The sequence below is a fragment of the Aliiroseovarius sp. PTFE2010 genome (genome assembly GCF_049943335.1).
Taxonomy (GTDB): domain Bacteria; phylum Pseudomonadota; class Alphaproteobacteria; order Rhodobacterales; family Rhodobacteraceae; genus JBNFVY01.
In genome coordinates this window covers 110445-165808 of sequence record NZ_JBNFVY010000001.1, presented here as the reverse complement: position 1 = coordinate 165808, position 55364 = coordinate 110445, and the positions used below count along the sequence as shown (strand labels likewise).

Sequence of the window (55364 nt, the reverse complement as noted above, 5' to 3'; positions counted from 1 at the left end):
TGCAACAGCCCTGCCTGTCGTAAGTGATTTGTGCCGGGCGGGCGGGTCACGGCGGGGTGAGCTCAAGGTTACGATGACGTCCTTGGCTGGTGGTTTGGATGTTTCCGTTTCGGCGGGCAAAGACCTGGACGGCGCGCTGCAAATTGCCCTGTCGGCCATCGCGCACACCTATGACCTTGCGCGGCTTAGTTGGAACGACGATGTCGTTGTGACGCGACGAACGCCGCAACAGAAATTCGGCCCCGCTTTGGTCACACCACCACCCGGCGCGTTCCTTCAGGCCACGCCGCAGGGGGAAAAGGCCCTTTTGGAATCTGCAAAGGAAGCTGTCGGCAATGCGTCGAAAATTGCCGATCTTTTTGCGGGTTGCGGGACGTTTTCGCTGCCTCTTGCCATGCAGGCACAAGTGCACGCGGTTGAAGGCAGCGCGGCCATGATGCAGGCGCTGGATCACGGGTGGCGGCACGGGGCGAACATGAAACGTGTCACGACCGAGACGCGGGATCTGTTCCGGCGCCCTCTCATGGTTGATGAATTGGCCGCATTTGATGCGGTCGTCATTGACCCACCGAGGGCCGGGGCTGAGGCGCAGGTCGCACAATTGGCGCAGTCGAACGTTGCGCGAATTGCGTTCATGTCATGCAATCCGATTACGTTTTCGCGTGATGCCAAGGTTTTGGTGGCAGCCGGCTGGTCACTGGACTGGGTCCAGGTTGTCGATCAATTCCGTTGGTCTCCACATGTCGAACTTGCAGCGCAGTTTACCAGGGCGTGAACAAATTTACCGTTTCTTGATTGCATGATTGCAGTGTAAAAAGCACGAAAAACGATATGAGCAGAACCATGTTTGGACGCAGGCTTTTTCTTTTTGGACTGGTTGCAAGCGGGCTGTCGGCCTGTGCTTCAAAGTTCAAGAGCTACAGTGGCCCCGAAGTGACCCGTGTTGTCGTGCAGAAGGGGCAGCGGCGCATTTACCTGATGCATCAAAATTCCGTGTTGAAAAGTTATGATATTGCTCTGGGGTTTGCACCCGAGGGGCACAAGCAGTTCGAAGGCGATGGCCGCACGCCCGAGGGCGCGTATTTCATCAATCGGCGAAACCCATCGTCGGAATTTCACCTATCACTTGGAATTTCCTACCCGAGCAAAACGGATGTCGCTTTCGCACAAGCGCAAGGGAAAAGCGCGGGCGGCGATATCTTTATTCACGGCACGAACGGCAAGAACGGGACTGGCAAGCGGGATTGGACCGCTGGCTGCATCGCGGTCAAAGATCAAGAAATCGAAGAAATTTATGCCATGGTGACCGATGGCACGATCATTCACTTGAACGCATGAAGATCAGCTGCCTGTAATCAGCGTCCACCAGATTTTGCCATTTGGCTCTTGGAACCATTCAAAGCCCATGTTGCGCGCTGCCGGATCCAAGATCACGTTCCGCGTATCGGGTTGCTCCATCCAGGCTGCCAGGGTTTCCAGTTCGGTCTCATAGGTTTCCGAGATGTTTTCGCCCAACAACTGGCCCGGATACCCGGTTCGCTTGACGCGATCCAATGGCGACGATCCATCGGATCCGAAATGCCAGGGGCGATTTTGAACCGACATATCGCGCGAATGAGTGGCTGCGGCTGCGTTCAACTCGGCCGAATAGGACAACGCCGTCGCGCCAGAAGCGGCACGCAGGGCGTTAATCGAATCCAACATGCGGATCTGTATCTTGTTCGTGTCGCTGGGCCGGATGCGGTAAAGCTTCGGCAGTGGTTTGCCATCAGCGCCCAAAGACGATGGCGGCGGCGGCGCTGCGCATGCCGTCATCACTGCGGTTGCCAAGACCAAGAGAACTGAAAGTCGCATTCCACATCCAATACAATTCGGTTCCCTTCCTCTAGCCGTTTGGCACACTGGGATCAAACGGCATCACCACAACCCGAAGATTTGACGGCAGTTTGATTTGCGACTGAGGCTGTGGCGCAATATATCGTACAACGCATTTGCATTTTTCGGAGTAGCGAGCACATGACTGACAGAATCACACACATGAATCGCCGTTGCTTCCTGGGCAGCGCAGCAGCACTGGGTGCAGGCACCGCGTTTCCGGCACTGGCGCAAACCGACGGCACCACTGAGGTCGAAGCGGACGTGTCACAAACGGTGCGCCGGAACATGTCCAGCTTTCGTTCGCTGGATTGGCACCCTTACTTCGATTCCCTTCGCAACGGTGCGATCCTGGTCGATACGGCCTCGCGAGCGCTGCATTATTGGAACGAAGACCAAACAATCTACAAGCTTTACCCAACTTCGGTTCCACTGAGCGAAGATTTGACGCGCCTTGGCCGAACAAGCGTGATTCGCAAGGTCGAAGGGCCAAGCTGGGCCCCGACCCCAGCGATGAAACAGCGCAATCCGGACTGGCCCGATTTCGTCGGTCCGGGTCCAGATAATCCGCTGGGCACGCATGCCCTGTACCTGTCTTGGCAGTATTATCGGATCCACGGAACGCACGATACGCGCAAAATCGGCCGGCGTTCTTCGAACGGGTGTATCGGGCTCTATAATGAACACATTGAAGAGCTTTTCAGCTTGGCCAAGGTCGGAACACAAGTGTTGCTAATTTGACGACATCCGCACGAGTTTGCCGAAACCACACGAAAGTTGCGTTTGCAATTCGGCAGGTTAGCTGCATATAAGAAATTACGAGGTACAGTACTGTCCGGCGTCCACCTCTTTATGGCGACCGGTTTAATCCTGGAGGATTTGAATATGAAAAAGCTTGCTCTCGCTGCTGCTCTGGCCGCTTTCGGCACTGCCGCTGTTGCTGGTGGCTACGACGCACCCATCATCGAAGCTCCGGTCATCGTTGAAGAGACCGCTGGTTCGTCGGCTGGTGGCGTTATCGTGCCCCTGCTGATCCTGGCTCTGGTTGCTGCAGCTATCGCTTCCAACTAATCTGACGCCAGTCAGTTTGAATTTGAAAGGGCGATCGCATATGCGATCGCCCTTTTTCTTTAGCGCATTTTCGATCAGTTCAGCCAGCCTTTGAGGTTATCTTCGATGGTACCGACAAGAGCATCGATATGCGCGTCATCGTCATTCAGGCACGGAATATAGGTGAAATGTTCGCCGCCGGCTTCTTCGAAGCTTTCGCGAATCTCTTCGTTAATTTCTTCAAGTGTTTCAATGCAATCGGCTGAAAACGCAGGCGCGATGACTGCGATGGACTTGTTTCCCGCTTCCGCCTGTCGCGCGACCTCTTCGACGGTATAGGGCTGCAGCCATTCTTCGGGACCGAATTTCGACTGAAAAGTTGTCATGATCTGGCTGTCGTCCCACCCAAGACGCTCTTTGAGCAGCCTTGTCGTTTTTTGGCATTGGCAATGATACGGATCGCCTTCGGTCAAATATCGGAATGGCAATCCGTGGTACGAGCAGATCAGGATATCCGGTTGATGCGCGGCTGATGCGTACCCACGTTCGACCGATTGCGCCAAGGCATCGATGTAAGCCGGATTGTCAAAATAGCGCGGAACAGTACGCACCGCAGGTTGCCACTTTTCGTCCATCAAAGCGCGAAAGAACTGATCGTTGGCGGTGGCGGTCGTCGCGCCAGCGTACTGCGGATAAAGTGGAAAAAAGACGATCCTGGTGCATCCGTTCTTGATAAGGTGGCGCAGCTTGTCTTTGGTGGATGGATTGCCATACCGCATGCAAAAATCCACCAATATATCGTCGCCGAACTTCGCTTTCAGCACCGATTCGATCTTGGTCGTCTGATCCCGCGTGATCGTCATCAAGGGGCTTTCGTCTTTTGCTTCATTCCAGATTGTCTTGTAGGCCGCCCCTGACTTGAACGGGCGGGTCGACAAAACAATCCCCTGAAGGATCGGCTGCCATTTCCATGCCGGGTAGTCGATGACACGTTTGTCCGACAGGAATTCGTTCAAATAGCGTCGCATTTTCCAATAACTGGTGTCGTCTGGCGTTCCCAGGTTGGCAAGCAAGACGCCAACTTTCTCGCGGGGCACTTTGGGGTGATCTGTTGGGGCATGCGCGGGACAGGTGGCATCAACGGTCATTTTCTGTGTCCTTGTTTCTTTTTGTCTGTACGCCGGCGCGCGAAAGTCGGATCAGTCTGGTTCGCCGTCAACACTAAGTGGTGTTTCGGAAACACCCAATGCGTCCGCCAGTCGCGCGGTCGCAGATCCCGGACGCAAGGGCTGGGGTTGGTTCGGGCCGGGTGACCAGCCAGTCAGAAAGATCACTTCGAACGTCGCCTCAATCCGGCCGCCTTCTGCCATGAAATTCTCTGAATAGATCTGCGCCGCCCTTGCGAAAATCGATTTCGCCGACATCGTCCTTCGCCGGCCAGCCAGTGCGTTTGATTCGCCCATTGCACGCAGGTCGCGCATAAGGTGCAGGGGGGATTGATATGTCACGGTTTGCACAAGGTTGTCGGTAACCGGTAGCGCGAATCCGGCCCGTTGCAGCAAGCCACCGATGTCGCGCAATTCGGCCATCGGTGCGACCCGCGGTGTCAGGCCACCCGTCAGCTCGGCTTCGGCCTGACCCAGACAGGCACGCAATTCGTGCAGGGTTTGTCCCCCGTACATCGCCCCCAGAAACAACCCGTCTGGTCTGAGCGCGCGGCGCGCCTGAATCAACTGGCCGACTGGATCGTTGGCCCAATGCAGGCCCATCGCGTGGACAACCAGATCATGCGCGCCTTCATCGAGCGCAAGGGTTTCTTCATCCAGAACCGCCTTGGCATTGGGAAAGAACTGCCCCCAGTACTTTGGCATTCCGCTTACGATTGCCATTTCGGTGAACGACTTTTTAACCACAGTGAGGCGATCATGCAGTTCATCGGCGACGACATCGCATAGGAACATGGCATCCCCTGTTGCGCGCTGACGATTGCGCATCAGAGCCACGCGATCAGTCAGGCGGGGTGGTTGCGGCATTGATATGGGCTCGATAGGCGTAAAGGCCAGTGCATGGCTCAGTTGAAGGATATCGTCAGGGTTCTCTACCCGCCTCATTGCATATCGTGCAACGAGATTGTCGCCGAAGAGGGTGCGCTTTGCGGGCCTTGTCGTCGCAACGCGGTTTTTCTTTCGGGTCTTTGTTGTGATCAATGTGCAGCCCCTTTGCCCGGCGACGCGGACGATGCACCTACGCTTTGTGATCAGTGCACTTCGGTGCCACGCCGGTGGGATCATGGGCGGGCGGCAACCCTGTATTCAGGGACGTCGCGCCGTGTCATTCTGGCCATCAAACATTCGGGACAATCGGACGTAGCTACGGCCCTGGGGCAGTGGGTCGCCAGCGCCTGCACGGATCTTGTTTCAGATACCAGCGTGCTTGTCCCCGTACCGCTTCACTGGCTGAGGCGCCTGAAGCGAGGCTACAATCAATCGGAACTTATTGCACGTGTGGCTGCCAAACAGCTTGGTGTCCCGATGGTCCCAAACCTGCTTACGCGGGTCAGGCATGGCGAAATGATGAAAGACATGGATCGCGCGGCCCGGGCGTCGGTGCTTGAGGGGGCATTTGCGCTCAATCCCCGCACCAAACTAAAGCTAGCCGGGCGGCACGTGATACTGATCGACGATGTCATGACGACTGGCGCCACACTGGACGCGTGCACAAAGGTCTGTCTGGAAAACGGTGCAAACCGGGTGTCTGTGGCTGTGGTGGCGCGCGTTGCGAAGGTTTCCTAAATCGATATAGTCCGCGCAATCGAAAGGAAATCTAATGGCAACCGTAGAACTCTATACGACCCCGATCTGTCCCTACTGCATCGCCGCCAAGCGGTTGCTGGATGAAAAAAGCCAAGCCTACACTGACTTCGACGTGATGGCAGATCCTTCCTTGCGGGCTGAAATGATGCAGCGTGCGAATGGCCGGCATACCGTGCCGCAGATCTTTATCGGTGAAACGCATGTTGGGGGGTTTGACGATATTGCCAAGCTCGAACGCGAGGGCAAGCTCGACGACCTTCTGGCGAGTTGACCGATGAAGACGGCGCTGATCCAGTTATGCTCGGGGGATGATCCGTCCCAGAACTTGAAAACGGTCAGCGCCTTGGTCCGCGACGCCGCGGCGCAGGGCGCGGACTTTGTCGTGACGCCTGAAGTGACAAACTGTGTCTCGGCAAGCCGCAAGCACCAGATTTTGGTGCTTCAATCCGAAAAAGACGACCAGACGCTTGCAGCGATGAAACGCTTGGCGGCGGAACTTGGGATCTGGTTGTTGATCGGATCGCTCGCTCTCAAGACCGATGATCCGGATGGCCGTTTCGCGAACCGGTCTTTCCTGATTTCGCCGACTGGTGCCGTGGCCGCGACCTACGACAAAATGCACATGTTCGATGTGACGATTTCCGATACCGAAAGCTATCGCGAATCTGCCGGATACCGACCGGGCAACAAATTGGTTTGGCATGACGCAGGCTTTGCAACGATCGGACTGAGCATATGTTACGACATTCGTTTCCCGTATCTTTATCGGGCTTTGGCGCAGGCTGGCGCGCAGTTGCTTGCGATTCCGGCGGCCTTTTCCCGCACAACGGGGCAAGCCCATTGGCAGCCGCTACTTCAGGCGCGTGCAATTGAAACGGGCTGTTTCGTGGTTGCGCCCGCGCAATCGGGGGACAACAGCAAAGGCCGGTCAACCTATGGGCACAGCATGGTGGTGTCGCCTTGGGGGGACGTGATGTTGGATGCAGGTACCGATCCGGGCGTCTACATTGTGGATATTGATATGGAAATGGTCAGCGCTGCCCGCCGGCGCATACCGTCGCTTACCCACGACGTGGAGTTCGAAACATGAGCGAGGAAAACGATCCTCTTGCCGTTGCATTGTTTTCCGAAGTGTTCATGGCTGATCAATTGGCGCGCAACCGGTTGTCGAAAGCTCTGCCCAAAGCCATGGAACTGAGTCACTTTTCGGTTCTCAATCATCTGGCGCGTGCGAACGAAGAACGATCCCCTGCGCAATTGGCCAAGACATTTCACGTCACGCGCGGGGCGATGACAAACACGCTGAACAAGCTTGAGTGGGCTGGTCATGTGCACGTGCGCCCCGATTGGGACGATGCACGGCGCAAATTCGTGTCTATTTCACCTGCTGGACGTGCGGCGCGTGAAGCCGCGCTTCAGGCAATTACGCCGATCATCGGGGAAGTCGTTGAAGCGATCGGCGGGGACAAGGTGCGCGCCGCCCTTCCTGTCTTGCGCGAATTGCGGATTCGCCTTGGCGAGGATTAGTTTTTGATGCTTGTCGTGACGTAGTTGACCGACAGATCACGGGCAGTAACGCTCCATTGCCAAGAAACAGGGTTGAATACGAACCCCTTGCGGTCAACCGGTGAAAGTCCAGCTTTTTCGATCAGGTCGAACAGTTCGTCCGGGGTGATGAACTTGGACCAGTCGTGTGTTCCGCGCGGCAACCAGCGCATGACGACTTCGGCGCCGAAAATGGCCATCGCGTAGCTTTTGGGATTGCGATTGATGGTCGAGGCAATCATTAAGCCGCCCGGCTTTAGCAATTGCTGACAGGCCGTAAGGTACGCAAGCGGATCCGCAACATGTTCAACCACCTCCATGTTGAGGACAACGTCGAACTGTTCGCCCGCCGCGGCCAGTTCTTCGGCCGTGATGCACCGATAATCGATGTCCAGGCCGGATTTTTCCGCATGAACCTGCGCGACCGGGATGTTGCGTTCTGCCGCATCGGCGCCCACCACGCTGGCGCCAAGTCGCGCCATGGGTTCGGACAACAGCCCACCGCCGCACCCGATATCCAACAGTCGAATCCCCGCAAAAGGTTGGTCTTGGGTGCGGTCCCGTCCGAATTCTGCGGCGATCTGGTCACAGATATAATCCAGCCGCACCGGGTTCATCATGTGGAGCGGTTTGAATTTGCCGGTCGGATCCCACCATTCCGCTGCCATTGCTTCGAATTTCGCGACTTCGGACGGATCAACCGTGGTCTGGATCTGGCTCTGGGTCATCTGGCTTCCTTTTTTCGTAGCGCCTGTGATGGAACTACGCCGTTGCCCACTATATAGATCGAACATGGACAAATTCGCAGACCCCAAAAGCGCGCAGGACTTTCTGTACCCGCAAACCGCCCCGTTCGACCAGCAAATGATCGATGTGGGCGATGGCCATAAGGTCTATGTCGAACAGTGCGGACGGCCCGACGGGGTGCCGGTTGTCGTGCTGCATGGTGGGCCCGGCGGTGGCTGTAGCCCGGCGATGCGGCGCTATTTCAATCCGGAAGTTTTTCGTATCGTCCTGTTCGATCAACGGGGATGTGGACGGTCCACGCCGCACGCAAGCGTAGACAGCAACACCACCTGGCATCTTGTCGGCGACATTGAACAGATTCGCGAGAAACTGGGGATCGACAAATGGGTCGTCTTTGGTGGCAGTTGGGGCGCCACGCTTTCGCTGGTCTATGCACAGACCCATCCCGAACGCGCGCGCCACCTGGTTCTGCGCGGGGTTTTCCTCATGACCCAGAGCGAGCTGGACTGGTTCTATGGTGGAGGGGCCGGCAAGTTCTGGCCGGATTTGTGGGCCCGGTTCACCGACCTGATTCCTGCCCAAGAGCACGGAGACCTGATTTCCGCGTATCACAAACGTTTGTTCAGCGGCGTGCCGAATGACGAAGCTACTTACGCACGGGCCTGGTCGATGTGGGAAAATGCATTGGCAGCGATCGGAAGTGACGGGCATGGCGGCGAAAGCCCGCCCCACTATGCCCGGGCTTTTGCGCGTCTGGAAAACCACTATTTCGTCAACAAAGGGTTCTTGCGCGAAGACGGTCAGATCCTTCAGGACATGGACCGTATCGCCCACATTCCCGGCGATATCATCCAGGGGCGATACGACATGATCTGCCCGCCACAGTCCGCCTATGCCCTGCACAAGACGTGGCCAGCATCGCGCATGCGCTTTGTGCCGCGTGCAGGCCATGCCCTGAGCGAGCCTGGGATATCGGCGGAACTGGTCCGCGCTATGGACCGGATCGCCGCAGCTTCGGTGTGATGGCGCAGCGGGGCGCCGGGTTTTGGAATTTGCTTGCCAAGCGGTATGCGCGCCAACCGATAGCGGACGAGGAAAGCTATCGCTACAAGCCGGCCGAAACGCGCAAGATCCTGAGCGATAGCGCCCGAGTTTTAGAGTTCGGCTGTGGCACCGGCAGTACTGCACTGCAGCACGCACCGTTCGTTTCACAAATCGACGGCATCGATTTTTCGCGCAGTATGATCGCGATTGCCCAACAGAAAGCGAAAGACGCAGGTGTGGCGAACGTGCGATTCGAAATCGCCGACATCACGACATATCAGGCATCTGACCCCTACGACGTGGTCTTGGGGATGAACCTCCTTCACCTGCTAAATGACAGGCGGGCGGTGATTTCCAAGGTCTATGACATCCTGACTCCGGGCGGGGTTTTTGTATCGTCGACCATGTGCTTGGGAAACGGGGCCAAGATCCTGCGCGCCGCGGTCCGAATGTTGTCTCCGCTGGGGGTGCTTCCGACAGTGGCTTTCTTTTCGCAAGACGACCTGAAGGCAGAAATGGCAAAAGCAGGTTTCTTGATCGAACAATTTTGGTGCCCCGGACCCGGCAAGGCCAGTTTTGTGATTGCACGCAAACCTGCCTGATCGATTATTCGGGCTTGCGGATTCGCGTCAGCTCGCCTATATCGCGTTTAACAGCGGCGCGTCGGCCTCCGGGTCGAAGCTCCACCGGGAAACATCGACGGGCCGCGTGCCCGTTTTTTTGTATCCGAAGGGGACGTATGTCCGACCTTATCGCCAAAGCTGCCATGGACCGCCGCCTGGCCGAGATTATCACACCGGTGATTGAAGATCTCGGGTTTGAATTGGTGCGCGTTCGGTTCATGAGCGGGACCAAGCAGAAAACCGTCCAGATCATGGCCGACAGGCCGGAAGGCGGGATTGAAGTTGACGGTTGCGCCGCAATCTCGACCGCGGTTTCGGCCATTCTGGATGTCGAAGATCCGATTGAGGACGAATACACCCTGGAAGTGTCGAGCCCCGGCATCGACCGCCCTCTGACCCGACTGAAGGATTTTGAGGTCTGGAACGGGTATGAGGCCAAGATCGAAACGACCGAGATGATCGATGGTCGGCGCAGATTCAAGGGCATCTTGCAGGGCGTCGAAGGCGATGAGGTCCTGATTGAAATCGAAGACCACGGCGAGCCTGTTACCATCGGTCTGCACTTTGATTGGCTAAGCGATGCCAAGCTCGTCCTGACTGATGATTTGATCCGTGAAATGCTGCGCCAGAAAAAGGCCGGCGGCGTCGACGAAGCGAAATTCGACGAAATTGAAACTGAAACCAGTTCTGAGGAGGACTGAGCATGGCCATCACCAGTGCAAACCAGCTTGAGTTGTTGCAAACCGCCGAGGCCGTCGCACGCGAGAAGATGATCGACCCCGGCTTGGTGATCGAAGCCATGGAAGAGAGCCTGGCCCGCGCCGCCAAGAGCCGTTACGGCGCCGAGATGGACATCCGTGTCAGTATCGATCGCAAGACCGGCCGCGCGACCTTCACCCGTGTTCGTACCGTGGTCGAAGACGATCTGCTGGAAAACTACCAGGCCGAGCTGACCGTCGAACAGGCCAAGCAATACCTGGATGATCCAAAGGTCGGTGACGAGATCGTGGAAGAAGTTCCGCCCGTCGATATGGGCCGGATCGCCGCACAGTCCGCCAAGCAGGTGATCTTGCAAAAGGTGCGTGAGGCCGAGCGTGACCGCCAGTTCGAAGAATTCAAGGATCGCGCCGGCACCATTATCAACGGTGTCGTCAAGCGCGAAGAATATGGCAACGTCATCGTCGATATCGGTCGCGGTGAAGGTGTGTTGCGCCGCAATGAAAAGATCGGCCGCGAAAGCTATCGTCCGAACGATCGGATTCGCTGCTTCATCAAAGACGTGCGCCGTGAAACCCGCGGCCCGCAGGTATTCCTCAGCCGTACCGCGCCGGAATTCATGGCTGAACTGTTCAAGATGGAAGTGCCTGAAATCTATGACGGCATCATCGAGATCAAGGCTGTCGCCCGTGATCCTGGGTCACGTGCGAAGATCGCCGTCATCAGCTATGATGGTTCGATTGACCCGGTTGGCGCCTGTGTTGGTATGCGCGGCAGCCGCGTGCAGGCCGTTGTGAACGAATTGCAGGGCGAAAAGATCGATATCATCCCGTGGAACGAAGATGCGCCGACGTTCCTGGTCAACGCGCTTCAACCCGCAGAAGTGACCAAGGTTGTTCTGGATGAAGATGCGGGCAAAATCGAAGTCGTGGTCCCGGATGATCAGTTGTCGCAGGCAATCGGTCGACGTGGACAGAACGTCCGTTTGGCCAGCCAATTGACCAATCTGGATATCGACATCCTTACGGAAGAAGAAGAAAGTGCGCGCCGCCAAGCCGAATTCGCCGAACGCACCCAGCTGTTCATGGACACGCTGGACCTGGATGAATTCTTCGCACAGTTGCTGGTATCGGAAGGGTTCACCAACCTGGAAGAAGTGGCCTATGTCGAGCTGGATGAATTGTTGGTCATCGATGGCGTTGACCAAGACACTGCAAACGAACTGCAAGCGCGGGCGCGTGACTATTTGGAAGCCCAGAATAAAAAGGCTCTGGAACATGCACGCGAATTGGGTGTCGAAGACAGCCTGGTCAACTTTGAAGGCCTGACACCGCAGATGGTTGAAGCGCTGGCCGAAGACGGCGTGAAAACGCTGGAAGATTTCGCAACCTGCGCAGATTGGGAACTGGCCGGCGGCTGGACCACTGTGGATGGCGAACGTGTTAAGGACGATGGCGTCTTGGAGAAATTCGACATGAGCCTTGAGGAGGCACAACAACTGGTCATGACCGCCCGCATCCAATTGGGTTGGGTCGATCCTGCGGATCTGGAAACCGAAGCCGCTGAAGGCGTAGACATTGAAGAGGAGGCCGAGGCCTGATCGCAGGCCTCGGTGCGTGTGTCCGATGACCCGTGGTGGCCGGACGAAAAACAAGGATGAGGCCGAGCGCCGCTGTATCGTGTCACGCGAGACGGCGCCGCGCACTGGTCTCATCCGGTTCGTGGTCAGTCCTGACGGGCTGGTTGTGCCTGATCTGGCTGAAAAATTGCCGGGGCGGGGGTTGTGGCTGACGGCGGATAGGTCCGTTGTCGAAGAAGCTATAAAGAAGAAGGCCTTTGCCAAGGCTGCGCGTCGTGACGTGACGGTGCCGGGAAACTTGGCAGAATTATTGGAAAACGCCCTTGCCGAACGCGTTGTGAACCATATTTCTATGGCGCGCAAAGCCGGGCACGCTGTAGCTGGCTTTGAAAAGGTCAAAAGCTGGCTGGCCGAAGGACGGGCCAGGGTACTGCTTCAGGCCTCGGACGGATCGGAACGTGGCAAAGGCAAGTTGTGGACGCCCGAGGGTGGCCGCTGGTTCGGACACTTGACGTCGTCTGAATTGGGTTTGGCATTTGGACGTGAAAGTGTGATACATAGCGCGCTTGCTGCTGGTGGACTCGCTACACGTGTTGTAGAGGATGCCACCAAGCTTGCGGGTTTTCGCAGGATTGACGGCGGCAACACGGCCTCCGGAAAGGACAAGACGACGATATGAGCGATACTGACGGCAAAAAACCTCTCGGCCTTCGGGGCCGTCCCGGCGGCGGGAACGTGAAGCAGAGCTTTAGCCACGGCCGCACAAAGAATGTCGTGGTTGAGACGAAGCGAAAGCGGGTTGTCGTTCCCAAGTCGGGGGCTGCCGGAAAGTCTGGTGGCGGAACTGCGGGTGGTGATCCGTCGAGACGCCCTGCCGGAATTTCCGACGCCGAAATGGAGCGCCGGTTGAAGGCGCTTCAGGCGGCCAAGGCGAACGAAGAAGCCGAAGCCAAGCAGCGCGCGGCAGACGAGCGCCAGCGCGAAGAAGAGCGCGAGCGTCGTCGTGCCGAGGCCGAGGCCAAGGAGCGCGAAGAGCGTGAGCGCGAAGAGGCCATTCGCGCGAAAGAAGCCGAGGAAAAGCGCAAACGCGAGGAGGCTTCCAAGCCGAAACCTGCGCCCGCGCCCGAAGCTGTTCCCGGCCAGCCGGAAGAACCACGTGGCGCTGGAAAACCGTCCAGCGCGCCCCGCAAGGTCGAACGTGATCGTGGGAACGATCGCGATGATCGCGGCAACCGCAAGGGTGGCGGAGACGCAGCTGGACGCCGCGCAGGCAAGCTGACAGTCAACCAGGCGCTATCGGGGCGCGACGGCGGCCGGCATCGCTCGGTCGCGGCCATGAAGCGCAAACAAGAGCGTATGCGCCAAAAGGCCATGGGTGGTGCGCAAGAGCGTGAAAAGATTGTCCGGGACGTTCAGGTGCCCGAAACCATCATGGTTTCGGAACTGGCGAACCGGATGGCCGAACGTGTGGCCGACGTGGTCAAGTCTCTTATGAAAATGGGCATGATGGTAACGCAAAACCAATCCATCGATGCCGACACTGCGGAATTGATCGTAGAAGAATTCGGTCACCGCATTCAGCGCGTTTCCGATGCCGATGTTGAACAAGTCATCACTGGCGTCGAAGACAGCGACCAGGATTTGCGGCCACGCCCGCCAGTCATCACGATCATGGGCCATGTCGACCACGGCAAAACCTCGCTGCTCGATGCGATCCGGAATGCAAACGTAACCGCGGGCGAAGCTGGCGGAATCACGCAGCACATCGGCGCCTATCAGGTGAAGACCGACAGTGGTGCGCTGCTCAGTTTCCTGGATACCCCGGGTCACGCGGCCTTTACATCCATGCGGTCCCGCGGGGCACAGGTGACGGATATTGTGGTGCTGGTTGTGGCTGCGGACGACAGCGTCATGCCGCAGACAATTGAGGCGATCAACCACGCGAAGGCGGCAGAAGTGCCGATGATCGTGGCGATCAACAAGTGCGACAAACCCGAAGCGAACCCGGACAAGGTACGGACCGAATTGCTGCAGCATGAGGTCATCGTAGAAAAAATGTCCGGTGACGTTCAGGACGTTGAAGTGTCCGCTGTTACGGGTAAGGGCTTGGACGAGCTCTTGGAAGCCATCGCGCTTCAAGCCGAGATTCTGGAACTGAAAGCGAACCCTGATCGCGCGGCTTCGGGCGCTGTGATCGAAGCCCAGTTGGATGTCGGCCGCGGTCCAGTCGCAACGGTTCTGGTTCAAAACGGTACGCTTCGCCAAGGCGACATCTTTGTTGTTGGCGAACAGTGGGGCAAGGTCCGCGCTCTGGTCAATGACAAGGGCGACAGGGTCAAGGAAGCTGGCCCTTCGGTGCCGGTTGAAGTGCTCGGCTTGAACGGGACACCCGAAGCTGGTGACGTGTTGAACGTCGTCGAAACGGAAGCGCAAGCGCGTGAAATCGCCGAATATCGCGAACAGGCCGCAAAAGACAAACGCGCAGCTGCTGGCGCCGCGACAACGCTGGATCAGCTGTTGGCCAAGGCGAAAGCAGACGAGACCGTGGCCGAGTTGCCAATCCTCGTGAAGACTGACGTACAAGGGTCGTCCGAAGCCATCATCCAAGCGATGGAGAAAATCGGAAACGACGAAGTCCGCGTACGCGTACTACATTCGGGCGTGGGGGCGATCACCGAAACCGACATCGGGCTGGCAGAAGCCTCTGGCGCGCCGGTAATCGGGTTCAACGTTCGTGCCAATGCGCCCGCCAGAAGTTCGGCGAACCAAAAAGGCGTCGAAATTCGTTATTACAGCGTGATTTACGACTTGGTGGATGACGTGAAGGCGGCGGCTTCCGGCCTGCTCAGCGCGGAAGTACGCGAAAACTTCATCGGTTACGCCGAGATCAAGGAAGTGTTCAAGGTATCTGGTGTCGGCAAGGTTGCCGGTTGCTTGGTGACAGAGGGCGTTGCCCGCCGCGAGGCAGGTGTTCGCTTGCTGCGCGACAACGTGGTGATCCACGAAGGCACGCTCAAAACGCTCAAACGCTTCAAGGACGAGGTCAAGGAAGTGCAGTCTGGGCAAGAATGCGGTATGGCCTTCGAAAACTATGAAGACATCCGTCCTGGCGATGTGATCGAGATTTTTGAGCGCGAAGAAGTCGAACGTAAACTGGACTAACACGCTGTTTCTGAGATGAAAAAGGGCCGAGGATTAAACCTCGGCCCTTTTGCCGCATTGCATCGTGAGTGGATTTTTACGCAGCTTTGTCGGTTACGGGGCGTCCTTGAAAGGTCTGGTCCCCAACTTGCACAACAATCTTCCCGTTCGGTAGATTTCGCACGTAGGTGCCTTGAATCGACACGCAACTGCCAATTGTGATCGTTCTCATCATTCTATGCGTCCCCCAGTGAACTAACCTGAGGTTAATCTAAAGTTTTTGTAAATTCATCACAAAATTGGTCACAAATTGTAGACAATAGTCCAAAAGACAGGCAATGGGCGAAAATCGGCCAGCATTCAGACACCGACTTTCAAAGTGGAAACAGTTTGTGGTGGAACTACAGCCAGTCGCGCAGAATCGGAATCAATGGAATATCCGCCGGTGGCATGGGATAGTTCCGCAATTCGTTGGCGCGTGCCCAAGCCAATGTTTGACCTTCGCGAGCAACGGGAATTCCTTGCCATTTCCGACAAGCGAATAAGGGCATCAAAAGATGAAAATCGTCGTAGCTGTGCGATGCAAATGTCAACGGCGCCAGGCAGCTCTGCCACGTATCGATGCCAAGCTCTTCCTGAAGCTCTCTTACCAAGGCCGCTTCAGGCGTTTCCCCCGTTTCGACTTTTCCGCCGGGGAATTCCCACAGACCCGCCAATGACTTACCGGCGGGACGCTGTGCCAACAAGATACGTCCATCTTTGTCGATCAGGGCGACAGCCGACACAAGTAACGTCTTCAAGACCGATAATCCGCGTTGATAGATATGTAGCCGTGGGTCAGGTCGCAGGTCCAGACTGTCGTGTTCATGGTCCCCAGGCCGATATCAACAGAAATCGTCACCTCTTCGTTCTTCATGTACTGCGCGCCATCTTCTTCCCGGTAGCTCGGTGAAACCCAGCCATTCTCAGCCACCAGAATGTCACCAAAGCGAATGGTCAGCTTGTCTCTGTCAGCTTGTGCACCGGATTTTCCGACTGCCATGACGATTCGACCCCAATTGGGATCTTCACCTGCGATGGCTGTCTTCACTAACGGTGAATTCGCAATCGCCATAGCGACTTTCCGAGCGTCATCCTTGGTCGCCGCATTGGTCACATTTACAGATACGAATTTTGTCGCGCCTTCGCCGTCCTTGACGACCTGATGCGCCAAATCGAGCATCACATCATGTAGGGCTTCAGCAAAAACCGTTTTATCAGCTGTACCCGCAGCATCGATGTCGACCGCCGAGGTGCCTGTAGCGGCGACCAGCAAAGTGTCAGATGTGGACGTGTCGCTGTCTACTGTGATTTGGTTGAATGTGGCATCGCACATTTCTGAAGTATATTGTTGAAGAAGGTCACGGCTGATTTTGGCGTCGGTAAACAGGTAGATCAGCATCGTCGCCATATCGGGCGCGATCATGCCCGAACCTTTGGCAAAGCCTGCGATCGTGACCGTCTGCCCCCCAATTTCGAACGTCTTGCCGGCCCCTTTGGGGTATGTATCAGTCGTCATGATCGCGCGGGCGGCCGCTTCGATCCCTTGATCCGACAATGTGTCCCGCAGAGTATCGAGTTTAGCGATGATCCTATCGTGCTCCAGTGGCTCGCCGATGACACCGGTTGAGGCCATGAAGATCCGGTCAGCATCAATCCCCAGCACTTCAGAGGCGGCACTGGTCACGGCCTGAACGGATGCCACGCCCAACTTGCCTGTAAACGCGTTCGAGTTCCCCGAATTAACCAGAAACGCCGCCGCGCCTGTGCCATCACCATTTATCTTTGCCTGGCAGTCCAGGACAGGCGCCGCCCGCGTTGATGACCGCGTGAATGTTCCGGCAATCGTTGTGCCGGGCACCAAGGAACAGAGCATCACGTCAGTTCGATCTTGGTATTTCACCCCTGCGGCGACGGTGGAAAACCGAACCCCACGCACGACGGGCAGGTTCGGAAAACCGTTTTTCGGGGCGAGCGGTGACACCTGGGTAATCTTGGCCAATGAAGCAGACCCTTCTTATCAACGTGTTTCCAGCAGGGACGGATCCTGAATGACAGACGCGTCAAAGTCTTCGCCGATCATTTCGTTGATATCCGCTTTCGATTTCAAGTCTTCTACGGCGATTTGAATGGCGGCCTGCTGCAGGTCAGAGACAATCTGCGAACGCACTTCTTCAAGCGGCGGCGCATCGCGCAAACGCGACTCTTTGAGCAAAATCACATGCCAACCGAACTGGGTTTGAACGGGCTGCGACAGGTCGCCAGCTTCAAGTTCCAAGACCGCTTTTTCAAACGGCGCCACCATCTGACCTTCCGAGAACCAACCCAGATCCCCGCCATTTGGCCCAGACGGGCCGGTGCTTTTTTCCTTGGCAAGCTCGGCAAAGTCCTTGCCACCGTCCAATTCCGTGATCAGGGCTTTGGCTTCGTCTTCGGTTTCCACCAAAATATGGGCCGCGTTGTATTCTTCACCCAGTTCGGCATCTTTGTACTGGGAATTATATGCCGCTGTAATCGCGTCTTCGGTGACCGCATCATCGACTACGTTCTGAAGGTATTCAGATGCCTTGATCGACCGGATTTGCGTTTCGATAAGCCGCTGTGTGGACGCACTTGGGTCGCCCAGCTCTTCAGCCATCAGGGTTTGGCTGACGATCTGGTCAAGAACGCCGGGCAACAGAACATCCGCTGGAACTTGCTGGTACTGCTGCGACAGTTGCGAGCGAACGATGATCAGGTCGCCTACGGTTATGTCGGTCCCGTTGACCGTAGCAACAACGGTGTCGGCGGTTACAGGCGCGGCGGCCTGTTCGTTGCCTTCGGCACTGGCTGCGCCAGCGACGCAAATTGCGGCAACAGCAGCGACAGTGATGCGTTTCAACATGGTTTGATCCTTTCCGCATGGACCTTTCGGCCCGTAACGTTGACACAGTGAACATGGGCCCTTACATCGCCTTGTGGCCTTGAAGGAGCCCGTTGCCGCTGTTGTAGGTGGCGTGTCGCGGGCGGGCAAGCAATCCCTTCACACGAGTTTGTCAGAAAGCCATTGGGCGGAGAAAATATGCTGGGTCTCGGAACTGTTGCGAAGAAGGTGTTTGGCACGCCAAATGATCGCAAGATCAAGTCCACCCGCCCTCTTATCGCCAAGATCAACGATCTTGAGCCCGAATTTCAAAAACTGTCCGATGAAGAGATCATCGCGAAAACAGACGAATTTAAACAGCGTTTGTCGAATGGCGAGAGCCTGGACGATCTGTTGCCCGAAGCGTTTGCCAACTGTCGCGAAGCCGCACAGCGGGCCTTGGGCTTGCGCGCTTTCGACACGCAGTTGATGGGCGGCATTTTCCTCCATCAGGGCAATATCGCCGAAATGAAGACAGGCGAAGGCAAAACCCTTGTCGCAACGTTTCCAGTTTACCTGAATGCTTTGACCGGCAAAGGCGTACATGTCGTTACCGTCAACGATTACCTGGCCAAACGCGATGCCGAATGGATGAGCAAGGTTTACACTGCCCTTGGGCTGACGACCGCCGTCGTCTATCCCCGCCAACCCGAGGACGAAAAACGCGCAGCCTACGCCTGTGACGTGACCTATGCCACCAACAACGAACTGGCTTTTGACTATCTGCGCGACAACATGGCGCCCGAGCTGGACCGCCTGTTCCAACGCGGTCATCATTTTGCCATCGTGGACGAGGTGGACAGTATCCTGATCGACGAAGCGCGGACTCCGTTGATCATCTCGGGGCCGGCTCAGGACCGCTCAGAGCTTTACACAACGATCGACGCGATTATCCCGCAGCTGAACGAACAAGACTATGAAATCGACGAAAAAACGCGGCAGGTGACCTTTACCGAGGAAGGCAATGACCACCTTGAGGAACTGTTGCGCGCCAATGACCTGCTGCCTGAAGATCGGTCGTTGTACGATCCCGAAAGCACGACCATCGTGCATCACGTGAACCAGGGTCTGCGTGCCCACAAGCTGTTCATCAACAATCAGCATTACATCGTGCGCGACGGCGAAGTTGCCCTGATCGACGAATTCACTGGCCGTATGATGCATGGACGGCGTTTGTCAGAGGGGTTGCACCAGGCCATTGAAGCCAAGGAAGGCGTCGCCATCCAACCCGAAAATGTCACGGAAGCCAGCGTGACGTTTCAGAATTATTTCCGGCTGTATGAAAAATTGGCCGGCATGACCGGCACTGCGGTAACCGAAGCCGAGGAATTTGCAGAGATCTACCGCCTGGGCGTGGTCGAAGTGCCCACAAACAAACCAATTGCACGATTGGACGAACACGACCGGGTGTACCGCACGCAACGCGAAAAATACGAAGCGGTCATCGCGTCCATCAAGAAAGCGCACGACAAAGGTCAGCCGGTCTTGGTCGGCACCACGTCCATCGAAAAGTCAGAAATGCTGGCCCAGATGCTGACAGCTGAAGGTTTGCCCCACAATGTGCTCAACGCGCGCCACCACGAGCAGGAAGCGCAGATCGTGGCTGACGCGGGCAAGCTGAATGCGATTACGATCGCAACGAACATGGCCGGTCGCGGAACCGACATTCAGCTTGGTGGCAACGTCGAAATGAAGGTTTTCGAAGCCCTCTCTGCCGACCCTGACGCCGATCCCGAGGCCGTGCGCGCCCAGATCGAAGCCGAGCATGCGGAAGAAAAACAAAAGGTACTGGATGCTGGCGGGCTCTATGTGTTGGCGACTGAGCGTCATGAAAGCCGCCGGATCGACAACCAGCTTCGCGGCCGGTCTGGCCGTCAGGGTGATCCGGGCCGATCGTTGTTCTTTCTATCTCTGGAAGACGACCTGATGCGCATTTTCGGCTCGGAACGGTTGGAAAAAGTGCTGGCCGGATTGGGCATGAAAGAAGGCGAAGCGATTGTACATCCTTGGGTGAACAAGTCTCTTGAAAAGGCACAGGCAAAGGTAGAAGGCCGGAACTTCGATATCCGCAAACAGCTGCTCAAATTCGATGACGTGATGAACGAACAGCGGAAAGTCATCTTTAGCCAGCGCCGGGAAATCATGGAAAGCGATGATCTGAACGAGATCGTCACCGACATGCGTCATGAGGTGATCGACGACCTGGTTGACCACCATATTCCAGCCAAGACATACGCGGACCAGTGGGATGTCGAAGGTCTTTATGTTGCGCTGATGGAAAAGCTCAACCTGGATGTCCCAGTGGTTGCCTGGGCAGATGAGGAAGGCGTGGACGACGGTGACATCCGCGAACGTCTCTATGAGGCCTCTGACAAAATGATGGCCGAAAAGGCGGAAGACTTCGGCACGGATACGATGCGTCAGGTCGAAAAACACTTCCTGCTCAACACCATTGATCGCAGATGGAAAGAACATCTTCTGACGCTTGAGCATCTGCGCTCGGTCATCGGATTCCGCGGCTATGCACAACGCGATCCGCTCAGTGAATATAAAAACGAAGCGTTTCAGCTGTTTCAATCATTGCTGGATGGCCTGCGCGAGGACGTGACGCAGGAACTGGCCAAGGCGCGGCCGATTTCGGACGAACAGCGGCAGGAACTCATGCGGCAACTTATGGCGCAGCAAGCTGCCGTTCAGGAACCGGCTGTTGAAATTCCAGAACCTGAAAATGCCCCATCTGAACCCGTTGCAGGTTTCGACGAAAACGATCCATCGACTTGGGGTAATCCGGGCCGGAATGCACCCTGCCCGTGTGGTTCAGGCAAAAAGTTCAAGCATTGCCACGGTAGATTTTGACCAATCGTCGATCGATAGCTGATTAATCCTTTGGGCAATTTTTGCGCCGGTTGTGCCGGATCTATTCAAATCACGGCAAAAATGTGACCGTTTCCAATAGGGAAACTCAGCTATTGGTGGTGCCCATCAACGGTACCGCAACATACAGCAATTGCTCCTAGGTCAGTATATCCTGCTTTCGCCATAACATTGGCCCTATTTAGGGAAACAATCTCTCCAACATATCATTGCGAAGGAGAGAGCGATGCTATCAGGTTCTACTGTCATGCGTTCGGTGTCCGTTTTGCTGATCGCTGCCGCAACGGGGCACAGCATGCAGAACGGCGGTGCATTGGCGTCAAAATTCGGGATGGAACAAGAGCTTAGGCCGGCCTCCGACTTCACGACGGGGATTCCGCTGCCATCGTTGGCGTTTTCCCAACCTGCAAGTCTACCGCAAGCGCCTGCGTCGCTTCCGGGCCGGATCGCCTCGCTTGCCATGCTGCCGGGACCGGCCATCCAGGATGATCTGGAGCATACGCCATTCGAATTTTCTTGCGCGCCAGAGGCAGTGATAGTGCCTTTGCCGAAAGCCGAGATCGCGGTATCCTTGACATCCGCCTGTCACCCGAACCAGCATGTCATTGTCGAACAGGACGGTCTGCTTTTTTCGGCCCTCACGAATGCTCAGGGGGTGGCGGCGTTTATCATGCCGGCCCTTAGCGCCCGCCCCGTGGTTTCCATGACTTTTCCGGACGGCTCGGTGCTGCAGGCTGGGACGCAGGTGGATGATGCCGATACCTACAGCCACACGGTGCTACAATGGCAAGGGCATGATGACATATCCCTGCACGTGTTTGAATCCGATGCGTCGATTAAAGAAGCGCGGCACGTGACGGCCGCATCCGAAGCTGCCCTAAACGTCCACGGACCTTGGGGCGAACGTGTTGTCCAATTTGGTTCGGATGTTGGTGAGTCCAGCCGTTATTCCCAAGTGTATTCATTTCCAAAGGGGACTGGTGATCAGAATCTAGCCACAACTTTCGAAGTCGTAGCTGAGGTCACAGAAATGACCTGCGGGACTGATCTGTTTTCAAAGGGCATGCGTTTTGAACAGGGACATCAGGTCAATACGATCGATCTGATGGTTTCTATGCCCGATTGCGATGCTGTTGGGCAGGCCGTGGTCTTGCCAGATCCTTTTTCAGTCAGGTTACTGGCTTCCAAGTGATCAAAGGTAGCCTTCGGACCGGAAGCTGATTTCGGCTTCCTTTCCGACGATCAGATGGTCGTGCAACTGGATGTCCAACGCATCTGCGGCATCGCGGATTTGACCTGTGACAGTGATGTCTGCCTGAGACGGTGTGGGATCCCCGGACGGATGATTGTGGACAAGAATTATCGCTGATGCGTTCAATTCCAAAGCGCGCTTGACCACTTCACGCGGGTAAACGGGTACATGGTCTACCGTGCCGCGCGCCTGGGCCTCATCCGCGATGAGAACGTTTTTCCGGTCCAGGAAAAGAACGCGAAACTGTTCGGTATCGCGGTGGGCCATAGTCGTGTGGCAGTAGTCAATCAGACTGTTCCAACTGGATATGACAGGCTGCTGGATAACCCGCGAGCGGGCCAAGCGCTGCGCGCTGGCTTCGACGATCTTGAGCTCGGTAATCACGGCATCGCCCACACCCGCAACTTCTGACAATCGCGCAGGAGGCGCAGACAACACCCGGCCGAAATCACCGAACCGTTCCATCAAAGCGTATGCCAGAGGCTTGGCGTCTTGTCGTGGGATCGCGCGAAACAACACCAATTCAAGCAATTCGTAGTCGGGCAGGGGATCGGCGCCGCCTTGCATGAAACGTGCCCGCAATCGTTTGCGATGGTCCTTGATATATGATGGCAAACGGCGGTCTGATGCGGCAACAGGCCGAGCTTCGTCTTGATCGAACAAGGATGGCATCTCGGAAAAATGGCGCGGCATACTCATATCAAGCATGCTGCGCCATACCCGTGAACACGTGGTTAATGCACGTTAGTTTTTCAGGACTTCATCCCGTCCCAAAAACTCTTTACCTTTTTGAAGAAGGTTGAACTTTCCGGGTTGTTGTCCTTGCTCAGCTCATCGAATTCTTTGAGCAGCTCTTTCTGGCGCGAGGTCAGGTTGACCGGCGTTTCGACCGCCAGTTCAATCAGCATGTCACCCGACCCTCCACCGCGCAGCATTGGCATACCTTTGCCACGCAAACGCATTTGCCGTCCGGATTGGCTGCCTGCAGGGATCTTGACGCGGCTGCGCCCCCCGTCGATGGTCGGTACCTCAATGTCACCGCCCAAAGCGGCTGCGGTCACCGAGACGGGAACCGGACAGAAAAGATGCGCACCGTCGCGCTGAAAGATGGGGTGCTCTTGCACTTCGATAAAGATGTACAGATCCCCGGCTGGCCCACCGCGCAAGCCTGCTTCGCCTTCGCCCGCCAACCGAATACGGGTGCCCGTTTCTACCCCCGCCGGAATATTCACAGAGAGCGATCTGTCCTTTTCCAAACGCCCCGTTCCTGCACAACTTGCGCAGGGGTTCTTTATGGTCTGGCCTAGCCCCGAGCACGTCGGGCAGGTTCGTTCGACTGTGAAGAAGCCCTGCTGCGCCCGGACCTTTCCCATGCCCGAGCAGGTCGGGCAGGTCACAGGCTCGGCGCCGCCCTCAGCCCCGGTTCCGTGGCACGCTGTACACTGGACCGCTGTTGGCACATTGATCGTCTTCTGTATGCCCGAGAACGCCTCTTCAAGCGACACACGCAGGTTGTAGCGCAGGTCCGATCCACGGGTGGCGCGTTGCCGCCCACCGCCGCCGCGCCCGCCGCCCATGAAGTCACCGAACAAGTCGTCAAAGACATCGGAAAAGGCTGACGAAAAATCGGCGCCCTGGCCCGAAAACCCGCCACCATGGCCGGCACTGGCGCCATGACCGCCTTCAAAGGCAGCATGGCCGTAGCGATCATAGGCCGCCTTTTTGTTTTCGTCCTTCAGGACGTCGTAAGCCTCGTTCACTTCCTTGAACTGAGCTTCGGCGTTCGGGTTGTCTGCGTTCCGGTCAGGATGAAGTTCCTTGGCTTTCTTTCGATAGCCCTTCTTTATTTCATCTGCCGATGCGCCTTTCGCGACACCCAACACATCATAAAAATCACGTTTTGACATTTTGGCCGATCCCTCTGGGGAACGAAAAGGTCAGCCCGAGCGGGCCCGAGCTGACCTTAGGTTCCAGGACGCAAATTTAGCTGCGTTTGTCGTCGTCGAGATCTTCGAAATCGGCATCTACGATATCGTCGTCGACACCCGAAGGTCCGTCTTCGCCGACATCGCCATCATCCGCGCCGCCTTCAGTTTGCTGCGCTTTGTAAATTGCCTCGCCCAGCTTCATGGCTGCGTCTGTGACGTTCTGAATGCCGGACTTGATCTTTTCGGGCGACACATCTTCTTTTTCCAGCTCGTCTTTGAGCGCGGCAACAGCCAATTCGATCACCTCGACTGTCGATGGATCGACTTTGTCGCCATGCTCTTCCAACGACTTCTCGGTCGAGTGGACCAAGCTTTCGGCCTGGTTGCGGGCTTCGACCAGTTCGCGGCGCTCTTTGTCAGACTCGGCGTTGGCTTCAGCGTCTTTCACCATCTGTTCGATATCCTCATCGGACAGACCGCCCGACGCTTGGATGGTGATCTTCTGCTCTTTGCCGGTGCCTTTGTCCTTGGCCCCAACTTCCACGATACCGTTGGCGTCAATATCGAAGGTGACTTCGATCTGTGGCAGACCACGTGGCGCAGGCGGGATGTCTTCCAGGTTGAACTGACCCAGAAGTTTGTTGTCGGCCGCCATTTCACGCTCGCCCTGGAAGACGCGCAGGGTCACGGCCGACTGATTGTCTTCAGCGGTCGAAAAGATCTGGCTCTTCTTGGTGGGGATCGTGGTGTTACGATCGATCAGGCGCGTAAACACGCCGCCCAAGGTTTCGATACCCAGCGAAAGCGGGGTCACGTCCAGCAGGACCACGTCCTTGACGTCGCCTTGCAGAACACCGGCCTGAATGGCCGCGCCCAGTGCAACAACTTCGTCCGGGTTCACGCCCTTATGGGGCTCTTTTCCGAAGAACTTGGACACTTCTTCCGACACTTTCGGCATCCGGGTCATGCCGCCGACCAGAACGATTTCGTCGATGTCACTGGTCGACAGTCCAGCATCCTTGAGTGCTGCCTGACACGGTTTCATCGAAGCCTTGATCAAATCATTCACCAGGCTTTCCAGCTTGGCGCGGGTCAGTTTCATGACCATGTGCAACGGCTGGCCGCCATTCGGATCCATGCTGATAAATGGCTGGTTGATTTCGGTCTGAGTGCTGGACGAAAGTTCGATCTTGGCCTTTTCAGCGGCTTCCTTGAGTCGCTGTAGCGCCATCTTGTCCTTGGTCAGATCGACGCCATGTTCTTTTTTGAACTCATCGGCGAGGTAGTTGACGATGCGCATGTCGAAGTCTTCACCGCCCAGGAACGTGTCCCCGTTGGTGGATTTCACTTCGAAGAGGCCGTCGTCAATTTCCAGAATGGTGACGTCGAACGTACCGCCGCCCAAGTCATAAACCGCGATGGTCTTGCTGTCTTTCTTGTCCAGGCCATAGGCCAGTGCTGCGGCGGTCGGTTCGTTAATGATCCGCAACACTTCCAGACCGGCGATCTTGCCGGCATCCTTGGTGGCCTGACGTTGTGCGTCGTTGAAATAGGCAGGAACAGTGATGACGGCCTGCGTGACCTCTTCACCCAAATACGATTCCGCCGTTTCTTTCATTTTCCCAAGAATAAAGGCTGAAATCTGGCTGGGGCTGTACTTGTCGCCTTTGACTTCGACCCATGCGTCGCCGTTGCCCCCATCCACGATGCTATAGGGAACAAGCTTCTTGTCCTTTTCAACTTCCTTGTCCGTCACGCGGCGCCCAATCAGGCGTTTGACGGCAAAAACCGTGTTGTCGGGGTTTGTGACAGCTTGGCGTTTGGCGGGCTGGCCAACCAGACGCTCATCATCCGTGAAACCCACGATAGACGGTGTGGTACGTGCACCTTCAGCGTTTTCGATGACCCGGGGCTGCGATCCATCCATGATGGCGACGCAGCTGTTGGTGGTCCCGAGGTCGATGCCGATTACTTTACCCATGCTCAATTTCCTCTCTTGGCGATATCTTGGCGATTGGCCCGTTTCGGCGCCATTCGCCGATCCCATGAAAAGGCCGGAGATTGTTCCCCGACCGGCTTCTGGGCGTATATAAGTAGGGCAAATGCGGCCTGCAAGGCGGCGCGTACGCAGAAAACGGGCAAAAAACGACTCTTTTTCCGGGGCTTGTCAGGAAAGGGCTATGTAATTGACAAAACCGACGGCACAGCTTCGCGGCGCACAGGTGTATAAAGGCTACCTGGATAATTCTCAGCAGGCGGATCTGGTGGCTGCGCTGCGGGTATCATCCGGGTTGCGCCGTTGTTTTCGCCAATGACGCCCTATGGCAAACCAATGTCGGTTCGGCTGACTTCAGCGGGCAAATATGGATGGTATTCGGATCGAAAGGGCTACCGATATGTCACTGCCCATCCCAGCGGCACATCCTGGCCGCCCATTCCGGCCGATGTTTTGCGAATCTGGCGTAGTTTGGTGTCGGACAAGCGCGACCCGGACTGTTGCCTGATCAATTTCTACGGCGAAAACACGCGTATGGGCATGCATCGCGACGCTGACGAAAAGGACTTTGACTGGCCGGTCTTGTCGGTGTCACTGGGCGACGAAGCGCTGTTTCGTATCGGCAACGACGAGCGTGGCGGAAAGACCCAGAGTGTCTGGCTGTCATCGGGCGATGTGGTGGTTCTGGGCGGCGATGCGCGGTTACGGTATCACGGGGTCGACAAGACCCGGTTTGGGTCTTCGACACTGCTGCCCAAAGGTGGACGGATCAATTTGACATGCCGGGTTGTGGATTGACTCACCGGCCAGCGCTCCAACTCAGGGATGCGTGTTTGCGGGTGTAAAATTCGCCCAGCAATCCGATCATGATCAACGCAAAGGAAACAAAGAGAGGATATGTTACCGAACTGTGGTGCGGTGTGTAGTCCTTGAACGCGAACCCGCGCGCCTGATCAATGCAGTGAAACAACGGGTTCCATGTGAAAAGCACCAAGATATAGCTTGGTGTCTGGTTCGCGACGAACATCTTGCCGGATGCAATCATGTTTGCGCGCGAATAGATGGTGGTCGCGATCCCGGCAAATCCCGGAGCCCAGGGTTTCAGCGCGAAGAAAACCATGCCGATCGCCACGCCGGAAAACCACGACAACAAGATCATGGCAAAGCAGCCCACTGGATCATAGATTGTGATCCGGGTGAATCCGACGTGATACACATAGAGAATTACGACCACCGATAGCACTTGAATGTACAGCGAACTCAGCGCAGCGGACGTGATCGAAACGACAGTATTCATCGGGGCATGTTTCATCATGGCCGACGTTGGCCCTTCGGCGCCAACAACTGCTGCCATGGCCTTGGAATGCGTCATGAACAGGAAGATGCCGGACATGATGTAAAGAAGGAAATCGCCGCGAATGGCGGATCCACGCATGCCCAGAACCGAAAACAGGATGTAAAAGACCAGCACAAGGATCAGCGTCTGCATGATGTTCGACAGCAATCCGATAACGGCATTTCCATGCCCCTTGCGAAGGTGGCGAACCGTCGCATGGTAAATCAACTCCAGTATCGAAAAGAACGTTGCGGTCTTGGTTCGTTGCCGGGAATGTTGGAACATGGTCTGCCTGAAAAGATCGCTGCTGCGGACATTATGAGCGGGAATTATTGCTGTTCCCTTAGCACCGTAGCATAAGGGCTGAGTTTGTAGCTGACAATGTTCCGGCGCTTTCGTTGCCCCAAGGAGATATCCATAGTGAATTTCGAAACACTCATCCCTGTCATGCGGCGCCTTGCTCTGGAAGCAGGCGACAAGATCATGGAAATCTACAATTCAGATGATTTCGAGGTGAAATCGAAATCCGACGATAGCCCGGTGACCGCAGCGGACGAAGCCGCCGATGCGCTGATTTCTGCCGGTCTGCGGGCCGCGTTTCCGCAGGTGCCGCTGATCACCGAAGAACAAGCCGCCACGCATAGCCTGGATGTGCGCACGTTTCTGATTGTCGATCCGCTTGACGGGACGAAGGAATTTGTCAAACGACGTGGAGATTTCACGGTCAACATTGCCTATGTGGACAACGGTGTTCCCCAGAGGGGCGTCGTCTATGCACCGGCGAAGAACCGTCTGTTCTACACATTGGCCGATGGAACGACCGTGGAAGAAACGGGACCGTTCGATTCAGAAACCCCAGGGCAGTGCAAAGCCCTTTCCGTGTCTGAGCCGGACAACGATGCCCTTTTGGTCGTGGCATCGAAATCGCACCGGGATCAGGCAACCGACGACTATATCGGAAAGTACGCGGTCAAAGACAGCAAAAGTGCGGGATCTTCCCTAAAGTTCTGTCTGGTCGCAACGGGCGAGGCAGACATCTACCCGCGGGTCGGGCGAACGATGGAATGGGATACGGCAGCGGGTCATGCGGTTTTGCTTGGCGCGGGCGGCGACGTCGTGCGCTTCGACGATCACACGCCACTGCTGTACGGAAAACCTGACTTCTCAAATCCGTTCTTCATCGCTTATGCTCCTGGCGTGGAACTTAAAAAGCCGTAGCGTCGTCACAAGTCCGCCAGTTTTTCAGGCGACGACGAAATGCGATGTGCGCTGACCGTGGGGAAGCGCCAGGTACGGGGACTATTTTTTGATTTTTCTCTGGAACAATGACGGAAAGAAACCTGTTTGTTAAACTCTAGAGTGGATATTCGATCGCAATGGGCTGTCGAACATGACACTCGAACGACTGGATAGCAGAGGCATGGCCGATGAAACGTAAAGTAACCAAAGCAATCTTTCCCGTCGCAGGGCTCGGAACGCGGTTCCTTCCCGCAACCAAGTCGATCCCGAAAGAGATCATGACTCTCGTCGATCGGCCGTTGATTCAATATGCCATCGATGAAGCGCGTGCGGCGGGGATCAAAGAGTTCATCTTTGTGACATCGCGCGGCAAAAGCGCGCTTGAAGACTATTTCGACCACTCGCCGGTTCTTGAGCAAGAGTTGCGCAAGAAGGGCAAGGACGAGCTGCTCGAAACCCTCAAGAACACCAACATGGACAGCGGTGCAATCGCGTATATTCGCCAGCACAAGGCCTTGGGTCTGGGGCATGCGGTCTGGTGCGCGCGCCGGCTGATGCAGAACGAACCGTTCGCCGTCATTCTGCCCGACGATGTCATTGCTGCCGAAAAGCCGTGCCTGCAACAAATGGTCGAAGCCTATGAAGAAACGGGCGGCAGCATGGTTGCCGCGATGGAAGTCCCCAAGGACAAGGTTTCGGCTTACGGTGTTCTGGACGTCAAGGAAGACATGGGTTCGATCGTTTCGGTTAACGGCATGGTCGAAAAACCCGCGCCAGGGACGGAACCTTCGAATCTGGCAGTCATCGGGCGATACATCCTTTCGCCGAACGTGATGCGGAACCTGAACAAGAAAAAGACCGGCGCGGGCGGCGAAATTCAGCTGACCGATGCGATTGCGGAAGAGATCAATCAGGACCGCGGCGTCTACGGTTTCCGGTTCCGCGGGCAACGCTACGATTGCGGATCGAAAGCCGGGTTCTTGCAGGCCACCGTTGCGTTCGGTTTGGCTCGCGAAGATCTCAGGGATGAATTGGGTGCCTATCTCGATGAGATGGTCGCATCACGGCGCGCAGCAGAATAGGGCGCGCATTTGTCTAGGCGTGTCCTTGTAACTGGTGGTGCTGGCTACATTGGCTCGCACGCGTGCAAGGTGCTGTCGCAGAACGGTTATGTTCCAGTTTGCTTTGACAATTATTCGACAGGCTGGCCCGACGCCGTAAAATTCGGGCCAGCCGAACAAGGCGATATTTCAGACCGCAATCGCTTGGATGAGGTGTTTGCGAAACACAGTCCGGTTGCCGTGATGCACTTTGCCGCTTTCAGCCAAGTCGGCGAAAGCATGTCGGACCCGGGAAAATACTGGCGCAACAATGTTCTGGGATCGCTGACACTGATAGAATCCGCGGTTGCTGCGGGCTGTCTTGATTTCGTGTTCAGTTCAACCTGTGCCACCTACGGCGATCAGGACAACGTTGTTCTCAACGAAGACAGTGTGCAATTTCCCATAAACTCCTACGGGTCATCAAAACGCGCGATCGAAGAAATTTTGCGGGATTTCGAGGCCAGCCACGGTCTGCGGCATGTGATCTTTCGCTATTTCAACGTGGCCGGGGCGGATCCTGCCGCCGAGGTCGGCGAATGGCACCAGCCCGAGACGCATCTCGTGCCGTTGATCCTGGACGCAATAGCCGAAAAACGGGATGCGTTGACCGTCTACGGCACAGATTACAATACGCCGGATGGAACCTGCATTCGCGACTATGTGCATGTCATGGATCTGGTCGACGCACATATCCTGGGTTTGGAATGGCTGGCGCAGGATCGGGGCAGCCGGGTCTTTAATCTGGGAACAGGGACAGGGTTTTCCGTGCGCGAGGTCATAGATCATGCCCGGCAGGTCACCAAGCGCCCGGTTCCCATTATCGAGGGAGAGCGCCGGGCCGGGGACGCCACCAAACTGGTTTCCGGAAGCGATCGTGCCAGCAGCGAACTCGGCTGGAACCCCAAGCGATCGAACTTGACAGACATGCTGACCGACGCATGGCGCTGGCATAAGGGCGGGGGGTATGGCGACTAAGACCGTATCGATATCGGGAACGGCGACCCAAGTGCCGCGCACTGCGTTGTCTGTTCAATCCGCCCGGCAAGCCTATTACCTACGCCATAAACGGCGGTATTTGCTTTGGCGGGCGTTCCGACGGCGCAGGCAATTGTCGTGTATATCAGACCGGACGGCTCAGATTACCACGAACGCAATCTTGGCATTTTGCACCGTGCGGAACGAAATGCTGCGCTTGCCCTATTTCCTGCAGCATCACCGAAACCTGGGGGTGCAGCATTTCTTGTTCGTCGACAATGGCTCTGACGATGCGACCACAGAGTTTCTTGCGGCGCAGCCGGATGTTTCCTTGTGGACCACGGGGGCGAGCTATCGGCTGTCCCGGTTCGGTATGGATTGGCTGACATGGCTGCAGGTTCGTTACGGCGACGGACACTGGTGCTTGACGCTGGATGCGGACGAGCTGTTCATTTATCCACACCATGATACGCGTTCGATCCGCGCTTTGGCCGCGCAACTTGACCGCATCGGCGCGCGTTCATTTGGCACGATGATGCTCGATCTTTATCCCAAAGGCCGCCTGGATCAGCAGGTCTATCAGCCAGGCGACGATCCGACCGATATTTTGGAATGGTTCGACAGTGGAAATTACATCGTGCAAAGACAGGAACCCGCTGGAAACCTGTGGATACAGGGTGGGCCGCGGGCGCGTGTGTTTTTTGCCGACAACCCGCGCAGGGCCCCGACGCTCAACAAGACGCCATTGGTTAAATGGAGCAGGCGGTATGCCTACGTCAGCTCGACGCATTCCATGCTGCCCCCAAGGCTGAACCGCGTCTATGACACATCCGGTGGAGAGCGGATCAGTGGTATTCTGCTCCACACCAAATTTCTCCACACAGCTGTTGCGCGCTCTCGCGAGGAAAAATCCCGCCGCCAGCATTTTGGCAACCCCGCAGATTTTGACGCCTATTACGATCACGTGGCAGCGGCGCCGGACCTATGGACAGAACATTCGTCCCGCTTGCTGGGCTGGCGCCAGCTTGAGGCAATGGGCCTTATGTCGCGCGGAGGTTGGGTTTAGCGCGACCGGTCATTTAAGCCCCCGGAATGGTTTGGAAATCCGGCTCAGAAAAGGGGGCCGGCAACAATGACCGTTTTTCCAGCGTGAACAATTGCTTGGCAAATACGGTCAATGTTGTGTTAATCCTAACAGGCTAGATTACCGGCTGAATAATTTAGCCGCAGAAGGGCATGGGTTGAGGCTTGGGTGTTTGGCAGTCATATCGGTTGCGGGTAAGGCGTAAGCGTTGGCGGTATCGTGCCTTTTTAAAGCGACGTGAGTTGTCCCTGTTTTCGGACCACACCCGCGCTATCGGGCGCAAAGACATCTTGCTGTTTTCGACGTTGCGAAATGAAAAAGTCCGGCTGCCCTATTTTTTGAAATATTACCGTGATCTTGGGGTCAATCACTTCTTGATCGTGGACAATGATTCAACCGATGGATCACGGGAATATCTTGCACAGCAACCAGATGTCACGCTTTGGACCACGGGGGCCAGCTACAGAAAATCACGGTTCGGCGTGGATTGGCTGAATTTTCTACAAGTGAAATACGGGCATGGCCATTGGTGCTTGACGGTAGATCCGGACGAATTCTTCATCTATCCATTTTGCGACACGCGTCCGATACGCGCACTCACCGACTGGTTGGATAACTCGGGTCTGCGCAGTTTCTCGGCAATGCTGTTGGACATGTATCCCAAGGGCCCCATCGACAGCCAGACCTACGTCGAAGGTCAGGACCCCTTCGAAATCGCAAATTGGTTTGACAGCGGAAACTATACAATCACCCGCAACGGGTTTTATGGCAATCTCTGGATCCAAGGGGGCCCGCGCGCGCGTGCGTTCTTTGCAGATGATCCCGAAGCGTCGCCTGCTTTGAACAAAATTCCCTTGGTGAAATGGGATCGGTCCTACGCATATGCCAGTTCTACCCATGCGCTTTTGCCGCGCGGTCTGAACCTGGTCTATGACAACTGGGGCGGGGAAAAAGCTTCGGGCTGCCTGTTGCACGCGAAGTTTCTGAATACGTTTTCACAGAAAGCCGCCGAAGAATTAGAGCGGGGCGAACACTATGCCGGAGGACGCGAATATCATTCCTACCGCCAGAAAATTGCCGATAATCCGGACCTATGGTGCAAGTGGTCCGAGAAATACATAAACTGGCGGCAGCTTGAAATATTGGGGCTGATGTCCAAAGGGAATTGGGCGTGACCGTCGGTTTCGTGATGATGGTGCACGATGCGCTTCACCGCGCCGAACAAGTGGCGCGGCACTTCGCGACAAACGGATGCCCTGTCGTCATTCATTGTGACAAACGTACACCGCGCGCCGAATTTGACGGCCTCAAGCGTGGCTTGGCAGATCTGGAAAACGTCAAATTCTGTAAACGTCATGCTTGCGACTGGGGAACCTGGTCGTTGGTGCAGGCATCGCAGACCGGATCGGAAATGATGCTGACCAGCTTTCCCGAGGTTCGGCACGTGTACTTGGCTTCTGGCTCATGTCTGCCTTTGCGCCCGATTGAATCGCTGCGCGCGTATCTTGCGGATCGCCCGATGACGAACTTCATCGAAAGTGTGACTATCGAAGATGTCCATTGGACAGTTGGTGGATTGGATGAAGAGAGGTTCACGTTCCGCTTTCCCTTCTCATGGAAAAAGTACCGCAAATCGTTTGACACCTACGTACGCTTCCAGCGACGATTCGGTTGCACAAGGAAGCTGCCCAAAGGGATTGTGCCGCACTTAGGAAGCCAATGGTGGTGCCTGACGCGGCAAACACTTTCAGCGATATTGGAAGATCCGGATCGCGCCGAAATCGACCGGTATTTTTCCAAGGTTTGGATTCCGGACGAAAGTTACTATCAGACATTGGTCCGGCAGTTCGCGACAAATATCGAGAGCCGGTCGCTCACCCTGTCCAAGTTCGATTTTCAGGGCAAACCGCACATTTTTTATGACGATCACCTGCAATTGCTTCGCCGGTCTGACTGCTTCATGGCGCGCAAGATCTGGCCCGAAGCCAATCGTCTGTATGATGCCTTCCTCAAGCCAAAAGATGAATTCACGCGCGCCGAACCCAATCCAGGTAAGATCGATCGAATTTTTGCCAAGGCGGTTGAAAGGCGCACGCAGGGCCGCGACGGGCTATATATGCAATCGCGGTTGCCGGCAGATGGAATCGACAAGGGCAAGACCTGCGCGCCTTATTCCATTTTTGAGGGTTTTTCGGACATTTTCGAAGATTTCGATGTCTGGTTGGCCCGCGCGGTAGACGCGCGCGTTCACGGGCACCTCTATGCGCCCGACGGGGCCGAGTTCGCAGGGGGCCAAACCATCTTTACCGGGGCGTTATCAAATTCACCAAAGCTGCGCGACTACAACCCCTGTGCCTTTTTGACGTCGCTTATCTGGAATACCCGCGGCGAAAGGCAGGTTTTTCAGTTCGGCCCACGCGACACACAGGGCATCAGCTGGCTTGTTGCGACGGACCCCAATGCACAGATCACGGTTATTTCGGGTGCATGGGCAGTGCCGTTGTTTCAATCTAACGCCAACTTTTCGGAAATTCGGCGAGAAGCCGCGCGTCTTCAAAAGATCGAAGCGGAACACTTGGATATTTTGCGATCACCTTACCGAAAGGCGCGGGTGCGTATCTGGACCTTGGCGGACTTTATTGAAAGTCCCATGGAGCCACTTCAAACCGTTATTGATGAAATCGGAACGCGGGGTGGCCGGCGTTTGGCCGAGGCCCCGAAGATGAGGGATCTGACCGGATTTGGGCAATTTCTGCAGAACCTCAAGAACCAAGGGATGCATCCACATCTGATGGGGGATTTTCCCACGGGTGACCAACAGGAATCTCAGCAACGCCCGCGCAAGCGGCCCTATCTGGTGAAATGACATTGGCAGGACCATTCGATTACTTCGTGGTTTTCGCAAACATGCGAACCGGGTCGAATTACCTTGAGGAAAACCTCAACGATTACGATCGGTTGCACTGTTGGGGCGAGGCATTCAATCCGCATTTCATCGGACACGCGGGAAAAACGGAAATGGCCGGTGTGTCCCTGGCCGAACGCGAAGCGCAGCCCGAACGGTTGTTGACCGCAATCCGATCCAAAACGGATGGGTTGGCGGGGTTCCGGTTCTTTCCAGGTCACGACCCGCGCATCTTAGACGTTGCGCTAAAAAACCCGCGTTGTGCCAAGATCATCCTGACCCGCAATCCAATCGAAAGTTACGTTAGTCAGAAAATTGCGGCGGCCACTGGCCAGTGGCGACTGGGTGACATGAAGACCGCGAAGACGGCCAAGGCGCGTTTCGACAAGCAGGAATTCGAAGGCTTCCTTGCGGACCTTCAGGCGTTTCAGCTGGATCTTTTGACCGGGCTTCAAACTACGGGCCAAACCGCCTTCTATGTTGGATATGACGATCTGCACAATCTGGACGTGTTGAACGGTCTGGCCAAATTCCTCGGATGTGACAGTCCAAAGGACAAAGCGAACACAAGGACCAAAGTTCAAAATCCGCAGGTGCTGCGTGACAAAGTCGAAAACTACGAAGAAATGACAGCAGCACTGTCTGGTTTCGACCATTTCAACCTGTCGCGCACACCGAATTTCGAACCGCGCCGCGGCCCCAATGTTCCCCGCTACGTGGCCTCTGAAGTTGCCCCATTGCTCTATATGCCGATCAAAGCGTCAGCCGAAGCCGAGGTTCTGCAATGGCTCAGTTCACTTGGGGCGACGCGCAGCGGCTTCACGCAGAAAACGCTGCGTCAGTGGAAACGCAAGAATACCGGGCATCGAAGTTTCACTATCGTGTGCCATCCTGTCGCGCGGCTGCACCGTGCTTTTTGTGACCATATTCTCGCGACGGACGGCGACGTGTATCTGGAAATCCGTCAAAGGCTGATCAAAGACTACCGCATTGGCATTCCCGAAGTCCTTTCGCCGGATTATAGCCGTGACGCACACCGGGCCGCATTCATCGCGTTCGCCGAATGGATCAAAGGCAACCTGAACGGCCAGACTTCGGTGCGGGTTGACGCATCATGGGCGACACAAGCTGAAACCATCGCGGGATTTTCGCAATTCGGCGCACCTGACATGGTCATTCGCGCAGATGACATGAAACGGGATCTGCCTTTGTTGGGTCAGTGGGTCGGAGCAAAAACAGAACCCGTGCCCGGTTTGGCCGCCGATACCCCGTTTGCCTTGTCAGACATATATGACGAACACGTAGAGGCCGCTGTGAAAGCGGCCTATCAGAAAGACTACATGATGTTCGGATTTGGCCCCTGGGCGCGCTAAGCGGCTTGGGTCTTGGGCGATTCGGTCAAGATCGCATGAAGCGTTGCCGGATCGTCATTGGCGCGCAGTTTTGAGCAGATATTCGCGTCCCGCATGGTCCGCGATACAAGCGCCAGCGCCTTGAGATGATCTACACCCGAATTGACCGGCGCGAAGAGCGAGAAAATCAGATCTACCGGTTGACGATCAACCGCGTCGAAATCCAGAGGTTCTTCGATCCTGACAAAGGCACCGACCACACGATCAAGGCCGTGCAACCGCGCGTGAGGCAACGCCACACCATGGCCAACCCCGGTGGGGCCCAGGCTCTCGCGGTCGAGCAATGCGTCCACGGCATCATTCGGCGGCAGCCCGTAGGCACCCGCAACAATTTCGCCCAGGTCCTGAAACAGCCGTTTCTTGCTGGACAGTTTGCCGACGACCTTGATAGCCGTCGGCTCGAGAATCTCGAAAAGTTCCATTGGTGAGTGCCGTTATCCCGCGTCGCACCGCGGCGACGTCAACTAAGCGTTGTTTGGGTCTATCCAGCCGATGTTCCCGTCATCGCGCCTGTAAACAACGTTGATTTCGCTTTTGCCTTCATTTCGGAACACCAGCGCCGGAGCACCAGCCAATTCCATTTGCATCACTGCCTCTCCGACTGACAAGTCGGGAATTTTGGTTTCCATCTCCGCGATGATCATGGGTTGGAGCGACTCCGGCTCCGACTCGGTATCATGATCGTTAGCGGCGAGGATATACGAGGAAGCGCCAATCGATTCAACCGGGTCTTTACGATCACGGTGGTGATCCTTCAACCGCCGTTTGTAGCGACGGAGTTGCTTTTCCATTTTTTCAGCGCAGCTATCGAAAGCCGCATAGATATCGTGGGCGTGGCCACGCGCCTGGGTCGTCAGACCTGTGGACAGGTGAACCACGGCTTCGCATACGAATTCGCCTGCTTGCTTGCTGAATATGATGTTCGCGTCGGTTGGTCGTTCGGCATATTTTTCGATGACCTCCCCTAGTTCAGATTTCACATGTGTCTGGAGAGCTTCCCCGATGTCGATCTGTTTGCCACTGATTTGATAGCGCATCACGCCTCCTTCGGTTGAAATACGTCACCCGCAAGCTGAGCAACGACGGCTCAGGCGGAATGGCGGGTTCCGTGGACAATTTTTGCAAAGAACTTTAGGCCCCGACGGGTCGGACGTTGTCGGTGCGGCGGCGGGCGAAGCCAGTGCACATTCGTGAAACGCGCTCATTTGCATTTGTTCAATTGGCGCACGAGCGCGGCCTGTTTGTCAACTGCTAGAGCGTGCAAATCGGTCAAACCCGGAAGTTCTGGCCCAGGTAGACCCGCCGCACGTTTTCGTCGTGAACCACTTCGTCGGTTGTGCCGGACATCATGACCTCGCCATCGTGCAAAATGTACGCACGATCTACAATTCCCAGTGTTTCCTGCACGTTATGGTCCGTGATCAAAACACCGATGCCGCGGGTTTTGAGCTCGGTCACCAGACCCCGGATTTCGCCGACCGCGATAGGATCGACACCTGCGAAAGGTTCGTCGAACAAAACGTAACGCGGGCCAGCGGCAAGGCATCGGGCAATTTCGACCCGTCTCCGTTCGCCCCCCGAAAGCGCCAGTGCCGATGCCCGACGCAGGTGGGTGATCGACATTTCTGTCAGCAGGTCTTCCAGCTTTTCACGTCGTTCAAGCCGGTCTTTTGTCGAAATCTCCAGAATTGCCAGAATGTTGTCTTCGACATTCAAACCGCGAAAAATCGACACCTCTTGCGGAAGATAACCAATCCCCAGCTTGGCGCGCCGATACATGGGCAAATAAGTTACATCGCGCCCGTCGATCATGACCTGACCACCTTCCGGTTGGATCAGTCCCGCGATCGCATAAAAACATGTGGTCTTGCCAGAGCCGTTTGGTCCGAGCAGGGCCACGACTTCACCACGCTCAAGGTTCAGGCTGACATCCCGGATCACGAGCCTTTTTCGATAGCTTTTGCGAAGACGGGTGACCTGTAGTCCGGCAGCACCGTCGGCCACGGATAGATCGGGGTCCGCGCTCATCACTGGGACCCCGGGTTCAGGATGGTTTTGACCCGTCCGTCCATCTGGCCGGTGCCCGATTTGAGATCGACTACAAGGCGCTGAGACGACAAGGCATTTTGCCCCTGCGTCAGGATGACATCTCCGGTCATCACGATCTTGCCCGATTCGATGGTGTAGTCGGCGTTTTGTGCTTCTGCCGCTTCGGTCGCGGTGGCCAAGGTTACACCACCACTGGCGATCAGGCGTTCGATCTGCCCGGTCGTGGCCCCGTCGCCTTCGGCATATTCCACCCGTACTTCGCCCGCAGACAGACGCATCTGGCCTTGGCCTATCAGCACATTTCCGCGAAAGACCGCCGAGCCGTCCTTTTGATCCACGGACAGTTGGTCGGCCGTGATTTCAACGGGTGCCAGGGTGTCCTGTTTCAATGCGCCGAACGACACGTCTGTTCCCTGGGCCGCAGCCATTCCGGCGACAAGACTTGTCACCACCGCCAATGTGATCTGCAGGTTTCGCACCACGTTCGCACCTTTCACTGTTGCGGTTGATATACCAGTTTCACGCCTTCGTTGAAAACCAGAAGATAGGTGTCGTCGGCGTCATCGCGGGTCACGCGCATTTTCCCGGCGACAAGATTTCCCATCGGCGCGGTTGCCGTGATCTCACCCGCCGTGACCAGTTCGGTTGCTTCCAAGTTCGCGGCGATACGGCTGGTTTCCACACGGAAGCCATCCGACGTTGTGACGATCACGCCGCCACCCAATTCGGCGCGTCTGGATTGGGTGTCCAACGCGCCGTCATTTGCATCCAGTTGGATCGTGGTTCCCACAGGCAGGTCGATGCGCAGCACAAGGTTCGAACCGGACGCCATGCCTTGACCGCCGGCATCCGGGCGAATGGTCTCGGCAGACAGGGTGATCGCCGCGCCATCGGACGATACGCCTGAGAACCGGGGTTGGCCGATCCTTTGCTCGCGCGCAAGTTCAGAGGCGTCGACATCGGCAAAAGGCAGGTCGGTTGCCGGATCGATTGTGCGTGCCGTCAGAAATACCGTCGACATCAGCGCCAGCGCCGCAAGGGGCAGAATGATTTTCAGCCAGGCGACCAGTCGCGAATACGTATTGTCATAGGCCGCCACAGCGTCAGCCCAACCCTGCCCGCAGGCAGTCATGGATATGCAGGATACCGCACGGCGGTCCGTCACGCTGGACGAAAAGACAAGTGATCTTGCGCTGGTTCATCTCGGCCACCGCGCTTTCGGCCAGATCGTTCGGCCGAATCGTGTGCGGGGCTTTGGTCATGACATCTGCTGCGGTTGCGTCCAGCAGCCCATCCATGTGACGGCGCAAATCGCCATCAGTAATGATCCCGATCAGCCGTCCTTCGTTGTCAGTCACGCCTACGACGCCGAAGCCTTTTTGACTGATCACCAGCAGCGCGTCGCTCATCGGTGCACTGGCGGGCACCAGAGGCATGTCCTCGTGCATCAGGTCAGCGACCTTGGACAGGCGCACACCCAATTTACCCCCGGGATGAAAGACCTTGAAATGCTCGGGCGAAAATTTGCGGTGTTCCATCAAGGCGATGGCCAGAGCATCGCCAAGGGCCAATGTCATCGTGGTCGAGGTCGTCGGAACGATGCCCTGGTCACACGCTTCTTCTGCGGGTGGCAGGATCAATTGCACGTCCGACTGGCGGATCAATGTGCTGTCGGCCCGCGAGGCAACGCCGATCAGGGGGATGGAAAATCGCCGGGAATAGGCGACGATGTCAGCCAGTTCAGGTGTTTCACCCGAATTGGACAGCACCAGAAGCACATCGCCTTTGGTCAACATGCCCAGATCACCGTGGCTGGCTTCGGCGGGGTGAACGAAATGGGCCGGCGTGCCGGTGCTGGCCAAAGTGGCGGCAATCTTGCGCGCGACATGGCCGGATTTTCCCATGCCTGAAACGATCACCCGGCCGGGCGCATCCAGTATGGTTTGCGCGGCCACGACAAAGCTATCACCCAGAGCATCTGCAAAGGATGCCAAAGCATCGGCTTCGCGTTTCAATACCCGTTTGCCAGTTGCAATCAGTTTGTCTGGGTTCACGTCCATCGGATCAGTGCGCGAAAATGTCAGTTTCGGGCCAGCCTGCCAAATCCAGCCGGGCCCGCGTCGGCAAGAAATCAAAGCAAGCTTGCGCCATGTCAGCGCGTCCTTCGCGGTCCAGCATTTCGTTCAATTTGGTCCGCAGCGCGTGCAGGTAAAGCACGTCTGAAGCGGCGTAATCCAATTGGGCTTTGGTCAGCTCGTTCGCGCCCCAATCACTCATTTGCTGCATTTTCGAAATATCGACTTTCAGCAATTGATCCAGAAGGTTCTTGAGGCCATGTCGGTCCGTGTATGTCCGGACCAGTTTCGAGGCGATCTTGGTGCAATAGACCGGCGCGGCCAACGTACCAAAGGCATGGTACATTGCTGCGATGTCAAACCGGCCAAAGTGGAACAGCTTGAGAACATTGGGGTCCGCCAACAACTTGCACAGGTTTGGCGCGTCTGTCTGACCCTTGGCGATCTGGACAATATGCGCATTGCCGTCGCCGCCGGACAGTTGGACAACGCACAAGCGGTCGCGATGCGGGTTCAGCCCCATTGTTTCACAGTCGATTGCCACTTCCGGACCCAGATCCAGGTCGTCGGGCAGATCGCCCTTATACAAATAGTTCGCCACTTGTCGGCCTCGTCCTTCATGAATTTGAATGTACCTAGGCACAAACACGCGTTGGGTAAAGGTGTGCCCGCGCGTCGAATGGGGGATACCTGCCATTCAGGCCCGCTTTCCAAGCAGCCTATGCCCATATAAATGCGGACCAGAATTTTTCCAAAAAGTTGACGCTTTTTCAATTTGCGGGGTACGGACGATACGCGGCCGGTGCATCAGTGTCCGGGCAGAACAGTACGAGTTCTGACACCGGAACACACGCGCGCTCATGCAACGCCGGATTCATGGCGGCGAAAATGGCATGATCTACCGCAAGGTTCGCATGTTGAAGGTACATTCAGGGGATTTCCGGCCCAGCAACAGTCTTTGGATTTCGCTTCACGCGTGCCTGCGCCAATTTAATGGTTTGGTTTTGGCCTGACCTGCGCAAGGCGAAAAACACGGGAGCTGCCTCCCCCGTGTTTACTGTCGAAGTTCTCTGTGGGTGTGGATTGCCACCACTTGGCGGCAATCCCAAGGATCAATTGATCAGATCGAACCGGTCTGCGTTCATGACGCGTGTCCACGCCGCTACAAAATCACGCACGAATTTTTCGGCGTTATCGTCTTGGGCATACACCTCGGCATAGGCCCGAAGGATCGAATTTGAGCCGAACACCAGATCGACGCGTGTGGCGGTGTGTTTGACGTCACCTGACACGCGATCACGGATTTCATAGATCCCGTCTCCGACAGGTTCCCATGTGTAGCGCATGTCGGTGATCGTGGTGAAGAAGTCGGTCGTCAAACTGCCAACCCTGTCCGTGAACACACCATGCTCGGTGCCGCCATAGTTGGTTCCCAGTACGCGCATCCCGCCGACCAATGCCGTCAGCTCTTTGGCCGTCAGTGTCAGAAGCTGCGCCTTGTCCAGCATCAATTCTTCGGGGCTGACGGCGTAGTCCTGCTTTAGCCAGTTGCGCATTGCGTCGGAAACCGGTTCCAGCGGCTCAAAACTTTCGGCGTCGGTCATGTCCTGGGTGGCGTCACCGCGACCGGGTGCAAAGGGAACGTCAATGTCAAAGCCAGCGGCCTTGATGGCCTGTTCCAATCCAACGTTCCCGGCCAGAACGATAACGTCCGCAAGCGAAGCGCCGGAATCGGCGGCGATCGGTTCCAGTTTCGACAGAACTTTTTGCAGGCGGTCGGGTTCGTTGCCTTCCCAGTCTTTTTGCGGAGCAAGGCGGATGCGTGCGCCGTTGGCACCGCCGCGCATGTCCGATCCACGATAGGTGCGGGCGCTGTCCCACGCGGTCGCGACCAGATCACCAACACTCAAACCGGTTTGCGCAATTTTTGCCTTTATGGCGTCCACATCATAGTCGGTTGATCCCGCAGGGACAGGATCCTGCCAGATCAGGTCTTCTTGCGGCACATCCGGACCAAGCCAGCGGGCTTTCGGACCCATGTCGCGGTGCGTCAGCTTGAACCAGGCTTTTGCAAAAGTTTCGTTGAAGTATTCGGGATCGGCCATGAACTTTTGGCAGATCTCGTTATAGACCGGATCGACCTTCATCGCCATGTCGGCATCGGTCATGATCGGCATGCGTTTGATCGAAGGATCTTCGACATCCACGGGCATGTCTTCTTCGGCGATATTGACGGGCTCCCATTGCCAGGCGCCGGCAGGGGACTTTTTCAGCTCCCATTCATGTCCGAACAGCATGTCGAAATAGCCCATGTCCCATTTGGTGGGTTCTTTGGTCCATGCGCCCTCGATACCGGATACGACCGTGTCGCGTCCGATGCCGCGGTTCACTTTGCCCATCCAGCCCAGACCCTGGAATTCGACGTCTGCCGTTTCCGGATCCGGCGACAGGTTATCGGCGGTTCCGTTGCCGTGGCATTTGCCGATGGTATGTCCACCTGCAGTTAGCGCGACGGTTTCTTCGTCGTTCATGGCCATACGCGCGAAGGTCTCGCGGACCTGTGCGGCGGTCCGCATCGGGTCGGGTTCGCCGTTCACCCCTTCGGGGTTCACATAGATCAAGCCCATCTGCACGGCTGCCAAAGGGTTATCCATCGTGGATGGATCGTTCACATCGCCGTAGCGGCTGTCGGACGGTGCAAGCCATTCTTTTTCGGCGCCCCAGTAGGTGTCTTTTTCGGGGTGCCAGATGTCCTCGCGCCCGAATGCAAACCCGTACGTCTTCAGGCCCGCAACCTCATAGGCAACCGTCCCGGAAAGAACGATCAGATCGGCCCAGGAAATCTGGTTGCCGTATTTTTTCTTGATCGGCCAGAGCAGGCGGCGGCCTTTGTCGGTGTTGACGTTATCAGGCCACGAGTTCAGCGGGGCAAAGCGCTGATTGCCGGTCCCGGCCCCGCCGCGACCGTCGGCCAGACGATACGATCCAGCCGCGTGCCATGCGACACGCGCGAACATGCCCACATAGCTGCCCCAGTCTGCGGGCCACCATTCTTGAGTTTCCGTCATCAAGGCCCGCAGGTCCGCCTTGAGCGCGTCAACGTCCAGTGATTTGAGATTGTCACGATAGCTGTGATCGGTATCCAGCGGATTTGTCATCTGATCGTGCTGGTGCAGGATGTCGAAATTCAACGCATTGGGCCACCAGTCCATGACTGTGGACGACAGGTTGGTTGCCGATCCGTGCATTACCGGGCACTTGCCAGCACCTGAATTGTCATTTCCGTCCATGTTTTCTCTCCTCGCTGGGGGATGTTCATTCGGGGTGTGCTTTTTCCGATGGGTCGAAAGCGATTCCTTGCCCTTCGGTTCGCGGTGACTTTATCGTCAACTTAGAATTATTATAATTAGGATTTTCTGATAGCTGTGATAGTTTTTGGTTATGAAGAATATTACGCTCAGACAACTTCGCTACTTTGACGCTCTCGCCAAACATCGTCATTTCGGGCATGCGGCCGAAGCGTGCTCGATTTCACAACCTGCCCTGTCGGTGCAGATGAAGGAACTTGAATCCATGTTCGGTGTCCCGCTGATCGAACGGGGCCCGCGAAACGTGCGATTGACGTCGGTTGGAGAGGACCTTGTGGCGCGCGCACGGGGCATCTTGCAGAGCGTGGACGAACTTGGCGATTTGGCCCGAACTGCGAAAGGCCCCTTGGCCGGGCGCTTGCGTTTAGGGGTCATTCCTACGGTCGGGCCATATCTGTTGCCGGAAACGATCAGTCATTTGACGGCCAAGTATCCCGAATTGGATCTGGAACTGCGCGAGACCATCACGCCCAATCTGGTGCGCGCTTTGCTCGAAGGGCGTTTGGACATTGCATTGGTGGCGCTACCCGTTTCCGAGCCCGGCCTGAGCGAAGCGCCGCTGTTCGAGGAAGAATTTGTTCTGGTACGTCCATTGGCCGATGCGGGAAAACCAGTGCCGCGGCCCGATAATTTGCGTGAAATGCGTTTGCTGCTTCTGGAAGAAGGTCATTGCTTTCGTGACCAAGCGCTTTCGTTCTGCAATCTGACGCAGTCGGCGCCGCGTGATCTTATGGAAGGCAGTTCGCTGACAACCCTGGTGCAAATGGTCGGGTCTGGAATCGGCGTGACGTTGATCCCGGAAATGGCCACCAAGATTGAAGCTGCCTCTGCCCCGGTGTCGTTCGCACGCCTGCTCGCCCCACGCCCGAAGCGCAAGATTGGCATGGTATGGCGCAAGGCCAGTCCACTGGCTGATAATTTTGCCCAAGTCGCGGATGAATTGCGCGACCAGTACGCACGCGTGCGGATGGAAACCCAGAAACAATGCTAGGCGCGTGGGGCGGCGTCGCGCGCAACAGGTCGGTGGCTAACGGCGGCGCCATACGACAGTGTCGGTCAGACATGAAAAAAAAGGGCCGGCGCAGTGGCCGGCCCCTTGGTGTGTTCGCCGCACTCAGTTGGCGCGAACGTCTTTGGGCGCGTCATCGTCATCGGCCCCGAACACGGATGAATTGCGAACCGCTGCGGCCTTCGCACGCTCGTCTTCCAAGACCCGGTCAGCTTCACTAAAGGGGTTATACACGTCGTCCGCGGGATCGCCCGATTGGTTGTCGCGGGCGCGCCACATGGCAAGCCCTGCAATCGCAGCGCCGATCGCCACGGCTGCGCCGCCGACGACCAAGGGGTTTTCGCGCACGAAGCTGCGCGCTTCGCGGGCTTTTTCACGCGCTTGCGTGGTCGCTTTGTCTGCGGCCTCAATCGCGCGATGGCGCGCCGCGATCACCTTGGCGCGGGCCTCTTCGCTCAGCTCTTCGGTGCCTTCCGTGATACGCTCGCGCAGGTTCTGCGCGTCACGCTGGAGTTTCGCCAGACGGCTGTCTGAATGGGTGTCAGCGTCCATGGGATGGTATGTTGTCATTGGGTCTTCCTCCGTGGTCTGTGCGGCGCTTGTGGCATGCCGGGTAGAACGGACATGCGCCGCTGGGTTCGTTTTCGGGTTGTGTTTGGATTGCGACAGCCAGTCCAACGCAACAGAAATGACTGTATTCGTGATTGCCGACCTTCCTGCGCCGCGCAGGCCTTCTATTGCGCCCGCTGCCATTTCTTCGCCTACCGCGACAGAGGTGCGGGCTGCTTCACTGGCCAACGCGCGGGGTTCGAGACGGTCCGACAAGTGGTCAAGCATGGCGTTCAATGCGGCCCGCTCAGCGTCAATATCGGCTTGGATCCGGTCTATGTCAGACATTGGTTTTCTCCCGCAATATCGCGGCGTCCTGGCGTAGATTGGCCATTGTCTGCTCGGGAACCGGGGTTGCCGACTTCAGGTCATTCAGGCCGCGCAAGCCCAGGACAAGCGCGACAAGGCCGAACCCGACTGCAACCAACACGGTTGCAAGCGTTGGCGCGATGCCGTTCTGCACCAACAAGCCGACAAAGAACCCGGCCAGCAGATTGAGAGCCACCATCGCCAGAACGGCCGCAAACACAAGAAGCGCCAATGCGACGCCCGCGCGCGAGACCGAAGCCCGCAGTTCACTGCGCGCCAGTTCGATCTCTTTTTCAACCAAACGGGATGAATGACGGAACACGTCCACCAACAGGGCCAGGGTTGAACTCGGCTGCTCAGAGCGTCGCATCACTTGTACCTCGCGTCCGAAAGGGTTCGCGCGATTGCATAACCCAGCAACAGTGCGCCGCCGGCAAAGACGACGGGATTGCGGCGGGCCAGTTTCGAAATGTCGCGTCCCAATTGACCGATCTCATTGTCGCGGATTGCTTCCGACGCATCAGCAAGGTTGGCTGCGGCCGCACTGAGCGATGACGCCGTCCGGCTGACCGTGTCACCAACGGTGTTCACAGTCGTATCGACCGTTTCCTGGGCCGTCCGGGCGAATGCATCGACGCTGTCCTGAAGGTCTTTCGCGGCTTGGTCGACCGTGCTTTCGGTCTCGTCCACGACGTTTTCAACCTTGTTCTTGACGTTCGAAGTGGTGGTCATGGCAGTCCCCTCGGATTGAATTGAAAGGCGCCCGGCTGAACTTGGCCGGGCACGATGAGACAGGGATTATTCCCAGAAACCTTCATCGATGTTTTCACGCTCTTCCAGCTGCTCTTCGCTCAGCCCGGTCACAACAACCCAGTCGCTGTCACCGTCATTGTCGGCCTTGAAGAACTTCATTTCGTCGAGCGAGACCATCACGTGCTTGTCGCCCAGATCAAGGAAGCCGCCAACTTCGGCAATCAGACCGACGAGTTTGCCGTTTTCGTCCATGACGAGGTCTTCGATCTCGCCAATTTCATTCCAGTCGGTTTCAACTTGCGAATAAGACGTGGAGTAATCCCACATGAAATCGCTTTTCGTGTTGGCGGTGTAGATTTCAGCGTCAACCAGATCACGGGCACGGATCATCGACCCCGTGGTGATGGCGCTTTCGCTTGCAGGCGTTTTCATTTCTTCGCCGGCAGTGGTGGAATGGGTCTCGGCGTAGGCGGCGGTACTCAGTGCGATAGCGCTTGCAGCAATAATGGGGAACTTCATTTTGAATTCCTTTCTTGTTCGTGTTTCAGCTTCTGGATGGGCAACGATCCGTGAAGATCATTCGTTCCAAAATTTTTTGAAAATATTTTATTTACAAATGGATAGGCGCGCGGAATCCACCGCGCGCCCTCCTGAATCTGATCCACTACGTAAAAAGCCGGCAGGCGGCGATTTATGCAACGAGGTACGGGAACGGGATCAGTTAACGGTGTCTGGACCTGTGAGATTACGTCTCAACGGGGAACGTCCAGCGCAGAGCAAGAGACACAGTTCATCGTATGATCCAATGTCGATCGCATCGTGTGAATGGTCCGAAACGGGGTCATCTGGGTCTCCACTAGTTCCACGGTAGGGCGGACTTTTTCCGCCTTGCGTATCGACAACCCGGGGCGATCCGAAAAGTTCCCTGGGTTGTCGGGGTGTCTCAGCAGGTCGCATCAGCGGAACCAACCGACGTGGTCAGCGTTGCCCAAACAGTCTGCGTCTGGTTAACGCGCGCGGCAGGCTGTTCGTGGGGCGATTTGGACAGCCCGCCCATCAAATCCGGATGAAAGGCAACCCGTGCAAAAAGTTCAGACGAATTGGGCCGTGGTCGGCATCTTCATCATCCTTTGCGTTCACACCTTGCATTGGGCGGCGGGTTTTCTGGTGCCAATTACAGCGGCATTTCTTGGTTTCCTTGTGACGTTGCCCCTTGAAAGTCGGCTGCGCCGTATCGGAATCCCCAGCTCTGTGACTGCGGCATCTGTATGTACTGCGTTGTCAGGAGTGATCCTGTTCGTGCTGTTTTCGATTTCGGCCCCGGTCGCTCAACTTCTTGAGGACCTTCCCGATTTGGTGCAATCGATGCGCTATGATATGGCCAGCATCGGCGGCGAGATGGTCGAAAATCTGCAAGAAGCTCAGGAAGCCGCCGAAGAGGTCATGGGCGAAGAGCCGTCAGCGGTCACCGTCAAGGTTGACACAGAAGGCGGAATTTTGGCCAGGCTGATGGCGACGGCTCCAACCTTGGGGGGGCAGATCATTCTTTCGGTGGTCCTGATGTTTTTCCTGATTTCGTCGGGGCAAACATTTTTACGCAAGCTGGTCGCCATTGGGGGTGACTTCCGCGAAAAGCGCGCAACGGTTGAGGTGGTCCAACGCGTCTCGGTCAAATTGGGCAGCTACCTGAGCGGGATAACATTCATCAATGCCGGCTTGGGCGTGGTCGTCGGCATCGCAATGTGGCTGTTGGATGTTCCAGATCCGGTGATGTTTGGCTTTATCGCCTTTTCGTTCAACTTTGTGCCCTACCTGGGCGCTGTCGCCGGGGCATCCCTGGCCGCCATCGTCGGCTATAGCGACGCGGGTAGTCTTTGGTCATCGGCGGGGATTTTCGCGGTCTACATGGTGCTGACTTCGATCGAAGGACAGCTGGTAACACCTTACCTGCTTTCCGGCCGGTTACGCCTGAATCCCACGCTGATCTTTTTGACCGTCGCGTTCTTTGCGTGGATTTGGTCGGTTATTGGCATGGTCGTGGCGGTGCCGATCCTGATCGCCGCGAAAATCATCCTGGATGAACATCCAGCCACACGGCCAATCGGCCTGTTCCTGGGAAGCGATCACGAGGAACAGGCCACCTAGGCCTTGAGCAGTTGCCCCGCAAGCCGCGCGATTGCGCCCCGATCATATGGTTTCTGCATGAGCGGCGCGTCGGGAAACCCCTGCAGGATCGGGTCATCACGACCATACCCCGTGGCCAGTGCAATGGGGCACCCCAGCCCGACAAGATGCTCGGCCAGCGCTTGCGAACTTTCGCCGCCAAGATTTACATCCAGAATGGCAAAATCGGGTGTTCCGAATTTCATCTGTTCCATGCCGTCGGCCACAGAGCGGATCACGACGACTTCGCGCGCGCCCAACTGCTCGAGGCTGTCTGCAACATCCATGGCGATAAGTGCGTTGTCTTCGACCAGAAACAACCGCGCGATATGCGCTAGGGGGTCTTTGCAGAGCTCTTCCATTTCCTCGTCCTCGGCAGGTGGATGGTTTTGCCCGGAGGGTTCGAAATACCCCGCGGGAATGCGAAGAGTAACACGCAAGCCCGACCGGCAATAGTGTACTTCCGCTTCGCCGCCCAATTCGAACGGGATTGAGTTTTCGATGATCGTGCTGCCAAATCCGCGGCGGTCCGGTTCCTGAACCTCGGGGCCCCCGTTTTCTTCCCAGGTCAGGACAACATGTTCGTTATCGTCATGATCGACTGACAACTTGACGGTGCCTGTCTGGTTCGACAGGGCGCCATATTTCACCGCGTTTGTTACCAATTCGTGCAATACCAAAGCGATCGTCGGCGCGGCGTCCGCAGACGCCCACTGATCTGGGCCGACCAGGGTCAGTTTATCTTCGTTGGCTCCTGTAAATGCCTGCACCTCGCTCTTCAATAGTCGGGACAAAGACACGCCATTATGATGCGTCAGCTGATCATGCGCCTGGGTCAGGGCGCTAATGCGATCAAGGATCACGTTGATCTCGTCCCGGTTCTGGACCGTCCTGGATTGCGTTATGATCCCGCGCACCAACGCGAACACGTTGCGCACACGGTGATTGAGTTCCGAGATGATCGTGTCCTGGTTCTGGCTGGTTCGGCGCAGGCGACTTTCGACATTGCCTTGGATATTCAACGTCATTTCCAGCAAGATCGTGCGCAGGCGGTTTGCGATGCGCACATCACGGTCGGACCAAGGTTCCGACTGCTCTTTTTTTTCTTCACTCCATGCTTCGAAACTTGCGCGGGGTTGAAGGCGCCCTTGTGCATTGTCTTTTTTCGTCGGGGCACCCGCCCAGCGTATGGTCTGTGTGACTTGCCGGCGCAGAAGGAATACCGCCTGCCCCGGCAAAAGCGGGATCGCAAGCGCACCGGCCAGATCGTGCAATCCTGCCTCGGACGCTGCTTTGCCCAGATCGTTTGTCTGACGCATCGACTGGCCCACGATCAAGGGTGACAGCAGTTGGCGCAGAGCATCACCTTTCCAGGTGTTTCCGGACGTGAAAATCTGATCCCCGTTGATGAACGCAAGCGCGTCGAAAGAAATGACTGTCCCCAAGGATTCGGAAAGTTGGGGGAGGATCTGGGCAATGTCAGAGCATTCCTTGGTGCTGTTCAAAAGCGGCTCATGCAAGCTGTCGGCCAGCGCTATCGCGTTGATCTCTTGTCTGATCAACGTTGCTGTGATGCGTTGCGAAATCAGTTCGCCCAACAACTGCGACGCATGGCGGAGCGCCATGGGAACCGCGAAGGGCTGGCGATGGTGCAACGAAACCAGACCCCACAACCGACCGGAAACGATCAGCGACACAGTCATCGTCGACGCGACACCCATGTTGCGCAGATACTCTAGATGGATGGGTGACACGGCACGAATGCCGGACAGCGACAGATCAAGTTCGCTTTGACCCAGAATTGCCACCCCTGGATCGGACACATCCGCTATCAGGCGAACAGGGTTGCGCAGCAGCAAAGCGCGCGCCTGTTTGGGAATGTCGGTAGCCGGGTAGCGAAGGCCCAGATACGGGTCCATCCCCGACGCTGCAACTTCCGCGATCACCTCGCCGGTGCCGTCTTTGGCAAAACGATAGACCATGACGCGATCAAAACCTGTCAGCGCCTTGAATCCGCGGGCCACGGCTTTGGTCAATTGTTTGATATCGTCAGTGTCGGGCAGACGCGCCAAGATAGGCGCAAGCATGCTCATTTCGCCGTCACTGTGATCTTCGGCATGGCGTTCGATGTCCAGAAGAGTGACGCCGTTGTCATGGCTAACCGAGACATCGACCCTGCACGCCGGAAAAGTTTCGCCACGAATGGCAAGGACCGTATCAGTTCCGCCGATCATCTGAACTTTTGTGCGGATCCTGTGCACGGCATCTTCCGAAAGCAAGCCAGCAATTGGTTGGCCAATAGCGTCTTTAGCAGGGATCCCGACAAAATCACCGATGTTCTCGGATGCGTGTGTCACGATCCAGTTGGCATCCATCGCCAGCACCGCGCCATGCGGCTGTACACGGCCAATCAGGTGGACCGGTTCCAGATCGCAATCAGTTAAATTCAGTTCAGTCATGAGGAAAAAAACCCGAAAGCGCAGTTCGCAGTGAACGTAGGATAATGGTTTACATGCAGCGGTCTACTGGGAAAAATACTCGCCACCGACGGACGCCATGGACTTGGAAAACAGCGCATAAATCGTTCTAACACCCGCCAAGACAGTTTTCGCGTTTTCGGTATCTGATTGTTCTTTTGCCAACGTGGAACACAGTCGGTTCCATGCGTGGTGGTCGTCGGGCAAGGTCAGGAATTCTTGTGCCAGTCTTACAGTGGGATCAGTCGCGCGCAGCCAGCGTTTGCGCAGCACGGCTGTCCCCATTTTTGATCCATAGGCCATATAAAGGATGGAATGATCATGAACGGTGATCTTGGGCAAGGGCCGTGCCGGGACGCCGAGCGTAGCAAGGTCTTTGTCCAGCGAAGACACGCGGGTTTCCAGAGCATGGCGCGCTTCATCGCCCACGGCGTCAAGCGCCGACCACGTCGAAAAATGCACCTGAAGGAAACGACCAAGATCGGCGCGATTGGTCAAATCCAACGCACCCATCCGTTCATCCACACGATCGTGTTCAGGTTGCAAGTCGCTCTTGAGAGCTTGGCGAAGGTTCATTCGCAGCTGCGCCCGCACAAGCAATTTTCTGAATGGAGGGCCACGCCGGCCAAGGTGCCGGCGCGGTCAAAGTTCAAGCGTTCAGCCAATCGTCAACTTCTTTCTTAGCTTCTTCTTTTGTCTTGCCATATTTCTGCTGCAGACGGCCTTCCAGCTTTTCGCGGTTTCCGTCAATTTCGTCGATCTCATCGTCTGTCAGCTCGCCCCATTTTTCCTGGGCGGACCCTTTGAATTCTTTCCATTTGCCTTCAATCTGATCCCAATTCATAGCTTTCTCCGATGTTTGTGTTTGCATCTACACCGTCAACGGGGCCGTGGGGGTTTGGTTCCTTCGATAAAGCGGGCTGGATCAGACTTGGAATTGCATGACAATTCCGTTTTCAGTTCTTTCTACCGTGCCGTTCATTTCCGCGGCAAAGGCAGCAGCCAAACGTCGGTAAATGTTCTGTTCGGACGTGATTTGCACATCGCTGGTTATCTTGAGCTGGCCGATGCCCAACACGATTTCGATTTCGCTTGCCCCCTGTCCAACCAGATCGACGACCCACTCGGCGATCGCGTGGAGCAAGCTGTAGGTTTGCGCGACCGGCAAGCTGAAATTGACGTGCGAAAGCGCGACCCCGCTGCGTGGGACAAGCCCGGTAAATTCAAGGTTCGTGACCAACGACGGCAGCGCCGCATTCAGCGATCTCATTTCGCTGTCCTCGATGTGGTGCAACGAATGGTGAACGGCACTGAGCAGAGCGATCTGGGTTTCCATTTTCTTCATCGCAGTTGGATCGCCGCCTTCTCGGGCAATGATCCGTGCGATTGACTGAACGATCTGGAAATTATTGCTGACGCGATGAAAGACCTCTCGCTGCAGGTCTTCGGCATGATCAAGGCGGGCCTGAGCGATTTCTTCTTCTTGAACCAAAGTTGCTGCCAATCGCGCGAATTTCTGGCGCATGCGCGACGTTTCGGTCGCGATTGAACCTGAAAGATCGGCCTCTGGCACTTTGCGGAATCTCTGAAACTCCAGCATGTCCGCACGCAGCTTGGTAATATCTGCGATAACAAGCCGGTTGATCAGATATGCAGAAGTGCCCGCTGCGACCAAAACCAGGGTCAAGGGAACAACAGATGCCTGCAGGATGTAGGACCATAGCGATTTCTCGGCGTAGTCCCGGTCCAGCCGTGTCATCAGCACATATGTGCCCGAGTCGTCCGGAATTTGCAGAACTGATCCGTCGGGCACCCGATAAATTTCACTTTGCCCAGGTTCTGTGAGCAACCTTTCCGGGAAATCGGGCGGATCAAAGCGGGTTCCCGAAACAAGCGTGGGCTGCCATGTTTCGGTTGCGAGCGCATAGTCGGACACGCCCAGATCTTCGGCGCTTGGAACGCCGGCCTTGGCTACCACAAAACCATCGGCAAGCGGTTGAACCAGAACGATGTCGGTGTTTTCGCTTGAGATTTCGCTTTGAGATCCGATGATTTGCGAAACCACCGATTGTTCAAGCGGTTTGCCAGAGCAGCGCGATTGCCCGTCGGGGCCATAGTATCCGATTGTCCCTATATCCGCGGAATATGTCTCAAGGGTCGCTTGAATGTCCTCACAGGTCCGTTTTCCTGCGACGAGATCTTGCAAACTACTCCTGATTCGGGAGGTATCGTTGAGATTGGCGCGCAGCTCACGTGATTTGTCGAGGATCGAAAGCGTAACCTCGGACTGAAATGCGCGGGTCCGGTCCCGCAAAAGCACCGTCTGCACACCAATTGCCAGGAGCAAAAGCGGCAAAAGGGCCACGGTAAGCGTGGCCCAGAAACGCGCCATGATCGAGCGCGACATATGTGTAGACACGCCCATCGTCAGGTCATACGGCCGATTTCACGACGGCGCTGGAATGAACAGTCTCTTCTCCAAGTTGCATGAGCCGCGCCAGTTCTTTGCGGGCGCGGTTGGTCCTGCTTTTCATGGTGCCCGGGGGCACGCCACAGGTCTCTGCCGCGTCTTCGTAAGCCATGCCCATCGCGCCGATCAGGGTCAGCGCCTCGCGGTGTTCGGCAGACAGCTGCGCGAAGGCATCCTCGAATTCGGCGTATTGCAGCTTGGCGTCGTGTTCGGGGGGAACCGACAGTTGGCTGGCCATGGTTTCATCCGGGTCTTCCGTTTCGCGAACGGCCTTGCGGCGCTCGCTGTAGAAACAGTTGCGTTGGATCGTGAAAAGCCATGCGCGCAGGTTGGTGCCCTCGCGGAACTTTTCGATGTTCGACATGGCGCGCACCAAGGTGTCTTGGACCAGATCGTCGGCGCGTGTCGCATCTTTGGTAAGGCTTCGTGCATATGCGCGCAGCGACGGAACGTGCTGCAACATTTCATTTGCCAGCTCAGTCATCTCTGCTTTCCTGGCCAGCAACCCGATTGAGCTTGGCCAACAGATCGGCAAAGCGATCCGGAATACCTTCATCTACAGTCTTGTTGTAAGCCTGCTTGAGATTGTCGTCGATCAACTTGCAGAATTCATCCGGGATGCCTTCATCAACAGTGTCCTTGAACGCCGCTCTCAAATGCCCAGCAAGGGCGTCAGATGGCTCTTTATTTGGGTTGTTTGCCATTTTCTACCTACCGTTTGCCTTGCCCGTGCACCCTCTTATATTGGTATGCAACGCTAATCATCTTCACTGGTTCCGGCTAGTGCGAAAAAAACCTTGAGGGAAAACATGGACCACATTGCTGCACAAATACCATTTGTCAGACGTTACGCACGGGCTTTGACGGGAAACCAAACCACGGGCGATGCGTATGCCGTTGCTGTGCTTGAAGCAATGATCGCCGATCCAGCCACGGTTCCGGGGCCCGACGAGGCGCGCAAAGAGCTGTTTCGAATGTTTCACGCGATTTGGCAGAGCTCGGGTGCACCTGTCGGTGATGAAGAGCGCGGCATCGCTGCCCGCGCGCAACAGCATCTGGCGACGCTACAACCTTTGACACGCGAAGCATTGTTGCTGAGCGCGATGGAGGATTTTTCAGACGAAGACATCGGATACATCATGGGCATCGACGCCGACGAAGCGGGCGCGCTCGTCGTCAAGGGCACAGCCGATATGGCCGATGCCGTGCGCGGATCGGTCCTGATCATCGAAGATGAACCCATTATTTCGATGGATCTCGAGCAGATCGTTTCGGATGCTGGGCACCGTATTTTTGGTGTGGCGCGCACGCATGACGAAGCAGTCAAATTGGGCCAGGACCAGAAGCCTGACCTTATTCTTGCCGATATCCGGCTGGCCGACGAAAGTTCGGGCATTGATGCGGTGAATGATCTGCTGGCGGCGCATGGCGAAATCCCGGTGATCTTTATCACGGCCTATCCCGAGCGGCTTTTGACCGGTGACAAGCCCGAGCCTGCGTTCCTGGTGACCAAGCCGTTCCGCGCCGAACATGTGCTGTCATCCATCTCGCAGGCGATGTTCTTTGCGTCGACGGAAACGCTGGCCTGACATTGCGCCAGACTGCTGGTCGAAGAAACTGAAGGAACCAATTGGCGCGCCGCGGCGTTTATCCAGCATCCTCAGGTAAGGAGTTTGGATATGCTTAACTGGTCAATCACGTTTCTTGTCATTGCGCTTATCGCGGCCGTTCTCGGGTTTGGTGGGATCGCAGGTGCTGCCGCCGGGATCGCCAAGATCCTCTTTGTGGTATTCTTGGTGCTGTTCCTGTTCACTCTGGTTCGGCGCGCAGCCTGACCATGGGAAAGAGCCGCAGTGCCGCTGCGGCTCTTCCATTCATGATCTTCCATTCATAAAGGGTGCTG

57 protein-coding genes are annotated in these 55364 nt (G+C 56.4%); 28 read left to right on the top strand and 29 right to left on the bottom strand.

The features are described 5' to 3' along the window. The first annotated feature begins 73 nt into the window (after positions 1-73). Positions 74-775, top strand: coding sequence for a class I SAM-dependent RNA methyltransferase (locus tag ACP2AV_RS00855; RefSeq protein ID WP_426370761.1), 702 nt, complete (start codon positions 74-76; stop codon positions 773-775). Between the two features lie 56 nt (positions 776-831). Continuing rightward, positions 832-1338, top strand: a complete 507-nt coding sequence (locus tag ACP2AV_RS00850; RefSeq protein WP_426370760.1) for a L,D-transpeptidase family protein — start codon at positions 832-834, stop codon at positions 1336-1338. Positions 1339-1341: 3 nt separating this feature from the next. Here the strand turns inward: ACP2AV_RS00850 and ACP2AV_RS00845 are convergent, their stop codons facing one another. After that, on the bottom strand, positions 1342-1854 hold the full coding sequence (locus ACP2AV_RS00845) for a CAP domain-containing protein (RefSeq protein ID WP_426370759.1): 513 nt from the start codon (positions 1852-1854) through the stop codon (positions 1342-1344). Between the two features lie 183 nt (positions 1855-2037). On the opposite strand from ACP2AV_RS00845, the gene ACP2AV_RS00840 reads away from it, so the two are divergent. Both ACP2AV_RS00840 and ACP2AV_RS00835 read left to right on the top strand, forming a co-directional pair. Then, complete coding sequence (locus ACP2AV_RS00840; protein WP_426370758.1) at positions 2038-2616, top strand: L,D-transpeptidase family protein; 579 nt, start codon at positions 2038-2040, stop codon at positions 2614-2616. Positions 2617-2760: 144 nt separating this feature from the next. Then, on the top strand, positions 2761-2946 hold the full coding sequence (locus ACP2AV_RS00835; RefSeq protein WP_426370757.1) for a hypothetical protein: 186 nt from the start codon (positions 2761-2763) through the stop codon (positions 2944-2946). Positions 2947-3020: 74 nt separating this feature from the next. Here the strand turns inward: ACP2AV_RS00835 and hemH are convergent, their stop codons facing one another. Together hemH and ACP2AV_RS00825 are read right to left on the bottom strand one after the other, a co-directional pair. After that, positions 3021-4073 carry a ferrochelatase gene (gene hemH / locus ACP2AV_RS00830; protein WP_426370756.1) on the bottom strand — a complete coding sequence of 351 codons (1053 nt, stop codon included), beginning with the start codon at positions 4071-4073 and terminating at the stop codon, positions 3021-3023. Positions 4074-4124: 51 nt separating this feature from the next. After that, positions 4125-4958: a methyltransferase domain-containing protein gene (locus tag ACP2AV_RS00825; protein ID WP_426370755.1), complete on the bottom strand. Its 834-nt coding sequence runs from the start codon at positions 4956-4958 to the stop codon at positions 4125-4127. A gap of 33 nt (positions 4959-4991) precedes the next feature. On the opposite strand from ACP2AV_RS00825, the gene ACP2AV_RS00820 reads away from it, so the two are divergent. Genes ACP2AV_RS00820 through ACP2AV_RS00805 form a run of 4 tightly spaced genes read left to right on the top strand, consistent with a single transcriptional unit; the run spans position 4992 to position 7265 of the window. Continuing rightward, a complete protein-coding gene (locus tag ACP2AV_RS00820) occupies positions 4992-5717 on the top strand; it encodes a ComF family protein (protein ID WP_426370754.1) in 726 nt (241 codons plus the stop codon). A gap of 34 nt (positions 5718-5751) precedes the next feature. Then, the gene (gene grxC / locus ACP2AV_RS00815) at positions 5752-6009 is read left to right on the top strand and encodes a glutaredoxin 3 (protein WP_426370753.1); all 258 of its coding nucleotides are present in this window, start codon (positions 5752-5754) and stop codon (positions 6007-6009) included. 3 nt (positions 6010-6012) lie between these two features. Continuing rightward, a complete protein-coding gene (locus ACP2AV_RS00810; protein WP_426370752.1) occupies positions 6013-6828 on the top strand; it encodes a carbon-nitrogen hydrolase family protein in 816 nt (271 codons plus the stop codon). Then, positions 6825-7265: a MarR family winged helix-turn-helix transcriptional regulator gene (locus ACP2AV_RS00805; RefSeq protein WP_426370751.1), complete on the top strand. Its 441-nt coding sequence runs from the start codon at positions 6825-6827 to the stop codon at positions 7263-7265. The genes ACP2AV_RS00810 and ACP2AV_RS00805 overlap by 4 nt, the downstream gene beginning before the upstream one ends. Here the strand turns inward: ACP2AV_RS00805 and ubiG are convergent. After that, a complete protein-coding gene (gene ubiG / locus ACP2AV_RS00800) occupies positions 7262-8011 on the bottom strand; it encodes a bifunctional 2-polyprenyl-6-hydroxyphenol methylase/3-demethylubiquinol 3-O-methyltransferase UbiG (RefSeq protein ID WP_426370750.1) in 750 nt (249 codons plus the stop codon). The two genes, ACP2AV_RS00805 and ubiG, sit on opposite strands and share 4 nt — an antisense overlap. Positions 8012-8075: 64 nt before the next feature. Here ubiG and pip point away from each other — a divergent pair, with 64 nt between their 5' ends. The 6 genes from pip (at position 8076) to infB (ending at position 15155) form a co-directional block, all read left to right on the top strand. Continuing rightward, complete coding sequence (gene pip / locus ACP2AV_RS00795) at positions 8076-9053, top strand: prolyl aminopeptidase (RefSeq protein WP_426370749.1); 978 nt, start codon at positions 8076-8078, stop codon at positions 9051-9053. After that, positions 9053-9676, top strand: a complete 624-nt coding sequence (locus ACP2AV_RS00790; protein WP_426370748.1) for a class I SAM-dependent methyltransferase — start codon at positions 9053-9055, stop codon at positions 9674-9676. The genes pip and ACP2AV_RS00790 overlap by 1 nt, the downstream gene beginning before the upstream one ends. Before the next feature lie 137 nt (positions 9677-9813). Continuing rightward, the gene (rimP, locus tag ACP2AV_RS00785) at positions 9814-10398 is read left to right on the top strand and encodes a ribosome maturation factor RimP (RefSeq protein WP_426370747.1); all 585 of its coding nucleotides are present in this window, start codon (positions 9814-9816) and stop codon (positions 10396-10398) included. Between the two features lie 2 nt (positions 10399-10400). After that, a complete protein-coding gene (nusA, locus tag ACP2AV_RS00780; RefSeq protein ID WP_426370746.1) occupies positions 10401-12014 on the top strand; it encodes a transcription termination factor NusA in 1614 nt (537 codons plus the stop codon). Positions 12015-12039: 25 nt separating this feature from the next. Then, positions 12040-12672 carry an RNA-binding protein gene (locus ACP2AV_RS00775; RefSeq protein WP_426370745.1) on the top strand — a complete coding sequence of 211 codons (633 nt, stop codon included), beginning with the start codon at positions 12040-12042 and terminating at the stop codon, positions 12670-12672. Continuing rightward, a complete protein-coding gene (gene infB / locus ACP2AV_RS00770) occupies positions 12669-15155 on the top strand; it encodes a translation initiation factor IF-2 (RefSeq protein ID WP_426370743.1) in 2487 nt (828 codons plus the stop codon). The genes ACP2AV_RS00775 and infB overlap by 4 nt, the downstream gene beginning before the upstream one ends. A 380-nt stretch (positions 15156-15535) precedes the next feature. Here infB and mutT read toward each other — a convergent pair whose 3' ends face one another. The 3 genes from mutT to ACP2AV_RS00755 are packed head-to-tail and all read right to left on the bottom strand — an operon-like array spanning position 15536 to position 18057. Then, complete coding sequence (mutT, locus tag ACP2AV_RS00765; protein ID WP_426370742.1) at positions 15536-15934, bottom strand: 8-oxo-dGTP diphosphatase MutT; 399 nt, start codon at positions 15932-15934, stop codon at positions 15536-15538. Continuing rightward, positions 15931-17175, bottom strand: coding sequence for a bifunctional glutamate N-acetyltransferase/amino-acid acetyltransferase ArgJ (gene argJ, locus ACP2AV_RS00760; RefSeq protein WP_426370741.1), 1245 nt, complete (start codon positions 17173-17175; stop codon positions 15931-15933). Before argJ ends, mutT begins: the two co-directional genes overlap by 4 nt. An 18-nt stretch (positions 17176-17193) precedes the next feature. Beyond that, positions 17194-18057, bottom strand: coding sequence for a peptidylprolyl isomerase (locus ACP2AV_RS00755; RefSeq protein WP_426370740.1), 864 nt, complete (start codon positions 18055-18057; stop codon positions 17194-17196). A gap of 177 nt (positions 18058-18234) precedes the next feature. Here ACP2AV_RS00755 and secA point away from each other — a divergent pair, with 177 nt between their 5' ends. Together secA and ACP2AV_RS00745 are read left to right on the top strand one after the other, a co-directional pair. Then, positions 18235-20931 carry a preprotein translocase subunit SecA gene (secA, locus tag ACP2AV_RS00750; protein WP_426370739.1) on the top strand — a complete coding sequence of 899 codons (2697 nt, stop codon included), beginning with the start codon at positions 18235-18237 and terminating at the stop codon, positions 20929-20931. 265 nt (positions 20932-21196) lie between these two features. Next, positions 21197-22141 carry a hypothetical protein gene (locus ACP2AV_RS00745; RefSeq protein ID WP_426370738.1) on the top strand — a complete coding sequence of 315 codons (945 nt, stop codon included), beginning with the start codon at positions 21197-21199 and terminating at the stop codon, positions 22139-22141. Here the strand turns inward: ACP2AV_RS00745 and radC are convergent, their stop codons facing one another. The 3 genes from radC to dnaK form a co-directional block, all read right to left on the bottom strand. Then, on the bottom strand, positions 22142-22900 hold the full coding sequence (radC, locus tag ACP2AV_RS00740) for a RadC family protein (RefSeq protein ID WP_426371332.1): 759 nt from the start codon (positions 22898-22900) through the stop codon (positions 22142-22144). It lies immediately after the preceding gene. A gap of 53 nt (positions 22901-22953) precedes the next feature. Then, positions 22954-24108, bottom strand: coding sequence for a molecular chaperone DnaJ (gene dnaJ, locus ACP2AV_RS00735; protein ID WP_426370737.1), 1155 nt, complete (start codon positions 24106-24108; stop codon positions 22954-22956). Between the two features lie 76 nt (positions 24109-24184). Beyond that, positions 24185-26176 (bottom strand): molecular chaperone DnaK, encoded by a 1992-nt coding sequence (gene dnaK / locus ACP2AV_RS00730; RefSeq protein ID WP_426370736.1) that lies wholly within the window; start codon positions 26174-26176, stop codon positions 24185-24187. A 264-nt stretch (positions 26177-26440) separates the two neighbouring features. Here dnaK and ACP2AV_RS00725 point away from each other — a divergent pair, with 264 nt between their 5' ends. After that, a complete protein-coding gene (locus tag ACP2AV_RS00725; RefSeq protein WP_426371331.1) occupies positions 26441-26923 on the top strand; it encodes an alpha-ketoglutarate-dependent dioxygenase AlkB family protein in 483 nt (160 codons plus the stop codon). A gap of 1 nt (position 26924) precedes the next feature. On the opposite strand, the gene ACP2AV_RS00720 is transcribed toward ACP2AV_RS00725, so the two are convergent. After that, positions 26925-27746 (bottom strand): ABC transporter permease, encoded by an 822-nt coding sequence (locus ACP2AV_RS00720; RefSeq protein WP_426370735.1) that lies wholly within the window; start codon positions 27744-27746, stop codon positions 26925-26927. 135 nt (positions 27747-27881) lie between these two features. On the opposite strand from ACP2AV_RS00720, the gene cysQ reads away from it, so the two are divergent. The 7 genes from cysQ to ACP2AV_RS00685 all read left to right on the top strand — a co-directional run bounded on the left by cysQ (position 27882) and on the right by ACP2AV_RS00685 (position 36140). Further along, complete coding sequence (gene cysQ / locus ACP2AV_RS00715) at positions 27882-28679, top strand: 3'(2'),5'-bisphosphate nucleotidase CysQ (RefSeq protein WP_426370734.1); 798 nt, start codon at positions 27882-27884, stop codon at positions 28677-28679. 209 nt (positions 28680-28888) lie between these two features. After that, entirely contained in the window at positions 28889-29782 is an 894-nt protein-coding gene (gene galU / locus ACP2AV_RS00710; RefSeq protein ID WP_426370733.1) for a UTP--glucose-1-phosphate uridylyltransferase GalU, read from the top strand. Between the two features lie 9 nt (positions 29783-29791). Then, the gene (galE, locus tag ACP2AV_RS00705) at positions 29792-30778 is read left to right on the top strand and encodes a UDP-glucose 4-epimerase GalE (RefSeq protein WP_426370732.1); all 987 of its coding nucleotides are present in this window, start codon (positions 29792-29794) and stop codon (positions 30776-30778) included. 208 nt (positions 30779-30986) lie between these two features. Then, complete coding sequence (locus ACP2AV_RS00700; protein ID WP_426370731.1) at positions 30987-31844, top strand: glycosyltransferase family 2 protein; 858 nt, start codon at positions 30987-30989, stop codon at positions 31842-31844. Between the two features lie 182 nt (positions 31845-32026). Beyond that, positions 32027-33037: a glycosyltransferase family 2 protein gene (locus ACP2AV_RS00695; RefSeq protein ID WP_426370730.1), complete on the top strand. Its 1011-nt coding sequence runs from the start codon at positions 32027-32029 to the stop codon at positions 33035-33037. Further along, positions 33034-34728 (top strand): beta-1,6-N-acetylglucosaminyltransferase, encoded by a 1695-nt coding sequence (locus ACP2AV_RS00690; protein ID WP_426370729.1) that lies wholly within the window; start codon positions 33034-33036, stop codon positions 34726-34728. The genes ACP2AV_RS00695 and ACP2AV_RS00690 overlap by 4 nt, the downstream gene beginning before the upstream one ends. Beyond that, positions 34725-36140: a sulfotransferase family 2 domain-containing protein gene (locus tag ACP2AV_RS00685; protein WP_426370728.1), complete on the top strand. Its 1416-nt coding sequence runs from the start codon at positions 34725-34727 to the stop codon at positions 36138-36140. Before ACP2AV_RS00690 ends, ACP2AV_RS00685 begins: the two co-directional genes overlap by 4 nt. Here the strand turns inward: ACP2AV_RS00685 and ACP2AV_RS00680 are convergent. The 8 genes from ACP2AV_RS00680 to katG all read right to left on the bottom strand — a co-directional run bounded on the left by ACP2AV_RS00680 (position 36137) and on the right by katG (position 43593). Next, the gene (locus tag ACP2AV_RS00680) at positions 36137-36601 is read right to left on the bottom strand and encodes a PTS sugar transporter subunit IIA (RefSeq protein ID WP_426370727.1); all 465 of its coding nucleotides are present in this window, start codon (positions 36599-36601) and stop codon (positions 36137-36139) included. The two genes, ACP2AV_RS00685 and ACP2AV_RS00680, sit on opposite strands and share 4 nt — an antisense overlap. Positions 36602-36643: 42 nt before the next feature. Next, positions 36644-37216, bottom strand: a complete 573-nt coding sequence (hpf, locus tag ACP2AV_RS00675; RefSeq protein ID WP_426370726.1) for a ribosome hibernation-promoting factor, HPF/YfiA family — start codon at positions 37214-37216, stop codon at positions 36644-36646. A gap of 232 nt (positions 37217-37448) precedes the next feature. Beyond that, positions 37449-38207, bottom strand: a complete 759-nt coding sequence (gene lptB, locus ACP2AV_RS00670) for an LPS export ABC transporter ATP-binding protein (RefSeq protein WP_426370725.1) — start codon at positions 38205-38207, stop codon at positions 37449-37451. Then, on the bottom strand, positions 38207-38656 hold the full coding sequence (gene lptA / locus ACP2AV_RS00665; protein WP_426371330.1) for a lipopolysaccharide transport periplasmic protein LptA: 450 nt from the start codon (positions 38654-38656) through the stop codon (positions 38207-38209). Before lptA ends, lptB begins: the two co-directional genes overlap by 1 nt. A 65-nt stretch (positions 38657-38721) precedes the next feature. Beyond that, positions 38722-39360 (bottom strand): hypothetical protein, encoded by a 639-nt coding sequence (locus ACP2AV_RS00660; protein ID WP_426370724.1) that lies wholly within the window; start codon positions 39358-39360, stop codon positions 38722-38724. After that, positions 39332-40288: a KpsF/GutQ family sugar-phosphate isomerase gene (locus tag ACP2AV_RS00655; RefSeq protein WP_426370723.1), complete on the bottom strand. Its 957-nt coding sequence runs from the start codon at positions 40286-40288 to the stop codon at positions 39332-39334. Before ACP2AV_RS00655 ends, ACP2AV_RS00660 begins: the two co-directional genes overlap by 29 nt. Positions 40289-40292: 4 nt before the next feature. Continuing rightward, positions 40293-40904: a ribonuclease D gene (locus tag ACP2AV_RS00650; RefSeq protein WP_426370722.1), complete on the bottom strand. Its 612-nt coding sequence runs from the start codon at positions 40902-40904 to the stop codon at positions 40293-40295. A 511-nt stretch (positions 40905-41415) separates the two neighbouring features. Further along, positions 41416-43593 (bottom strand): catalase/peroxidase HPI, encoded by a 2178-nt coding sequence (katG, locus tag ACP2AV_RS00645; RefSeq protein WP_426370721.1) that lies wholly within the window; start codon positions 43591-43593, stop codon positions 41416-41418. Positions 43594-43744: 151 nt separating this feature from the next. On the opposite strand from katG, the gene ACP2AV_RS00640 reads away from it, so the two are divergent. After that, positions 43745-44662 (top strand): LysR substrate-binding domain-containing protein, encoded by a 918-nt coding sequence (locus ACP2AV_RS00640; RefSeq protein ID WP_426370720.1) that lies wholly within the window; start codon positions 43745-43747, stop codon positions 44660-44662. A 123-nt stretch (positions 44663-44785) separates the two neighbouring features. Here ACP2AV_RS00640 and ACP2AV_RS00635 read toward each other — a convergent pair whose 3' ends face one another. The 4 genes from ACP2AV_RS00635 to ACP2AV_RS00620 form a co-directional block, all read right to left on the bottom strand. Next, positions 44786-45577, bottom strand: coding sequence for a DUF3618 domain-containing protein (locus ACP2AV_RS00635; protein ID WP_426370719.1), 792 nt, complete (start codon positions 45575-45577; stop codon positions 44786-44788). Beyond that, complete coding sequence (locus tag ACP2AV_RS00630) at positions 45570-45968, bottom strand: phage holin family protein (protein WP_426370718.1); 399 nt, start codon at positions 45966-45968, stop codon at positions 45570-45572. The genes ACP2AV_RS00635 and ACP2AV_RS00630 overlap by 8 nt, the downstream gene beginning before the upstream one ends. Next, positions 45968-46330: a hypothetical protein gene (locus tag ACP2AV_RS00625; RefSeq protein ID WP_426370717.1), complete on the bottom strand. Its 363-nt coding sequence runs from the start codon at positions 46328-46330 to the stop codon at positions 45968-45970. The genes ACP2AV_RS00630 and ACP2AV_RS00625 overlap by 1 nt, the downstream gene beginning before the upstream one ends. A gap of 66 nt (positions 46331-46396) precedes the next feature. Then, the gene (locus ACP2AV_RS00620) at positions 46397-46870 is read right to left on the bottom strand and encodes a PRC-barrel domain-containing protein (RefSeq protein ID WP_426370716.1); all 474 of its coding nucleotides are present in this window, start codon (positions 46868-46870) and stop codon (positions 46397-46399) included. 561 nt (positions 46871-47431) lie between these two features. On the opposite strand from ACP2AV_RS00620, the gene ACP2AV_RS00615 reads away from it, so the two are divergent. Beyond that, positions 47432-48496, top strand: a complete 1065-nt coding sequence (locus ACP2AV_RS00615) for an AI-2E family transporter (protein WP_426370715.1) — start codon at positions 47432-47434, stop codon at positions 48494-48496. Here the strand turns inward: ACP2AV_RS00615 and ACP2AV_RS00610 are convergent. The 6 genes from ACP2AV_RS00610 to ACP2AV_RS00585 form a co-directional block, all read right to left on the bottom strand. Beyond that, the gene (locus tag ACP2AV_RS00610) at positions 48493-50973 is read right to left on the bottom strand and encodes an HWE histidine kinase domain-containing protein (RefSeq protein WP_426370714.1); all 2481 of its coding nucleotides are present in this window, start codon (positions 50971-50973) and stop codon (positions 48493-48495) included. The two genes, ACP2AV_RS00615 and ACP2AV_RS00610, sit on opposite strands and share 4 nt — an antisense overlap. Before the next feature lie 63 nt (positions 50974-51036). After that, positions 51037-51567 carry a hypothetical protein gene (locus ACP2AV_RS00605; protein ID WP_426370713.1) on the bottom strand — a complete coding sequence of 177 codons (531 nt, stop codon included), beginning with the start codon at positions 51565-51567 and terminating at the stop codon, positions 51037-51039. Positions 51568-51640: 73 nt separating this feature from the next. Beyond that, entirely contained in the window at positions 51641-51835 is a 195-nt protein-coding gene (locus tag ACP2AV_RS00600; protein WP_426370712.1) for a CsbD family protein, read from the bottom strand. A gap of 81 nt (positions 51836-51916) precedes the next feature. Next, positions 51917-53416 (bottom strand): histidine kinase dimerization/phosphoacceptor domain -containing protein, encoded by a 1500-nt coding sequence (locus ACP2AV_RS00595; protein WP_426370711.1) that lies wholly within the window; start codon positions 53414-53416, stop codon positions 51917-51919. 7 nt (positions 53417-53423) lie between these two features. Next, complete coding sequence (locus tag ACP2AV_RS00590) at positions 53424-53945, bottom strand: sigma-70 family RNA polymerase sigma factor (protein WP_426370710.1); 522 nt, start codon at positions 53943-53945, stop codon at positions 53424-53426. Next, positions 53938-54165 (bottom strand): NepR family anti-sigma factor, encoded by a 228-nt coding sequence (locus tag ACP2AV_RS00585; protein WP_426370709.1) that lies wholly within the window; start codon positions 54163-54165, stop codon positions 53938-53940. The genes ACP2AV_RS00590 and ACP2AV_RS00585 overlap by 8 nt, the downstream gene beginning before the upstream one ends. A gap of 105 nt (positions 54166-54270) precedes the next feature. Here ACP2AV_RS00585 and ACP2AV_RS00580 point away from each other — a divergent pair, with 105 nt between their 5' ends. Beyond that, positions 54271-55050: a response regulator gene (locus ACP2AV_RS00580; protein WP_426370708.1), complete on the top strand. Its 780-nt coding sequence runs from the start codon at positions 54271-54273 to the stop codon at positions 55048-55050. A 90-nt stretch (positions 55051-55140) separates the two neighbouring features. Continuing rightward, positions 55141-55296 (top strand): DUF1328 family protein, encoded by a 156-nt coding sequence (locus tag ACP2AV_RS00575; protein WP_426370707.1) that lies wholly within the window; start codon positions 55141-55143, stop codon positions 55294-55296. The last annotated feature ends 68 nt before the right edge of the window (positions 55297-55364 follow it).

Excerpts from the sequence above, each read along its gene's own strand:
- ACP2AV_RS00855 (WP_426370761.1), top strand. The coding sequence starts at position 74 with ATGACGTCCTTGGCTGGTGGTTTGGATGTTTCCGTTTCGGCGGGCAAA.
- ACP2AV_RS00850 (WP_426370760.1), top strand. The coding sequence starts at position 832 with ATGAGCAGAACCATGTTTGGACGCAGGCTTTTTCTTTTTGGACTGGTT.
- ACP2AV_RS00845 (WP_426370759.1), bottom strand. The coding sequence starts at position 1,854 with ATGCGACTTTCAGTTCTCTTGGTCTTGGCAACCGCAGTGATGACGGCA.
- ACP2AV_RS00840 (WP_426370758.1), top strand. The coding sequence starts at position 2,038 with ATGAATCGCCGTTGCTTCCTGGGCAGCGCAGCAGCACTGGGTGCAGGC.
- ACP2AV_RS00835 (WP_426370757.1), top strand. The coding sequence starts at position 2,761 with ATGAAAAAGCTTGCTCTCGCTGCTGCTCTGGCCGCTTTCGGCACTGCC.
- hemH (WP_426370756.1), bottom strand. The coding sequence starts at position 4,073 with ATGACCGTTGATGCCACCTGTCCCGCGCATGCCCCAACAGATCACCCC.
- ACP2AV_RS00825 (WP_426370755.1), bottom strand. The coding sequence starts at position 4,958 with ATGCCGCAACCACCCCGCCTGACTGATCGCGTGGCTCTGATGCGCAAT.
- ACP2AV_RS00820 (WP_426370754.1), top strand. The coding sequence starts at position 4,992 with ATGGCTCAGTTGAAGGATATCGTCAGGGTTCTCTACCCGCCTCATTGC.
- grxC (WP_426370753.1), top strand. The coding sequence starts at position 5,752 with ATGGCAACCGTAGAACTCTATACGACCCCGATCTGTCCCTACTGCATC.
- ACP2AV_RS00810 (WP_426370752.1), top strand. The coding sequence starts at position 6,013 with ATGAAGACGGCGCTGATCCAGTTATGCTCGGGGGATGATCCGTCCCAG.
- ACP2AV_RS00805 (WP_426370751.1), top strand. The coding sequence starts at position 6,825 with ATGAGCGAGGAAAACGATCCTCTTGCCGTTGCATTGTTTTCCGAAGTG.
- ubiG (WP_426370750.1), bottom strand. The coding sequence starts at position 8,011 with ATGACCCAGAGCCAGATCCAGACCACGGTTGATCCGTCCGAAGTCGCG.
- pip (WP_426370749.1), top strand. The coding sequence starts at position 8,076 with ATGGACAAATTCGCAGACCCCAAAAGCGCGCAGGACTTTCTGTACCCG.
- ACP2AV_RS00790 (WP_426370748.1), top strand. The coding sequence starts at position 9,053 with ATGGCGCAGCGGGGCGCCGGGTTTTGGAATTTGCTTGCCAAGCGGTAT.
- rimP (WP_426370747.1), top strand. The coding sequence starts at position 9,814 with ATGTCCGACCTTATCGCCAAAGCTGCCATGGACCGCCGCCTGGCCGAG.
- nusA (WP_426370746.1), top strand. The coding sequence starts at position 10,401 with ATGGCCATCACCAGTGCAAACCAGCTTGAGTTGTTGCAAACCGCCGAG.
- ACP2AV_RS00775 (WP_426370745.1), top strand. The coding sequence starts at position 12,040 with ATGACCCGTGGTGGCCGGACGAAAAACAAGGATGAGGCCGAGCGCCGC.
- infB (WP_426370743.1), top strand. The coding sequence starts at position 12,669 with ATGAGCGATACTGACGGCAAAAAACCTCTCGGCCTTCGGGGCCGTCCC.
- ACP2AV_RS00755 (WP_426370740.1), bottom strand. The coding sequence starts at position 18,057 with ATGTTGAAACGCATCACTGTCGCTGCTGTTGCCGCAATTTGCGTCGCT.
- secA (WP_426370739.1), top strand. The coding sequence starts at position 18,235 with ATGCTGGGTCTCGGAACTGTTGCGAAGAAGGTGTTTGGCACGCCAAAT.
- ACP2AV_RS00745 (WP_426370738.1), top strand. The coding sequence starts at position 21,197 with ATGCGTTCGGTGTCCGTTTTGCTGATCGCTGCCGCAACGGGGCACAGC.
- radC (WP_426371332.1), bottom strand. The coding sequence starts at position 22,900 with ATGAGTATGCCGCGCCATTTTTCCGAGATGCCATCCTTGTTCGATCAA.
- dnaJ (WP_426370737.1), bottom strand. The coding sequence starts at position 24,108 with ATGTCAAAACGTGATTTTTATGATGTGTTGGGTGTCGCGAAAGGCGCA.
- dnaK (WP_426370736.1), bottom strand. The coding sequence starts at position 26,176 with ATGGGATCGGCGAATGGCGCCGAAACGGGCCAATCGCCAAGATATCGC.
- ACP2AV_RS00725 (WP_426371331.1), top strand. The coding sequence starts at position 26,441 with ATGACGCCCTATGGCAAACCAATGTCGGTTCGGCTGACTTCAGCGGGC.
- ACP2AV_RS00720 (WP_426370735.1), bottom strand. The coding sequence starts at position 27,746 with ATGTTCCAACATTCCCGGCAACGAACCAAGACCGCAACGTTCTTTTCG.
- galU (WP_426370733.1), top strand. The coding sequence starts at position 28,889 with ATGAAACGTAAAGTAACCAAAGCAATCTTTCCCGTCGCAGGGCTCGGA.
- ACP2AV_RS00700 (WP_426370731.1), top strand. The coding sequence starts at position 30,987 with ATGCTGCGCTTGCCCTATTTCCTGCAGCATCACCGAAACCTGGGGGTG.
- ACP2AV_RS00685 (WP_426370728.1), top strand. The coding sequence starts at position 34,725 with ATGACATTGGCAGGACCATTCGATTACTTCGTGGTTTTCGCAAACATG.
- ACP2AV_RS00680 (WP_426370727.1), bottom strand. The coding sequence starts at position 36,601 with ATGGAACTTTTCGAGATTCTCGAGCCGACGGCTATCAAGGTCGTCGGC.
- hpf (WP_426370726.1), bottom strand. The coding sequence starts at position 37,216 with ATGCGCTATCAAATCAGTGGCAAACAGATCGACATCGGGGAAGCTCTC.
- lptB (WP_426370725.1), bottom strand. The coding sequence starts at position 38,207 with ATGAGCGCGGACCCCGATCTATCCGTGGCCGACGGTGCTGCCGGACTA.
- lptA (WP_426371330.1), bottom strand. The coding sequence starts at position 38,656 with ATGGCTGCGGCCCAGGGAACAGACGTGTCGTTCGGCGCATTGAAACAG.
- ACP2AV_RS00660 (WP_426370724.1), bottom strand. The coding sequence starts at position 39,360 with ATGACTGCCTGCGGGCAGGGTTGGGCTGACGCTGTGGCGGCCTATGAC.
- ACP2AV_RS00655 (WP_426370723.1), bottom strand. The coding sequence starts at position 40,288 with ATGGACGTGAACCCAGACAAACTGATTGCAACTGGCAAACGGGTATTG.
- katG (WP_426370721.1), bottom strand. The coding sequence starts at position 43,593 with ATGGACGGAAATGACAATTCAGGTGCTGGCAAGTGCCCGGTAATGCAC.
- ACP2AV_RS00640 (WP_426370720.1), top strand. The coding sequence starts at position 43,745 with ATGAAGAATATTACGCTCAGACAACTTCGCTACTTTGACGCTCTCGCC.
- ACP2AV_RS00635 (WP_426370719.1), bottom strand. The coding sequence starts at position 45,577 with ATGTCTGACATAGACCGGATCCAAGCCGATATTGACGCTGAGCGGGCC.
- ACP2AV_RS00630 (WP_426370718.1), bottom strand. The coding sequence starts at position 45,968 with ATGCGACGCTCTGAGCAGCCGAGTTCAACCCTGGCCCTGTTGGTGGAC.
- ACP2AV_RS00625 (WP_426370717.1), bottom strand. The coding sequence starts at position 46,330 with ATGACCACCACTTCGAACGTCAAGAACAAGGTTGAAAACGTCGTGGAC.
- ACP2AV_RS00620 (WP_426370716.1), bottom strand. The coding sequence starts at position 46,870 with ATGAAGTTCCCCATTATTGCTGCAAGCGCTATCGCACTGAGTACCGCC.
- ACP2AV_RS00610 (WP_426370714.1), bottom strand. The coding sequence starts at position 50,973 with ATGACTGAACTGAATTTAACTGATTGCGATCTGGAACCGGTCCACCTG.
- ACP2AV_RS00605 (WP_426370713.1), bottom strand. The coding sequence starts at position 51,567 with ATGAACCTTCGCCAAGCTCTCAAGAGCGACTTGCAACCTGAACACGAT.
- ACP2AV_RS00600 (WP_426370712.1), bottom strand. The coding sequence starts at position 51,835 with ATGAATTGGGATCAGATTGAAGGCAAATGGAAAGAATTCAAAGGGTCC.
- ACP2AV_RS00595 (WP_426370711.1), bottom strand. The coding sequence starts at position 53,416 with ATGGGCGTGTCTACACATATGTCGCGCTCGATCATGGCGCGTTTCTGG.
- ACP2AV_RS00590 (WP_426370710.1), bottom strand. The coding sequence starts at position 53,945 with ATGACTGAGCTGGCAAATGAAATGTTGCAGCACGTTCCGTCGCTGCGC.
- ACP2AV_RS00585 (WP_426370709.1), bottom strand. The coding sequence starts at position 54,165 with ATGGCAAACAACCCAAATAAAGAGCCATCTGACGCCCTTGCTGGGCAT.
- ACP2AV_RS00580 (WP_426370708.1), top strand. The coding sequence starts at position 54,271 with ATGGACCACATTGCTGCACAAATACCATTTGTCAGACGTTACGCACGG.
- ACP2AV_RS00575 (WP_426370707.1), top strand. The coding sequence starts at position 55,141 with ATGCTTAACTGGTCAATCACGTTTCTTGTCATTGCGCTTATCGCGGCC.